This is a genomic window from Nostoc sp. (assembly GCF_036916985.1).
GTDB lineage: Bacteria > Cyanobacteriota > Cyanobacteriia > Cyanobacteriales > Nostocaceae > Nostoc.
The window spans coordinates 1-57,671 of record NZ_JBALFD010000043.1 but is presented as its reverse complement, the minus strand read 5'-3'; the positions used below and the strand labels follow the sequence as shown (position 1 = coordinate 57,671).

Annotated in this window: 25 protein-coding genes and 1 pseudogene (1 of these 26 running past the window's edge); 6 read left to right on the top strand and 20 right to left on the bottom strand. The window is 42.1% G+C overall.

Annotated features, from left to right (window positions below; genetic code table 11):
- The 12 genes from V7L07_RS15700 to V7L07_RS15645 form a co-directional block, all read right to left on the bottom strand.
- On the bottom strand, positions 1-4,036 hold the 5' portion of the coding sequence (locus V7L07_RS15700; RefSeq protein ID WP_335059305.1) for a MupA/Atu3671 family FMN-dependent luciferase-like monooxygenase. It extends 395 nt beyond the left edge of the window; only the first 4,036 of its 4,431 coding nucleotides appear in the window; its start codon is at positions 4,034-4,036; its stop codon lies off the left edge, out of view.
- Between the two features lie 17 nt (positions 4,037-4,053).
- Complete coding sequence (locus tag V7L07_RS15695) at positions 4,054-10,125, bottom strand: type I polyketide synthase (RefSeq protein ID WP_335059303.1); 6,072 nt, start codon at positions 10,123-10,125, stop codon at positions 4,054-4,056.
- Positions 10,126-10,764: 639 nt separating this feature from the next.
- Positions 10,765-11,733, bottom strand: a complete 969-nt coding sequence (locus V7L07_RS15690) for an iron-siderophore ABC transporter substrate-binding protein (RefSeq protein WP_335059301.1) — start codon at positions 11,731-11,733, stop codon at positions 10,765-10,767.
- A gap of 247 nt (positions 11,734-11,980) precedes the next feature.
- Positions 11,981-14,602, bottom strand: coding sequence for a TonB-dependent siderophore receptor (locus V7L07_RS15685; RefSeq protein ID WP_335059299.1), 2,622 nt, complete (start codon positions 14,600-14,602; stop codon positions 11,981-11,983).
- 835 nt (positions 14,603-15,437) lie between these two features.
- On the bottom strand, positions 15,438-22,040 hold the full coding sequence (locus tag V7L07_RS15680; RefSeq protein WP_335059297.1) for an amino acid adenylation domain-containing protein: 6,603 nt from the start codon (positions 22,038-22,040) through the stop codon (positions 15,438-15,440).
- Between the two features lie 14 nt (positions 22,041-22,054).
- Positions 22,055-26,800 (bottom strand): amino acid adenylation domain-containing protein, encoded by a 4,746-nt coding sequence (locus V7L07_RS15675; protein WP_335059295.1) that lies wholly within the window; start codon positions 26,798-26,800, stop codon positions 22,055-22,057.
- Positions 26,801-26,825: 25 nt separating this feature from the next.
- Positions 26,826-27,896, bottom strand: a complete 1,071-nt coding sequence (locus V7L07_RS15670; RefSeq protein ID WP_335059293.1) for an HAD-IIIC family phosphatase — start codon at positions 27,894-27,896, stop codon at positions 26,826-26,828.
- A gap of 3 nt (positions 27,897-27,899) precedes the next feature.
- Entirely contained in the window at positions 27,900-29,084 is a 1,185-nt protein-coding gene (locus V7L07_RS15665; protein ID WP_335059291.1) for an acyl-CoA dehydrogenase family protein, read from the bottom strand.
- Positions 29,081-29,332 carry an acyl carrier protein gene (locus V7L07_RS15660; protein WP_335059289.1) on the bottom strand — a complete coding sequence of 84 codons (252 nt, stop codon included), beginning with the start codon at positions 29,330-29,332 and terminating at the stop codon, positions 29,081-29,083. Before V7L07_RS15660 ends, V7L07_RS15665 begins: the two co-directional genes overlap by 4 nt.
- A 17-nt stretch (positions 29,333-29,349) precedes the next feature.
- Entirely contained in the window at positions 29,350-30,204 is an 855-nt protein-coding gene (locus tag V7L07_RS15655; protein ID WP_335059287.1) for a 3-hydroxyacyl-CoA dehydrogenase family protein, read from the bottom strand.
- Positions 30,205-30,267: 63 nt separating this feature from the next.
- Positions 30,268-36,141: a beta-ketoacyl synthase N-terminal-like domain-containing protein gene (locus V7L07_RS15650; RefSeq protein ID WP_335059285.1), complete on the bottom strand. Its 5,874-nt coding sequence runs from the start codon at positions 36,139-36,141 to the stop codon at positions 30,268-30,270.
- Positions 36,142-36,399: 258 nt separating this feature from the next.
- Positions 36,400-42,972, bottom strand: a complete 6,573-nt coding sequence (locus V7L07_RS15645) for an amino acid adenylation domain-containing protein (RefSeq protein ID WP_335059283.1) — start codon at positions 42,970-42,972, stop codon at positions 36,400-36,402.
- 1,116 nt (positions 42,973-44,088) lie between these two features.
- Here V7L07_RS15645 and V7L07_RS15640 point away from each other — a divergent pair.
- The 4 genes and pseudogenes from V7L07_RS15640 to V7L07_RS15625 all read left to right on the top strand — a co-directional run bounded on the left by V7L07_RS15640 (position 44,089) and on the right by V7L07_RS15625 (position 47,422).
- Positions 44,089-44,262, top strand: a complete 174-nt coding sequence (locus V7L07_RS15640; RefSeq protein WP_335059281.1) for a hypothetical protein — start codon at positions 44,089-44,091, stop codon at positions 44,260-44,262.
- 562 nt (positions 44,263-44,824) lie between these two features.
- Positions 44,825-45,028: pseudogene (locus V7L07_RS15635) on the top strand (MbtH family protein); the annotation flags it as partial.
- 708 nt (positions 45,029-45,736) lie between these two features.
- Positions 45,737-46,480 (top strand): tetratricopeptide repeat protein, encoded by a 744-nt coding sequence (locus tag V7L07_RS15630; RefSeq protein ID WP_335059278.1) that lies wholly within the window; start codon positions 45,737-45,739, stop codon positions 46,478-46,480.
- 78 nt (positions 46,481-46,558) lie between these two features.
- A complete protein-coding gene (locus V7L07_RS15625; RefSeq protein WP_335059276.1) occupies positions 46,559-47,422 on the top strand; it encodes an SDR family oxidoreductase in 864 nt (287 codons plus the stop codon).
- A gap of 93 nt (positions 47,423-47,515) precedes the next feature.
- Here V7L07_RS15625 and V7L07_RS15620 read toward each other — a convergent pair whose 3' ends face one another.
- The 4 genes from V7L07_RS15620 to gcvT form a co-directional block, all read right to left on the bottom strand.
- A complete protein-coding gene (locus V7L07_RS15620) occupies positions 47,516-48,970 on the bottom strand; it encodes a hypothetical protein (RefSeq protein ID WP_335059274.1) in 1,455 nt (484 codons plus the stop codon).
- Between the two features lie 266 nt (positions 48,971-49,236).
- Complete coding sequence (gene gcvP, locus V7L07_RS15615; RefSeq protein ID WP_335059272.1) at positions 49,237-52,173, bottom strand: aminomethyl-transferring glycine dehydrogenase; 2,937 nt, start codon at positions 52,171-52,173, stop codon at positions 49,237-49,239.
- A 226-nt stretch (positions 52,174-52,399) separates the two neighbouring features.
- Entirely contained in the window at positions 52,400-52,789 is a 390-nt protein-coding gene (gcvH, locus tag V7L07_RS15610) for a glycine cleavage system protein GcvH (protein WP_179065104.1), read from the bottom strand.
- A gap of 124 nt (positions 52,790-52,913) precedes the next feature.
- A complete protein-coding gene (gcvT, locus tag V7L07_RS15605) occupies positions 52,914-54,050 on the bottom strand; it encodes a glycine cleavage system aminomethyltransferase GcvT (protein WP_335059270.1) in 1,137 nt (378 codons plus the stop codon).
- Between the two features lie 223 nt (positions 54,051-54,273).
- Between gcvT and V7L07_RS15600 the strand changes: the two genes are divergently transcribed.
- Positions 54,274-54,771, top strand: a complete 498-nt coding sequence (locus V7L07_RS15600) for a pentapeptide repeat-containing protein (protein ID WP_335059268.1) — start codon at positions 54,274-54,276, stop codon at positions 54,769-54,771.
- Between the two features lie 76 nt (positions 54,772-54,847).
- On the opposite strand, the gene V7L07_RS15595 is transcribed toward V7L07_RS15600, so the two are convergent.
- From V7L07_RS15595 to V7L07_RS15585, 3 genes are read right to left on the bottom strand one after another with little or no spacing between them, the layout of a single operon-like run.
- Positions 54,848-55,075, bottom strand: coding sequence for a type II toxin-antitoxin system HicA family toxin (locus V7L07_RS15595; RefSeq protein WP_335059266.1), 228 nt, complete (start codon positions 55,073-55,075; stop codon positions 54,848-54,850).
- Positions 55,072-55,272, bottom strand: coding sequence for a type II toxin-antitoxin system HicB family antitoxin (locus tag V7L07_RS15590; protein WP_335059264.1), 201 nt, complete (start codon positions 55,270-55,272; stop codon positions 55,072-55,074). Before V7L07_RS15590 ends, V7L07_RS15595 begins: the two co-directional genes overlap by 4 nt.
- A 51-nt stretch (positions 55,273-55,323) precedes the next feature.
- Positions 55,324-56,700, bottom strand: coding sequence for a tetratricopeptide repeat protein (locus V7L07_RS15585; protein ID WP_335059262.1), 1,377 nt, complete (start codon positions 56,698-56,700; stop codon positions 55,324-55,326).
- A gap of 206 nt (positions 56,701-56,906) precedes the next feature.
- On the opposite strand from V7L07_RS15585, the gene V7L07_RS15580 reads away from it, so the two are divergent.
- Positions 56,907-57,110 carry a hypothetical protein gene (locus V7L07_RS15580; RefSeq protein WP_335059260.1) on the top strand — a complete coding sequence of 68 codons (204 nt, stop codon included), beginning with the start codon at positions 56,907-56,909 and terminating at the stop codon, positions 57,108-57,110.
- Here V7L07_RS15580 and V7L07_RS15575 read toward each other — a convergent pair.
- The coding region (locus tag V7L07_RS15575; RefSeq protein WP_335059258.1) for a tetratricopeptide repeat protein at positions 57,090-57,671 on the bottom strand (582 nt) is incomplete at its 5' end. The two genes, V7L07_RS15580 and V7L07_RS15575, sit on opposite strands and share 21 nt — an antisense overlap.

Here is a 57,671-nt window from a genome sequence, read left to right as displayed (position 1 = left end):
CTATTTTGCCGTTGGGTGTTAGAGGTAGGGCGTTCAGCGTTACAAAGCTTGAGGGTACCATATACTCAGGTAATCTTTCTTTGATAAACGCTCGTAAGTCGCCGATCGAAAGGGTGGGTTTGTTTGCTATTATTTCGTCAGCCAGTAGGTGTGTTTTTTCTGTGGGTGTGACTTGTGTTCCTTCTGCTTGTTGTGTCGGAACAACATAGGCTACTAGGCGTTTGTCTCCTGGTTGCTCCTCTCGTGAGACAACTACAGCCTCCACTACTCCCGGATGTTGACTCAAGATAGTTTCTATCTCACTTAATTCGATCCGATATCCCTGGAATTTCACTTGGTGATCTACACGACCCAGAAACTCAATGTTGCCGTTTGGTAGATATTGTGCCAAGTCTCCAGTTTTATACAGTTTGTTGTTTGGGTTTGTCCCAAAGGGATTGGAGATGAAACGCTCTATGGTTAACTCTGGTTGGTTTAAGTAGCCACGCACCACGCCTTCGCCGCCAATGTAGAGTTCACCAGGGATACCAACAGGTACTAGTTGTAGATGGCGATCGAGAATATAAATTTCTGTGTTGGCAATGGGGCGTCCGATTGGTATTGTATTACCGACTTCTTGCAGGGGATAGCTTGTAGACCAAATAGTTGTCTCGGTGGGACCATACATATTATAAATTTCTGCTGAGAGTTGAGTCCGCAACTGTTCCGCTAGAGAAATGGGTAACGCCTCACCACCAAGCATCAATTTGCGGAGTGAACCCATCGCACTCAGCGCCTTATTATCCTGAATTAATATTCTTGCAAGAGACGGAGTGCATTGCAGATGTGTCACATTGTGCCTGGCAATTTGAGCAGGTAGGGAATAGTCAGTGTCATCTCTGTCTATTTTTTTGTTGCTCAATTCTCTGACTGTATTTAGATGATGCAAACTAGATAACACCGATTCCACATCCACACCAAAATCGATCAGACATGCAACCTCATCCACCCCGATCGCCTTGAGCCGGTTAATCATCCGCAAACAAGTGCTGGGTGTGCCGAACAAACTGCTCGTTTCAAAGTACCGATTAAAGGCGTAATTCAGCAGTTGTTCTTCTTCTTGTGCGGTAAAGTTCTCTGCATTAATATCGTGACCTAAGCTTTTTCCTAAGTTATTCAACAGACTTAGAGAACTCTTCAAGTACTGGTAAAAAGGTTGCCGCACCTTTTCTCGCACAACATCAATGTCTTCACCCACAAAGGTGTGAATCATCAGCGTCACGTGACCTGTTCCTTGTCCATGTCCGTGTTCCTGCCAGGATTGGCGATAAACCGCAATTTTTTCCTCTAGTTCCTCGATATTTTGATCGAGTAAATGGGTAAGTAAGTTGGCACCAATTTCACCCGCCCGACGAAAAGTTTCTGGACTACCTGCTGCTGTAACCCAAATCGGCACTTCCGGCTGAATCGGTTGGGGATGAATCTTCACTTCTACTTCTTTGCCACTACCTCCTGGCAGAGTTATCGATTCTCCGCGCCAGAGTTTGCGGACAGTTTCGATGTCACGAAACATGATTTGGAAGCGATCGCTATACTTGTCTGGTGCTAAGACAAAATCATTGGCGTGCCAGCCGGAAGCAAAGGAGATACCAACCCTGCCTCGCGAAAGGTTATCAACTACAGACCATTCTTCAGCAACTCGGATCGGATTTTGTAAGGGTAAAACAATACTACCAGCACGAATTTGAATTCGCTCTGTAATTGTGGCGATCGCTGCACTGACAACGGAGGGATTTGGATATAGACCGCCAAATGCATGGAAGTGTCGCTCTGGAGTCCAGATGGCTGCAAAGGCGTGTTTGTCGGCAAATTTAGCACCTTCAAGTAGTAACTGATACTTATCTGTGCCTGCCTGTACCTCGTCACTTGCAAAATAGAAAAGGCTAAATGCCATTTCTTTATCTGTGATTTTTTGGTCTACTTCAGTAGCAAAAGTAGTAGGTCTTGAATCACCATTAATCACAACTTGAAAACCGCGTGTCAGCGTCCACAGCAACTCTAACACTGAGATATCAAAGGAAATGCTGGTAACTGCTAGCCAAGTACCTGGATGATCGTTACCAATACTACCGTCCATTCCTGTAAAGAAATTGACAACGTTGCGATGACTGACCATCACTCCCTTTGGTTTACCTGTGGAGCCGGAGGTGTAGATCGTATATGCTAAATTGTCCGGCGAGGAGGCTGTTAGGGGATTCTGGTCACTAGCGCTTTGAATTATCTGCCAATTTCTATTTAGGCAAACCACCGATGCGCCAGAATTTGGAAGTTTTTCCAGTAATTGTTGTTGAGTCAACAGCACTGGCACTTGAGCATCTGCCAACATAAAAGTTAGGCGTTCCTGTGGGTATGCTGGATCTAGCGGTAGATATGCACCACCAGCTTTGAGGATGGCTAATAGTCCAACGATCATATCGAGCGATCGCTCTACACAAATCCCCACCAATACTTCTGATTTTACTCCCAGCGATCGCAGGTAATGCGCCAATTGGTTAGCTTTCGTGTTTAGTTGGCGATAAGTTAACTGCTCATCTTTAAACACCACTGCTACTGCATTAGGTGTACGTTCTACTTGCGCTTCAAATAATTGATGAATGCACTGATGTTGAGGATACTCAATTTCTGTATCATTCCACTCCCGCAGTAATTGATATTTTTCTTGTGCAGTCAGTAACGACAAATCTCGAAGTTGTTGTTCGGGATTGGCAACTATACTTTCTAACAAAGTCTTTAAATGCCCTAATATCCGATTAATCGTGGCACTATCAAAACGACGGGTATCATACCCAATCGACAGTAATAAATCTGAACCAGGATATACCTGTAGGGTAAGAGGATAATTCGTCTTTTCAAATATCCGAATTTCACCTATTACCATGCTTTGAGCTAGCTTTTCTCCAGTATCATCTACTAAATAGTTATTAAAAACTAGAAGGCTCTCAAATAGTGGCAACCCACGAGGAATTTCACTCCATTGTTGAATCTGTATCAGTGGACTATACTCGTACTGACGCATTTCCACTTCTTGAATTTGCAGCTTTTTCAACCAAGGTATAAACAAATCATCAGCAGGGACTTGTACCCGTAGCGGCAATGTGTTGGCGAAAAGTCCCATCATGGATTCTGCTTCTGCCAATTCAGTCGGTCGGCCTGAAGATGTGGCACCAAAAACTATATCTGACTCACCGCTATAGCGGCTTAAAAGTATAGCCCAGGCTCCTTTGAGTAGGATATTTAAAGTAAGATGATACTTTCGCGCCAGAGAATTCAAGGCATCTGTCGTTGTTACCGAGAGTAGAGTTTGTTGACAATCATGGTCTTCGTCTTCGCTAGAGAAAGTATCGGCAGCTTTGTCCATCATTAGTGATGTTGGTACCGTAAATCCTTTAAGCGTCTCGCGCCAGTAAATTTCAGCCTTTGATATATCTTGCTGCTGTAGCCAAGAAATATATTCTTTAAAGGGACGAGGACTTTCTAGATGTAAATCCTCACCTTTGCAAAAGGCATTATAGAATTCATAAAATTCTTTCCATAGCCATGTTAAAGACCACCCTTCCATCAATATATGGTGATAGCTGAAAACAAATTGATAAGCGTTGTCAGCCACCTGAATTAATGCCAAACGCATCAGTGGAACTTGGGAAAGTGTAAAGCCTTGTTTGCGATCTGCTGCTAAAAAAACTTCTAACTGCTTTTGTTGTTCCGGCAAAGAAAGTTCGCGCCAGTCTTGAAAATCCCAAGGCAAGTCTACTTGTCGATATACCACTTGATATGGCTTATCAAGATTTTCCCAGTAGAAGGAGGTACGCAAAATCGGATGTCGATCTAAAACTCGCTGCCATGCTTTGTGGAAAGCTGGAACATCAACTTGAGTTTGCAAGGCGTAGCAAAACTGCTCAAAATACATCCCCGAATTAGGTGTAACCAGCGTGTGAAAAAGCATACCCTGTTGTAAGGGTGAAAGTTCGTATATATCTTCAATATTATTTTGGTTCATGGAAAATTTCTCCTATATCACTGACCAATCTGAGCCAGCAAGTTACTCAAATTTTCTTGATTGATGTTTGCTGCCGAAAAGTCTGAAGGGGTATACTCTACTGCTTCTAGAGAGCGAGAATGGGTGATGAGAGATTTGAGGGCTTCTACAAAACTATGAGATAGTTTCTCTATAGTTTCGCGTCTATGCACATTTGTGCTGTAGCTAAATTCCAGTCTCAACTGACCTTCTTCATTAACCCATGCGGTCACGCCTAGCAAATGAGGACTAGTTCCTTTTTGGCTGTACACTGATCCAGTGGATTCTTCAGTCGGTCTGAGCAGAGAAGATTGATCAAAGCTTTTACCAAATTGACCAAGGTAGAGAAAAAATACCTCTGCTTGGGGAAGCGATCGCATTTTCTCTGTCAGTGTTGTATCCTCACTTAGGTAGCGTAGCGCTCCATGATCAATGGTTCTACTAGAAATGCAGCGAAACTGCTCTTTTACGGCTTTCAATGCCTCCCCTGGATTCTCAGCCCCCTCTAAATCCAAAAGCACAGGATAAAGAGTAGTCAGCCAACCTACTGTCCGTGATATATCCACATTATCTATACTAGTAGTTGCGTCTCGCGCATCTTCTTCGGTATTAAATAGTAGACATTTTATGCCTGTCCATTCTGTAAAAGCTTGTACAAGAGCAGTCAACAAAACTTCTTGTGTATTAGTTCGATAAACTGCTAGAACCTCTTGAAGTAATGCCTGAGTTTCTGTTTCGCTTAACGCTACTGAGACACTTTGACCTGATGCTACGGTGTTAATACCTCCAGAATAATCTCTCGGTAAGCGGGAAACCTTGTAGTAATGTTCGCTGAGGCAGGAATTTAGCCTTTTCTGCAACTCTGCGGATTGAGCGTATTCTTTTAGTCGTTCAGACCACTGTTTGAAAGAGGTTGTTTTCTGCGGCAGTTGAATGGCTTTACCAAGTCTAAGCTGTTCATAAGCAGTCTCAAGATCCTCTAGTAAGATTCGCCAAGAGCCGAAATCTACTCCCAAGTGGTGGATGATGATGAGCAAACGGCTTGACTTATTGACACCCAAATCAAAAAGCACACCCCGCACAATTGGCCCATCTGATAAATTCAAACTAGCTTGTAGTTCCGTGGCGGTTGCTTCCATCAAAGATTTTTGAACATCAGGCGAAAACGCTGATAAATCTGTATGTGTAAGATTTACCTGTTTTTCTAAGTCAGTGTTCACCTGCTGCCAGCCAGACTCAGAGGGGATAAACCGCAGGCGAAGTGCATCGTGGTGGATAAATAAATGCTGCCATGCTTGTCCCAATAAACCTGGATCGATAACTTGCATTACTTCTATAAAGAATGCCATGTTCCAGTGATGTGGTTCTGATAAATTCTGTTCAAAGAACCAGTGCTGGATAGGCGTCAGAGGAAGCGAACCAGTTACTAAGCCTTGTTCAGCCTGGACTACTTGTTTTGTACTTACCACCTCTGCCAGTTCGGCAATTGTCTGATGCTCAAACAATTGCTGAGGGGCAAGCCGATAACCTGCTTTCGCAGCTCTAGCACTAACTTGAATGCCAAGTACAGAATCTCCCCCTAACTCAAAAAAGTTATCGTCAATACCTACTTGCTCAATTCCCAACAGTTCTTGCCAGATATTGGCAATGGTTTGCTCTACCTCATTTCTAGGAGCAACATAGTCATTATCTAAATTAGGTCTTAAATAAATTGAGGCGGAACTGGATTTTTGTGCAAGTTGAGAACCTTGACTAAATTCAAGTTTAATCCATCTTTTGATACTAACTTGTAAGTCTACTGTTGATGTGACTACCTGACTAAATTCTCTCACAGATAAGGCACGTTTAAAAACCTCCAGACCTTCTTGCTTTATCATCATCGAATCCGCACCTTTGAGTGAGGTTGCTGATTCTGATAATTCTTGAGTAATCCAATCCCCATAATTGATACTCAGCCAGGGGACAAAACTTGTTTGGTTATGTTTATGTACAAAAGCATCTGTAAATATGTGCGCTGCTGGATAAGCAGCCATGCCCATTACCCCTAAAACAGATGCTAATGAGGATATGACTACACAGAAATCTAGTTCTTTTCCTTGTAAAATATTTTCTAATACAAATAATCCATAGCCAGTTGAGCTTAATTGACTTTCACACTCAGTTTTACTTATCTGTTGAATATTGCTAAATAACTTTATGCCTGCTGCATGAATGACACCATGAATTTCACCAAAGCGGTTTGATGTCTGAGTCATTACTGCTTGCATTTGTTCGAGATTCGCAACATCGGCGCGGCAAATTAGAACCTCAGCACCCAATGTTTCTAATACTTGTACTTTCTGAATTTTGCGACTGATATCATCGTTATCATCATGATTTGCTAGCCATTGCGACCAATCTTGTTTTGCCGGAAAACTGGAACGCACTGTAAGAATTAGCTTGGCATGTGCTGTTTGGGCCAGATATTCTGCCAGTACCAAGCCAATATCTCCCAAACCACCAATAATTAAGTACACTCCTTCATTCCTGATGGGAATTGTTTCTTGATTTGGCTCTTCAAGTTGTATTGGTTCAAAAGTTTGCACCCAACGATGTTTGCCACGGTAGGCAATCATATTCTCAGATGTTGTTTGAGTCAGTTCTGTTACGAGTTTCTCTATAAGTTGACTGTTTTGCGATGTTCTTGATTCAGGAATAACCACATCAATGTTACGACAGGTGATATTGGGATACTCTTGGGGAATCACTTTACAGATTCCCATGACAGTAGCCTTTTCTGGGCACAAGTTTTCGTCGCCGTTTACCTCTTGCACATTGTTGGTAACAACTGAAATTTGGATAGTATCGGTAACTTCTTGTCTTCCCAACGCTTGTGCTAAGAAAAGTAGACTATAAAAACCATTATTTTGACATTCTTCAAAGAACTGATGGGATGATTCTGGTTGTGGGTTGGGGATGAGACTCCAAAAATGGACGAAATGCCATCCGGCACGCTCCGCGAACGCATTTGGTTTAAAATCCCATATTTCCTTCAGCAAGGCATCATAGTCACTACTTGCTTGGGGATTAATCACATAAGAGCGTTGGTTCAACTCAGTAAACTGCTCTCCAACAGTCACACTAATCACATCATGCCCTTGTAATTCCAACTGTTTGACAAGTTGTAAACCGAGTCCAACAGTATCAATAAAGACTAAATAATTTAATTTTTGTGCTGATTTCGCTACTATATGTGGAGAACGTTTCCAGCAAGGAATGTAAAACCAGTCAGCAATATCCGGTTTTTTCTGTAATGCTTGCGGCGATCGCATTGCCAAATTAGCTTCCGGATTAGCATCGATCCAGTAACGCTGACGTTCAAAAGGATATGTGGGTAAGGGAAGGCGATCGCGTTGTTGATCGGCATAAAAACCAGACCAATCTACCTTTACTCCTGCCAGCCAAAGGCGACCCAATGTATTCATTAAAAAGGCGACATCTGACTGTTGCTCGTAGGAATGCCGCAGAGAGGGCAACATCACTGATTTGGTATCATCACTTTCTAGACATTGCAGTGCGAAACTGCTCAATGCCTGACCAGCACCAACCTCTAATAAAATCGGCTGATCTTTTTTCCACAACTCTTGCACCCCCGAAGCAAAGCGTACTGCTTGGCACAAATGCTTCACCCAATAACTGGGATCTGTTGCTTGGTCTGCTGTAATCCAAGTTCCCGTGACGTTGGATAAATAGGGAATTTTCGGTGGTTTGAGGCTGAATGTTTGCACTAAATTATGAAAAGTAGGTGCGATCGCCTCCATCATCACCGAATGAAAAGCATGAGAACTCTGTAAACGCTTCCCAACTAAACCTCTTTCACTCAATTGTCGTTCTACTTCCTCGATCGCATCTGTAGCACCTGCAATCACACACAACGATGAGCCGTTGATTGCAGATAGAGAAATCTTCTCATTCAAGAAGGGCTGTATTTCCTCCTCGGAAAGCCCAATTGCCAACATTGCTCCTGACGGCAACTCTTGAATCATTTGCGCTCTTTTAGCTACCAAAGTTAAAGCGTCTTCCAAAGACAAAACCTCGGCCAGACACGCTGCTACATATTCACCGATGCTGTAGCCAATCATTGCCGTCGGACGAATCCCCCACGATATCCACAACTGAGCTAAAGCGTATTCAATAACGAAGATAGCTGGTTGGGTGAGAAAAGTTTGATTCAGCTTTTGAGTAGCGACATCTGACTGTTCTGTTCCCCGACCTAACATTTTTCGCAAATCTAGCCCAGCAGAGAGAGTGCTTGATTTATTTCCATTCTCACTGTTTCTACTGGGATACAGGATATCTCGCAAATCTAGACCAAGGTGGGGTTTGAGGAGTTCACAACATTGGTCAATATAGGCGCGAAATGTTGGCTCAGTTTGGTAAAGTTCAAGAGCCATATTAACGTAGTGAGTTCCTAGTCCAGAAAACATGAAGGCAACAGGACGTTGTTGAGTTTTTTCAGTATTGGTGAGAACTCGCTTTGGCTCTTGAAGTGCGTTGATAGCATCTTGAATATCCCGACAGACAACTGTGCGCCGATAGTCGAAAGTTCTGCGCCCAACCTGCAATGTGTAAGCCACATCGGCAAGGTTTGAATCGGGATGTTCTTGGAAGTGATTAATTAGATTTGTGGTAGCCGTTTCCAGTGCTGAATCGGTTTTGGCAGATAGCATCAACAACTGCCAAGGACGAGAGGAACTAGAAGCTTCGAGAACTGGAGCTTCTTCAAGAATCAGATGGCCATTGGTTCCTCCAATTCCAAAGGAACTAACTCCTGCACGTCTAGGAGTGCCATTCGTCTCCCATTGAGAAAGTGTGGTATTGACGTAGAAAGGACTGTTAGCAAAGTCAATTTCGGGATTAGGCGAAGTAAAGTGTAAGCTGGGTGGTATTTGTTTGTGCTTGAGGGCTAAGACGGTTTTGATTAATCCCGTCACACCAGCCGCAGTGTCCAAATGCCCAATGTTGGTTTTGACGGAACCAATGGCGCAGAATCCTTTTTTCTGGGTACTAGAGCGAAAAGCTTGTGTCAGGGCAGCAATTTCAATGGGATCTCCTAAGACTGTTCCTGTACCATGAGCCTCAATGTAAGTAATAGTCTCCGGTTCTACTTCGGCTACTACTTGGGCTGTTCTAATTACTTTTGCTTGGGTATCGATGCGGGGCGCTGTGTAGCTGACTTTGAGTGAACCATCGTTATTGATGGCTGATCCTTTGATTACAGCATGAATCGTATCGCGATCGCTAAAAGCATCTTCTAATCGTTTCAATACCACAATGCCCACACCTTCACCGCCCACAGATCCCTTTGCTCTAGCATCAAAGGTACGGCAATGTCCGTCAGGAGACGCTATTCCTCCTTCTGTATACATGTATCCAGTTTTTCTGGTTGCACTGACGGCAACTCCACCAGCCAATGCCATATCACATTCACCATTGAGTAAGCTTTGGCTTGCCAAATGGACAGCAACTAATGAAGTTGAGCAGGCAGTTTGCACGGCATAACTGGGCCCTTCTAAGTTGAGTTTGTAAGAAACACGCGTGGTTAAATAGTCTTTATTTGCTGCTATTGTGAGTTGTTGAGGATCGATAGAATTTATGATATTTTGATTTAGATAAATATTAAGTAAGTAGCTGCTCAGACTAGAGCCAGCGTAAACACCAACAACGCCTTTATAAGTTTGTGAATCGTATCCAGCACTTTCCAGCGCTGACCAAGCACACTCTAGAAAAATTCTGTGTTGCGGATCGGTAATTTCTGCTTCTCTGGGATTAAAGCCAAAGAATGAAGCATCAAATAATTCTGCGTCTTCTAATATAGCGTGTGCTTTTACATAGTTTGGGTCATTTAATATCAATGAACTTATACCTGATGACAATAATTCTTCATCACTGAAAAAAGAGATTGATTCTACTCCATTTTGAATATTTCTCCATAATTCATCAACATTTTTGGCTCCAGGAAAACGCCCTGTTAAGCCGATAATTGCTATTTCTGAACCATTTGTAGAACTAGGCACTGTCGAAATAATCATAATTTCGTTTAACCCTTAATTTTCTTCAATAAATTTAATTTTTTGAAGACGTTTTTTGTCTATCTTTACCAAACCATCTTTTATTTGAGAATATTTATCAAGTAAAAAGTTAATTTTTGACTTTAACCTGATTAAAATCATCAGCTAAATATATGATATTGCCATCCTATGAAAGCTTCTCTTTCTCTTCGAGATGCTAGGCGTTCGCGGAACGCTTCCGCAGAGAAGGCGGTTCATTAATGCTAATACTAGTGATTTACTGGAGCTAAGTGATCGTTTTTATTGCAATTAATTTTAATTAGCTTACATTATATTAACGATAATTACTAGCATTAGCAACAGAACAGCCATCGTGATTAAATATGAAAAAATCGATATTTATCAGTGTTACTTATAAGAAGCTATTTTTATCGAACTTATGCCCTATACAAACGAATAATCTTCTGGGTAACGTAAATAGGTCGTTTCAGTCCTTTACAATCCAAAATTTATCGCAACATTTTAGCCTTAGCCTTGCCACGCTACTACAAATACTTAGATTTTTTCAGAAATCAAATATGATTCCTATATGAATGATGTGTTTAGGCAGAAAAAACTCTCTGACCTTCGCTGGCGAGTTTCCCGCCGCTTTCAATGAATTCAAGGTGTGTTGACTAGATATTTAAATAAGTCATCGATTACTGCATTCATTGCTAAAATATCAAAACCGCCCCAGTTTCCCCCATCTACAAAATAAACCTGATTTTTTTGAACTACCTTGAGTTGTCGCCACAAAGGTTTTTGTTGGAGTTTCTCTAAAAACTCATTAGCGCCCTTCTCTCCCCGAACTAAAAAGAAGAGAACATCAGCATCAATATTAGACAACTGTTCTTCAGAAATAGAGTTTGTATAGTAAAAATCTCCCCTTTGTCCTGATGGGCGTTGTAATCCAATATCCTTTATAACTGTACTAGCAGGATACCTCTCTCCATAGGGTACTATTTTAGTATCCTGATAGATACCAACAACTGATACTTGAAGTTTATGGCGGCGATCGCCCAAAGCCTCCTTGAGTTTTTCAATTCGCTGATAATATTTGCTCATCAACCGCTTGCCAGCCTCTTCCCGATCCAGCACATTGACAAGTTCTGTAAATTGTTGTTTCCAAGGAGGTGGTGGAGCAGGAAACTTCATGATGACAGTAGGCGCAATATAAGATAGCTGCTGATAGATATTCTGCAATCGAGAGTTAGCCAAAATTAGATCGGGTTTAAATAGCAAAATCTTTTCTAAATTTGGCTCAGTCATGTTGCCAACAGATTTAACTCCATCTGCCTGTTCTCGAAGATATTCTGGAAGAGGTTCACTTGTAATGTATGTCGATGCAAATGGTTTGATATCCAATGCCAGGGTATTACCCAAAATCGTTGTCCATAAAGTTATAACTCGTTGAGGGTTGAGAGGAATACACGTTTCTCCCATCTCATGTTGCACCTTTCGACAATTTTCTGTTGGCTGTTTTGAGCTTGTAACACTGTGCTTAATATTTAAACTACAAGCCGAGGCGAGTGTAAAAGTTAAAACTCCCAATACTAATAAATAAGTAAGCTGACGTAAAGGTATTTTCATGAACGCCTACTTCACACAATAGAAAAAGTGAATGAGCTACGTTTCCATCCCTCAGGATGAAGCGTAGGATATCAGGCAATACAGTTCAGTTAAGCAATTTTTTCCTTCTCTTTCCTCTCTCTGTGTCCTCTGCGCCTCTGTGGTAGGTAGCCTGCGGCAAGCCGCTCCGCGTCTACGTAAAAAAAAACGACTTTTACAAAGAGTGGCTAGCTTTAACTGAACCGTATTGGGATATCAGGGGGTTTGCTCAAAACTGCCAGGAAATTGTGCCCTGTATTGTCAAGGGATCGCCAGGTATAATCCGATTTACGTTTTGTGCAGAAACAAAATAATCAGTGTCGAACAAATTCTTGATATTGATCGCAGCTCGGTAATTGTCCCGCTTGTAATAAATAGCGGCATCTGCGCGTACATAACTAGGTAACTCAACCGTGTTGTTTAAGTCGGCTTGCCGATCTCCGTAGTAAAAGGCTCCTAAACCGAAGCCTAATCCTTTTAAACTGCCAGATTGAATTTCGTAAGTTGTCCATAGATTGAGCGCATGTCTTGGCACATTATTCAGTTGATTACCTACTGGAAAATTGTTATCTTCTGAGATTATTGCATCAGTGTAAGCATAGCCAGCAATGACATTCCACCCTGGCGAGATTTCGCCAGAAATATCAAACTCAATCCCACGACTGCGCTGTTCCCCAACTTGAATAGTTCGTTGTGGATTATTTGGATCTGCGGTTGAGAGATTGGTGCGAGTCAAATCATAAAATGCCAAGGTTGTAGATAATCGATCAGTCAAATCTGCTTTAACCCCTATTTCATACTGCGTTCCTCGCTCCGGTTCAGGTAAGGCGGCACCGAATACAGATGTCGCCTGATTGAATGAACGGCTATAGCTGGCGTAGAGTGAGATCGGTTTAATGGGCTGGTAAACAATGCCAACACGAGGGCTAAAAGCTTCTGTTTGCTTAAAGTCGCTTGTCTGGTTCAATAAATCCTGAAACTCTTGATTGGCAATATCAAAGCGTCCACCCAAAAGTACTTTGAGGTTTTCTGCTAGGGTAATTTGATCCTGAAGGTAAAAGCCTAATTGTTGCGCCGTATTTTTGATATCAAAATCTGGAACATAAGCTTCTGTAAAAGTTCCATACACAGGATTGAAAACATCGATAGGAGTAGTATCACTGTAAAAAGATTTGGAATTGGTATCAGTTTTACTCAGGTTGAATCCAGCGACTAGCTCATGCTTAATACTACCTGTTGTCAACTTACCGACCACATAATTGTCTAGATTATAAGCATTTTCATCGTAGTCAAAATCCTCAATGCCTCTTTCCAATGTACGCAAATCATCTTGTAATCCGAAAGGAAACACAATATTTCGTTTTAGGCGAAACAAATAAGTCTGAAAAACGCTCCGCACTTGCCAGTTCTCACTAAAGCGATGTTCAAAATTATAGCCAATCCGATATGCACCATTAGAGGTGTCATTAAGATTAGGCTCACTCACAAAAAGATTACGAGGAATTTTGCCATTGGGGTTAGGAAGTATACTTCCCTGTGCGGGTATCCCAAAATCATACGGTCCCTCTGCGAGCGAATAGCTTGCTTCTAGAGTCAGCTTTGTTCTGTCACTAATTTGCCAGCTTAAAGTAGGTGCAATTAGATATTGTTGTTGGTCATAGAAATCAATAAAGCTTTCGTTTGTTCCAGCAGAAGCATTCAGGCGATACAGCACCGTTTTACTGTCATTCAACGAACCAGATAAATCAATTGCACCGCTATAGGAATTGTAGCTACCAACAGAAGTTTCCACGGAGTAGAAAGGATCGCGCAATGGTTGCTTAGTTACTAAATTGACCTTGCCACCGAGTCCACCTTGACCGAATAGAACCGAAGCGGGGCCTTTGAGGACTTCAACCCGCTCAATATTTGAGCCAAACCCGACACTGCTGATTGAACGGTCTTGTATCCCATTGAGTAGAGTGTCTGAAAAAGCATCAAAGCCCCTAATTTTGATGACATTGAGAGGATCGCGAGGACTTCGACTTCCTACCACTACACCCGGCGCATTTTTTAACACGTCTGTTAGGCGAGTTGCTTGCTGGTCTTTAATAACCTGTTGTGGTATGACCTGAATCGACTGGGGAATATCACGCAACGGTGTGTCGGTTCTCGTAGCAGATGAGGTATCGGGAACGCGATATCCATCTTGTTCACCCGTCACCACCAACTCAATCGGTTCATCCTGCTGTGCTGTAGGTTCCTCCGGTTTTGTCTCAGTTGTCGGCTTCTCTGGTGGCTGCATCGCAGTTGCAGCAGATACTACCCCAAAAACCAAACCTGCATCATCATCAAATAACTCAACCGTTGGTAATGCTGCTTCACCTATCACTGTCACCCGGATAGTATTTGCATCGAGATTTATAACTGTTATCTCAGTAATTTCTGCAAGCGGTTTTTCTGAACGAAATGTAAAAGCATCACCATTAGGTAAACGCAGCTGTGAGTTAGGTATATCAGCAATAAAGTTATTCCCAGTACTCCGATTTGTGATTTGCAGTTGCGCCCCAATGGAAGTCTGTAAAATCACCTCTACACCTTTTTCAGTGGGAGTAGCTTTAACTCCCGTAATCTGCACAATTTCTGATGAGGGTGCTGGCGACTGCACTAGCATTTGGGCGCTAGTCTGGGGATGCTCTATCTCACTAATCTGGCGAATCTCTCTAATTGGCTTGGAATTGCGTAGTACCGATGCGACAGACTTACTTTCTACCTCTTGCTTGGGTATTTCTTGAGCAGTGGCGCTCATTACACCCCAAAACGAAACAGAACTTGCTACTAAGAAAATTTTCGATAACTGCTTTGGCTTCATTTACTACTCCACACACCCATCACCATCATCTGACTGAAAATAACGTCAATAATTCAGCTATTTGCTGCCTTATTGAGATAAATTACTATCAAATTGAAACAGATATTACATCTAATCGATAATTAATTGCAAGTATTTATCAGCTTTTCTTCACAAAGAGTGTTGATAAAACAATCTCTGAATATCACGATTGTTTAGATATAGCGGTTCTCAATTGCGTAAAATACAGACCTAACCCCCAGCCCCTTCCCTCGCAGGGAAGGGCAGTGAGCATCAAAGCCTTTCTCCTAAAAGGAGAGAGGTCAAAATGTATTGCATCCAAACGAGGAGCGCTATATTTTTACTCGTCAATATAGATTTGTGAATTTCAGATGATGAGCAGTTTGTCAATAGGTTGGAAACATAAAAATTTTCTTTTGGCAGATGAATTTCAGGAAAGCGTGAGTTCGACGAACCTCTTCCTGCCTTGAACTAAAGTTCAATTCTGTCCCTCTCTGAGTCGGCTACGGTGTACAAACAAGTCGAATTACCCCCCTTAATCCCCCCTTGGAAAGGTGGGACAAAATAAATCTAGTTCCCTCTCCTTTATAAGGGCAGGGTTAGGGTGGGGTAAAACCAGAGTTCAAACCCAAATTCCAAGCTATTTCAGACTTGTGTATACACCGTAGCTCTGAGTCGGAGAGGGACGGTTTTGCGTAATAAAACCAAGGAGAGGTTTTTTGATTGAGTTAATTCGGACACTACATGATCTGTCGAATTCACGTCATTAAAAGGTGATAATTCTAGTTTGGGTAAAGGTTTTCGGATGCTTTTGACTAGGCCATTCGATTTATCCTTAAATATTTTCAATAGATTTCATTTTTTGAAGACGCTTTTTCTGTTGAGCTTTACCAGCTTCAATTTTTTCACTGACAATATCTGTTACACGAAAAAATGGGGTTCCATTTTGGACTTGATTAAAATAATCTACTAAAGAGCTTATAGTCGGATATCTAAATAAGTCGAGAACAGATAAATCGCTCTTAAATATTTCACGTAACTTGCTATGAACCTGAATTAAAAGTACTGAATGACCACCAAGTTCAAAGAAGTTATCATCAATTCCTACCTTCTCAACATTAAGTATTTCTTGCCAAATATTAGCAATACTTTTTTCTACCTTGGTTTGGGGTGGCTGATAAACTGCTTCCAAATCAGGACGTGCTGTATCAGGTATAGGTAGCTTTTTACGGTCAAGTTTACCGTTAGGTGTGAGCGGTAGTGCCTCCAATGTGACAAAAGTCCCTGGTATCATGTAGCTTGGCAACTTTGACTCCAAAAAGCTTCGCAGTTGATTAATTGCCAGTGTTTGCTCTGAATGTGGGACTATATAGGCGACTATTCGCTGAGAATCGACTGAATCTTGTTGTACTGTAACTACGGTTTCTCGGACTGTGGCATGTTGACTGATGAAAGCCTCAATTTCTAAGAGTTCAATGCGTAAACCACGAACTTTCACCTGGTGGTCGATACGACCAATATACTCAATCTCTCCATTGGGCAGATAGCGGGCTAAATCTCCTGTTTTGTACAAGCGTTCGGAATTTGAGAATTGATCTTCTTTCCCTTCTCTGCCTCTTTGGAAGGGATTGGGGATAAATTTTTCAGCAGTCAGGTCGGGACGGTTTAAGTAACCTCTAGCTATTCCTACACCACCAATATAAAGTTCACCCGTTACACCTACAGGAACAGGGTTTAGATATTTATCAAGTAAATAAATATGGATGTTTGCAATTGGGCGACCGATGGGAATTGTCTTTTGGTTGGTAATACTATTTTTGCATTGCCAAAAAGTGACATCTACGGCTGCTTCTGTTGGTCCATAAAGATTATGCAGTTGGGCATCAAGTCGATTAAAAAAGTGTTGTTGAAGTTGAACAGATAATGCTTCACCACTTACCATCACTCGTCTGAGACTCTGACAATTTTCCAATCCTTTTGCTTCTAGAAACACTTGCAGCATCGAAGGTACAAAATGTAAGGTGGTAATTTGCTGCTGGAAAATCAAGTTGACTAAGTAGTTGGTGTCTCGATGTCCCTCTGGTTGGGCGACTACTAAACGCGCACCTGTGATTAATGGCCAGAAAAATTCCCAGACTGAGACATCGAAGCTGAATGGTGTTTTCTGTAAAATGCGATCGCTTGCTGTTAATTGGTATGTGGATTGCATCCATAGTAGGCGATTGCAGATTCCCCTGTGACTATTCATCGCCCCCTTGGGTTGACCTGTAGAGCCGGAGGTGTAGATGACGTAGGCTAAGTTATCTAAGCTGAGATTATAAACTGGATTTTCTCTACTGTGTTGGCTGATGATTTCCCAGTTGCTATCTAAGCAAACTACTTTAGCTGTGTGAGTTGGTAGACTTTCTACTAGCTGCTGTTGTGTTAACAACACCTTTGGTTGAGAGTCTTGTAACATGAAAGCTTTGCGTTCTTGGGGGTAGCTTGGATCTAACGGTATGTATGCGCCACCTGCTTTTAAGATGGCTAAGAGTCCGATGACCATTGAGAGCGATCGCTCTACACAAATTCCCACTAGTACTTCTGATTTTACTCCCAAAGTGCGTAGGTAGTGGGCAAGTTGGTTGGCTCTCTTGTTGAGTTCAGAATAGGTCAACTGCTCATTTTCAAATAATACTGCGATCGCGTCTGGTGTTTCCTCTACCTGAGACTCAAACAACTCGTGGATGCTTTTTTCTTGCGGATATTCAGTTTGTGTATTATTCCATTCCACTAATAACTGGTGTTTTTCAGGTTCTCTTAACAGTGGTAACTCCGAAAGCCTCCCTTGGGGATTTGCCACAATACCTTGAAGCAAGGACTGTAAATGTCCTGCCATCCGGCTGATAGTGCTTTCTTCAAATAAATCGGTACTATACTCCAGAGTGGCAAATAGTCCCTGTGCTGTTTCTGCCATCTCTAGGGTCAAATCAAATTTGGCACTACCACTCTCAATTACCAGAGTACTTAAAGTCATACCAGGCAACTTTAAATCTGACATTGGTGCATTCTGAAGCACAAACATCACTTGAAATAGTGGTGCGTGGCTCAAGTCTCGCTGTGGTTGTAGTTCTTCTACCAACAGTTCAAAAGGCAAATCTTGATGTACGTAGGCTCCTAATGCCACTTTTCGGACACGAGTTAGTAATTCTTCAAAGCTAGGATTACCTGCTAAATTAGTTCGCAGTACCAAAGTATTGACAAAAAGTCCAATTAACCCCTCTACTTCTGCCCGATTGCGGTTAGCGATGGGTGAACCAACCACAATATCTTCACTGCTGGTGTAGCGCCATAATAGAGTCTGGAAAGCTGCGAGCAAGGTCATAAATAAAGTGGCTCCTTGCTGCTGGCTGAGTTTATTCAAGGCTACGGATAACTCATTAGATAGCTCAAATGAATAGGTTGCACCCCGGAAGGTCTGAACGGGGGGACGTGGGTGGTCTGTGGGTAACTCTAGTATTCTGGGTGCCCCCTGTAACTGCTGAACCCAGTAGGATAGCTGGGATTGTAGCGCCTCTTTTTGTAACCATTGTCGTTGCCAAGCTGCAAAGTCTACATAGTTAACAGGTAGTTCAGCTAAGGGTGTACCCCAGAGGGGAAGCAAGCTACGCGTAGCGTCTGTCTGCGACACGCTGCGCGAACGCAGAGAAAGTTGTTCATCACAAAAGGCTTGATAAAGTGCTACCAACTCACGCACCAGCACACCTATCGACCAACCGTCAGAAACAATGTGGTGCATCGTGAATAACACTACATGCTCTTGTTCACTTAGCCGTAGTAATTTCACCCGCAGCAGGAGGTCGCTTTTTAGGTCAAAGGGTTGTTGTGCTTCTGCTAATGCTTGTTGTCTGACTTGAGCTTCTTGTTGATTTGCAGGTAATTCACTGATGTCAAATACGGGCAAAGGTAGTGATGTTACCGATGAGATGATTGCTACAGGTTGCCCTTTGATTGTCTGAAAGTTAGCTCGCAAGGCTTCATGACGGCGGAGAATTTCGTTGAAACTTTGTTGTAGTGCTTTGATGTTCAATTGCCCTTGTAGCCGAACAGCAGCAGGAATATTGTAAAAGGAACTGTTTGGATCTAGCTTGGCAAGGAACCATAACCGCTGCTGGGCAAAAGACAGGGGTAACTCTTGCGATCGCGAAATTCGCTCAATATCTGGTGTATCAATTCCTAAGCCTATCTTGGTGGCTTTTTCAATGTCTTTAGCCAGCCCCGCTATTGTTGGTTTTTCAAATACGCAATGTAAAGGAAGCTCTACCTGAAAAACCTGTCGGATCTGGGAAATCAGACGGGTTGCTAATAGGGAGTGTCCACCCACTTCAAAGAAGTTATCATCAATGCTAATTTTCTCAATACCAAGTACCCGAAGCCAAATACTAACTAGCATCTCCTCAATTGGTGTGGAAGGAGGTACAAAAGATGATTCAGGTACTAGCTGTGTCAGACCAAGCACGGGCAATGCTTTACGGTCAACCTTACCATTAGGAGTCAGAGGGAGTTGATCTAGGATCACAAAAGCTGCTGGAACCATGTAGTTTGGTAACTTTGACTCCAGGAAGTTACGCAATTGAGAAATGGTCAGTGTTTCTTCTGCGTGTAGGACTATGTATGCGACTATTCGTTGAGCATCTGCGACAACTACAGTTTCTCGCACTGCTGGGTGTTGACTAATAGATGCTTCAATTTCAGAAAGTTCGATGCGGAAGCCACGAATCTTCACCTGGTAGTCAATCCGACCAATATACTCAATCTCTCCATTGGCTAAATAGCGGGCTAAATCGCCTGTTTTGTACAGACGTTCCGAATTTAAGGATTGGTCTTCTTTCCCTCCCCTGCTCCCCTGCTCCCCTGCTCCCCTGCCTCTTTGGAAGGGGTTAGGGATAAATTTCTCAGCAGTCAATTGCGGGCGGTTTAAATAGCCCCGACCTACTCCCACACCACCGATATATAATTCCCCTGTGACACCTACAGGCACAGGGTTAAGATGCTTATCCAGCAGATAAATCTGGATATTATCGATTGGGCGACCAATAGGAACTATCTTTTGCTGGCTGATATTATTCTCTTCGAGACTGCTTTGTTGCCTACACGCCCAAAAGCTGACATCAATGGCGGCTTCCGTGGGTCCATAGAGATTGTGCAGTTGGGCATCAAGTCGATTGAAGAAGCGTTGTTGAAGTTGAAGAGGTAAGGCTTCGCCACTGACTATCACCCGCTTGAGACACTGACAATTTTCCAATCCTTTTGCTTCTAGGAACACTTGCAGCATCGATGGTACAAAATGGATGGTGGATATTTGTTGTTCTCTAATTACATTCACTAAATAGTTTGGATTTCGATGTCCCTCTGGTTGGGCGACTACTAAACGCGCACCTGTAATTAATGGCCAGAAAAATTCCCAGACTGAGACATCAAAGCTGAATGGTGTTTTCTGTAAAATGCGATCGCTTGCTGTTAATTGGTATGTGGATTGCATCCATAGTAGGCGATTGCAGATTCCCCTATGACTATTCATCGCCCCCTTGGGTTGACCTGTAGAGCCGGAGGTGTAGATGACGTAGGCTAAGTTATCTAAGCTGAGATTATAAACTGGATTTTCTCTACTGTGTTGGCTGATGATTTCCCAGTTGCTATCTAAGCAAACTACTTTAGCTGTGTGAGTTGGTAGACTTTCTACTAGCTGCTGTTGTGTTAACAACACCTTTGGTTGAGAGTCTTGTAACATGAAAGCTTTGCGTTCTTGGGGGTAGCTTGGATCTAACGGTATGTATGCGCCACCTGCTTTTAAGATGGCTAAGAGTCCGATGACCATTGAGAGCGATCGCTCTACACAAATTCCCACTAGTACTTCTGATTCTACTCCCAAAGTGCGTAGGTAGTGGGCAAGTTGGTTGGCTCTCTTGTTGAGTTCAGAATAAGTCAACTGCTCATTTTCAAATACTACTGCGATCGCGTCTGGTGTTTCCTCTACCTGAGACTCAAACAACTCGTGGATGCTTTTTTCTTGCGGATATTCAGTTTGTGTATTATTCCACTCTGCTAATTGCTGTTGTTCTGCTGAGGTTAACAGTGATAATTGTTCTAAGCGCTGATAGGGATTAGCAACCATGCCTTCTAGGAGTGTTTGCAGGTGTCCTAACATCTGGTTGATGCTGAAAACATCAAAGTGATCGTTCTCTTGATAGGCAATCTTAAATAATAACTCTCTGCCTGGAATAATACTTAGAGTTATCGGATAATTAGTCTTTTCAAATACGTGTATATTTTTAATTTGGAAGTTTAAATCCGGCTGTGCCAATGTTTCATCTAGAGGGTAATTTTCAAATATCACAATACTGTCAAACAAGGACAGATTCGCTGGAACCTCGCTCCACTTCTGCATATCAACTAACGGCGCGTACTCATACTGACGGGCCTCAACTTGTTGAGCGAACAGTTGTTGCAGCCAAGGGAGCAATTCTTGCTTGGGACTGACTTGCACCCTGACTGGCAAAGTGTTGATAAATAGCCCGATCATAGATTCTGCATTGACTAAGGCAGGAGGACGACCAGAAACCGTAGCTCCAAAAAGTATATCTTCTTCACCACTGTAACGGCTCAGTAGCAGTGACCAAGCTGCCTGCACTAAGGTATTAAGGGTGAGTTGATACTGTTTGACAAAGGAATTAAGAGCAGCAGTTGTCGTAGGAGACAATTTCAATTCTTGTTCCTTGTAATCCTGTTGTTGCTCGGTTTGGTATCCAATTGAACTAATCCCCAGTTGAGTGGGAGATGTTAAACCTGAAAGTGTCTTTCGCCAAAAAGCTTCGGCTTGAGAAATATCCTGTTGTTGCAACCAAGCAATGTAATCCCGATAAGGACGGGGTACAGCTAAGTAAAGATTTTCGCCTTTGCAAAAAGCTCTGTAGTAAGCAATAACTTCCTTATAGACGTTAGGCCCGGACCATCCGTCAAGTAACAGATGGTGATGACTCCAACAGAAATGATAAACTTCTTCTGCCAAGCGAATTAGTGTGAAGCGCATCAGTGGGGCTTGGGAAAGTAAGAAACCATGTTGGCGCTCTGCTTGCAAAAGGGTTTTTAACCGTTGTTGTTGCTCAGTTGGAGATATTTCCCGCCAATCTAGCTGTTCCCAGGGGAATTTGACCTCCCGACAGACGATCTGAAGAGGTTTTTCTAAGTTTTCCCATACATAGGCGGTTCTTAACACGGGATGACGTTTTATGACTTGCTGCCAAGCTTGACTAAAAGCAATAACGTTTAATGCTCCATGCAACTCAAACCACATCTGTTCTACGTAAACACCAGAATTGGGAGCATAAATACTGTGGAATAGCATCCCCTGTTGCATGGGAGATAAAGGATAAGCATCTTCAATATTTTTTAAGCTCATCTTGTTTCTCTCCCTTAAAATGAAATTTGTTGTAAAGCTAAATCGAGTTCTGCTTGGTTTAACTGCACCAAAGGAAAGTCAGAAGGCGTAAAACCAACTCCTTGTGGTGATTGACAATGGGCAATTATCGAGCGCAACGCCTCGATAAATCCCTGTGCGAGAGTTTCCACTGTGGATTGTTTGTGCAGGTTTTGACTGTAACGCCACTGCAATTTCAGCTGATCTGAAATAATACTGCTGTCAATTTCCAGCAAGTGCGAGCGATGATGGCGATCGCTTTGGTTGTTACCATCAGATTCACTAGCAAATTTAAACATTGAAGATGTATTTAATACTTGGTCTAGCTGACCCAGGTAATTAAAAATCACTTCTGGTTTGGGTAAAGAACATAATCCCCTGCTTATTCCCGGATCTTCATTGAGGTAGTACAGCACTCCGTAGCCGATACCCCGATTTGGTATCCGCCGCAGTTGCTCTTTTACCATCTTTAAGGCTTCTCCAGGGTCGTTGGTCTTTTCTACACTCAAGACAATAGGAAATATACTGGTAAACCAACCGATTGTCCGCGAGATGTCTGCATCTGTTAATATTTCTTCCCTGCCATGTCCTTCCAAGTCCAATAAGAGGGTGGTTTGTCCAGTCCATTTGGCAAATGCCTCTATGAGTGCTACAAGTAACACATCATTTATTTGAGTCCGGTAAGCAGCTGGTACATCTTGCAACAAGGCTTGGGTTTCTTCTGCACTCAAGCCGATGGTGACATTACCAACAGAACTAATTGTATTATCTCCACCTGGATAATCTACAGGTAGGCAGGAACGGGGTTGAAGCAGTATTTCCAACCAATAATCCATTTCCGCTTGTGCTGCTGCTGATTGAGCATATTGTTGCAGTTGGTCAGCCCATTGTTTGAAAGAAGTGGTTTTTGGCGGTAATTTGATTGTTTCACCCTGACTTAGCTGTGCATAAGCTGTCTGCAAGTCTTCCAATAAAATCCGCCAAGAGACTCCATCTACAACCAAGTGATGAATCACAATAAACAGGCGGCTGTGCTGATTGACACCAAGATTAAATAAAGCAACTCGCAGCAATTGTCCAGAAAATAGGTTAAGGCTGGCTTGGAGTTCACTGCAAGTCGCAGTAATGGCGGCACTTTGGCTTTCTGGAGGTAATGTAGATAAATCGATAACTGTAATTGGCGCTACCTGCTCAAATTCGGCAATCTTTGCTTGCCATTTTGATGATTGTTGGATAAATTGCGATCGCAAAATGTCGTGGTGTTGTAGCAAATAATGTATTACTTGCTCCAGAATTACTGGATTGAGTGCTTGCTGTACCTCTAGTAGAACAGCCTGATTGTAATGATCATAATTGGAAAAATTTTCCTCAAAAAACCAGCGCTGGATGGGTGTTAAGGGGAATGAGCCAGTTACCAAACCTTGTTCGGCTGACATTGAGATGTTGGTGCTAGCAACTGTTGCTAGTTCGGCAATGGTTTGGTGCTGGAACAATTGTTTGGGTGTGAGATGTAGTCCTGCAAGGTTCGCTTTGGATATGACTTGAAAACTGAGGATAGAATCTCCACCCAGTTCAAAGAATTTGTCATTTATACCTACCTTTTCTAAGCCAAGGACTTGCGCCCAAATCGCGGACAATTGTTTTTCAACGGTCGTTTGAGGTGCAATATAGGTTTCTTCAAATTCTGGGCGTATTCGGTCAGGCTCCGGCAATGACTTACGGTCAACCTTACCATTAGGAGTAAGAGGGAGTTGATCTAGGATCACAAAAGCTGCTGGAACCATATAGTTTGGTAACTTTGACTCCAGGAAGTTACGCAATTGAGAAATGGTCAGTGTTTCTTCTGCGTGTAGGACTATGTATGCGACTATTCGTTGAGCATCTGCGACAACTACAGTTTCTCGCACTGCTGGGTGTTGACTAATAGATGCTTCAATTTCAGAAAGTTCGATGCGGAAGCCACGAATCTTCACCTGGTAGTCAATCCGACCAATATACTCAATCTCTCCATTGGCTAAATAGCGGGCTAAATCGCCTGTTTTGTACAGACGTTCCGAATTTAAGGATTGGTCTTCTTTCCCTCCACCGCCTGCTTGGAAGGGGTTAGGGATAAATTTCTCAGCAGTCAATTGCGGGCGGTTTAAATAGCCCCGACCTACTCCCACACCACCGATATATAATTCCCCTGTGACACCTACAGGCACAGGGTTAAGATGCTTATCCAGCAGATAAATCTGGATATTATCGATTGGGCGACCAATAGGAACTATCTTTTGCTGGCTGATATTATTCTCTTCGAGACTGCTTTGTTGCCTACACGCCCAAAAGCTGACATCAATGGCGGCTTCCGTGGGTCCATAGAGATTGTGCAGTTGGGCATCAAGTCGATTGAAGAAGCGTTGTTGAAGTTGAAGAGGTAAGGCTTCGCCACTGACTATCACCCGCTTGAGACACTGACAATTTTCCAATCCTTTTGCTTCTAGGAACACTTGCAGCATCGATGGTACAAAATGGATGGTGGATATTTGTTGTTCTCTAATTACATTCACTAAATAGTTTGGATTTCGATGTCCCTCTGGTTGGGCGACTACTAAACGCGCACCTGTAATTAATGGCCAGAAAAATTCCCAGACTGAGACATCAAAGCTGAATGGTGTTTTCTGTAAAATGCGATCGCTTGCTGTTAATTGGTATGTGGATTGCATCCATAGTAGGCGATTGCAGATTCCCCTATGACTATTCATCGCCCCCTTGGGTTGACCTGTAGAGCCGGAGGTGTAGATGACGTAGGCTAAGTTATCTAAGCTGAGATTATAAACTGGATTTTCTCTACTGTGTTGGCTGATGATTTCCCAGTTGCTATCTAAGCAAACTACTTTAGCTGTGTGAGTTGGTAGACTTTCTACTAGCTGCTGTTGTGTTAACAACACCTTTGGTTGAGAGTCTTGTAACATGAAAGCTTTGCGTTCTTGGGGGTAGCTTGGATCTAACGGTATGTATGCGCCACCTGCTTTTAAGATGGCTAAGAGTCCGATGACCATTGAGAGCGATCGCTCTACACAAATTCCCACTAGTACTTCTGATTCTACTCCCAAAGTGCGTAGGTAGTGGGCAAGTTGGTTGGCTCTCTTGTTGAGTTCCCGATAGGTAAGTTGTTCTTCCTCAAAAACCACCGCTACGTCGTTCGGCGTTCTTTCCACCTGGGCTTCAAACAATTCATGGATGCATTTATCCTCAGAGTAATTGGTAGTGGTATGATTCCACTTAACTAACAAAGTCTGCTGCTCTGCAATTGTCAACAATGGCAAATCTGATAAGCGCTGATCTGGATTGGTAACAATACCTTCTAGCAAATTAGTAAAATGCCCGATCATCTGGTTAATAGTGGCAGCATCAAACAGGTCGGTATTATACTCCCAAAACCCCCAAAGTTCTGACTTGGCGTCCACCACAGACAGCGTTAAATCAAATTTCGCTGTTCCAGTATGGTTGTGAAGCCATTTGAGAGTCAGATCAGGTAGTTTCAAATCTTTTTTGCTATCTTCCTGCAAAACAAACATGACTTGAAACAAGGGTGTATGACTGAGATTTCGCTCAGGATGCAGTTCTCCCACTACTCGCTCGAAAGGTATATCAGTATGAGCATAAGCACCCATGCATACTTCGCGCACTCGACCAAGTAATTCTATAAAAGTTGGGTTCCCAGAAAGGTCAGTACGCAGTACAAGGGTGTTGACAAAAAAACCAATTAATCCTTGAATATCAGGATGGTTGCGGTTAGCTATTGGGGAGCCAATGCAAATGTCTTCTTGGTTTGTATAGCGGTATAGTTGTGCCTGAAATGCCGTTAATAGGGTCATAAACAGGGTGACACCTTGCTGGTTGCTTAAAGACTTAAGCATACTAGTCAAGGGTGCTGATAGCTGAAAAGATGCGATCGCTCCTCTGAAGCTTTGTACTGGCGATCGAGGACGTTCTGTAGGAAGGGGCAAAGTGCTTGGAACATTTGCAAGTTGCTGCTTCCAATAGGAAAGTTGAGTTTTTTCTCGCTCACCTTGCAGCCACTCACGCTGCCAAATAGAAAAGTCTACATACTGGATGGGCAGTTCTGAGAGTGGGGAGGGTTTTCCGGCAGAAAAAGCTGCGTATAATGCTGTTAATTCCTGGGTAAAAATTTGTACTGACCAGCCATCACAAACAATATGGTGGATGGCGAATACAAGTACATATTCCTCTTCGCTTGTCTGCAATAACGCCCCTCGCAGTAAAGGGCCGGATGCTAAGTCAAAGGGTTTTTTGACTATCTCAGTAGTCAGTCTTTCAACTTCAGATGATTGCAATACTGTTGGTAGTTCGCTCAAGTTCACCACTGGTAGGGCTACAGTGAAAGTGGAATTAATCACTTGAACTGGTTGCCCCTCCCATAACTCAAAGGTGGTACGCAGAGATTCATGCCGTCTGACAATCTCATTGATACTCTCCCTTAGTGCTACCAAATTCAACATACCCTTTAGGTGTATATCTACTATTTCGTTATAAGTAGAACTTTCGGGTTCTAGCTGCTGGAAAAGCCATAAACGTTGTTGGGCAAAGGAGAGAGGAACAGGATTCTGTTCAGAATGTTGAGGAATAAGTATTTGTGGAGTATTAGATTCACCCCGTAAACGCTTTTCTAAAATCGCTTGTTTAGCTGGTGAAAGCTGAGAACGTCGTTTAGATATATCATCTTTTTTGATATTCATAAGATTTAAATTAAAAATAACTGATTTAATCGATTGCCTGAAATTTCACATATAAAGGTACTGGTTGAATTCGAGTTAAATCGTTTTCAAAAATTACTAAATCATCACTCTTTTCAATTTCCTTAAAATTTGCAAATTTATAAGCAATGTACATCATCCGATTGCGATTATTTGGCACAAACTCTGCAAGAAGGCGGACATTATTGCTTTGTGCCAGATTCATAACATAATTCAACATGATTGTGCCGACTCCCCTAGACATGACGCGACAAGACATCAATAAGAGTTTTATTGTCCATAGGTTTGTTTGGCGCTCGATCAGAACTAGTCCTATTTGACCATAGCTTCCATACTTATCTTCTAGACTTGCAATTAGCAGTTTGTGGTTTTCCGACTGACAAAAATGACTTAGTTCGTCATAAGAGTAGGTATAACCAGTTGTGTTTAATTGATTAGTTCGGAGAGTTAATTCTTCTGCTCGCTGCAAATCCTCTTTTTTTGCAGAGGATATAGTAAAATTCATATTGAGAGTGGCTAAGAATTCCTCTGTTGTTCCCACGAAGTCTTTTTCTGCTTGCTGACGATTGATATCACTAATATACATCAACCTTCTCATGCTAGAATCTTCCGTAATAAAACGGGGATTCATTACTGGCATATTTAAAATATGCGCTATTTTATCTGCATTGATACAAAGAATCTCTGGCAAAGAAAACTTGACTTCTTCTAGCTCAAATCTCTGATCGTCAATAAAGGCGATCGCATCAATACCAATATTAATTGATTTAGCAATTTCTTGGAGAGAACTAACTTTAGAATTCCAATTAATCTGGGGATACAAAAAATACTCTTTTAAACCGAATTGTTCTAGTTTAGCTATAGCTGTAAACTCGTCATTTTTACTAGCGATAGATTGTAAAATACCGCGACCATCTAAACTATGAATAATATTTACTATCCCTTCTCGCAAACAAACTTTTTCATCCTCCAATAAAACTCCATCCCATAGTGTATTATCTAGATCCCAAACCACACATTTGATGATTTTTTTATCTTCTTGTTGGAGATTTGCAAGTTGGCTTGTATTACTAATCATATTTTAAATCCTCTCTGCTAATTTTTTGACCATAACATTAGGTACGGTTGATAAAAAATACTCCTGATAACCCGACTCAGCGATAGTAATTTCTTGAATTTGAGTGCTACCTTCGATGATTTCCATGATTTTAGAATCTCGGAGATACCTTTCAACTGGGTACTCACTACTACAACCATTGCCACCATGAATTTGCACCGCATCATTTGCTACTTTTGTCGCTGTTATGGAAGCAAAGTACTTAGCAATTGAAGTCTCTATAATAGAGTTGGGATCGTTAATATCTTTGAGATAACCCGCTTGATAACATAGCAGTCTTGCTGCTTTCACATTGGCTATCATCTGAGTGATCATTTGTCGAATTAATTGATGCTCTTTCAGATAAACACCAAACTGTTTCCGCTCACTTGTATACTTAATACAAGCTTCTAGACAAGCTTGGGTAATACCGACACAACCCCAGGCCACACTATATCTACCATAATCAAGTGCGGTAGCAGCAACGTAGGAAAATCCAAAACCTAATTTACCGACTAAATTTTCTTGAGGAATTTGACAATTATTAAACTGCAATTCTGCTGACATTGAAGCCCTAACACCTAAAATGCCAGACATTGGTTTGACTGAAAATCCTGGACTATTTTTTTCAACTAAGAAAGCCGTGGGTTTATCTTCACATTTGGCAAATACCAAAAATACATCTGCTATTTGTCCATAGGTAATCCATTTCTTTTGCCCGTTTAAGATATAAGTATCTCCAGAAAGTGTTGCTGTTGTTTCTACACTTTTAGCATCGCTACCTACATTCGGTTCACTTAATGCAAAAGCGGCTATGATTTCACCGGATGCTAACTTAGGAAGCCAATACTCTTTCTGAGACTTACTACCCCATTTACATAAAGCATGAGCAACCATATTATGAACTGTCAGCAAACTGCGTACAGAAGAACATCCCCGGCCAATTTCTTCGTTGAGAATGCCATAGGTGATCATGTCCATTGCCTGACCACCAAATGCTTCGGGTAATATAGCACCTAAGAAGCCATGTTGAGCTAATTTTTTAATAATTTCTGGCGGGGTAAATTCATTGCGATCGCATTCATTTGCATGAGGACATATTTCCTCATTGACGAATGTTCTAAATTCAGCTTGAGAAGTTTTTTGTTGAGCAGATAATTCTAGTTTCATCTCGGCGCTAATACATTATTTTTCCGTTCAACTAAGTTGCTTATAGAGTTAATAGTTCTAAAATTTTCAAACTCCAAATCTTCATTCTCAATAGTAATTTGAAACTCTTGCTCTACAAACAAAACAAGTTGCATAGCAAACATAGAATTCACAAAACCCAGAGCAAAAATGTCTTCGTCTGACTGTAAGTTATGATTACCGAAAAATCGCGCCAGGAATGTTTTGATTTTTGTTTTAATTTCGTTCATTTTCGCCCAATTCCTATTTATTGATAAAGGTAAAATCCTTTCCCACTTTTCTTACCATACAATCCGGCATCTACCATTTTCTTGAGTAAAGTACATGGTCTATACTTGCTATCATTAAAGCTTTCATACAAAACTTCAATGGAAAATAAAATGGTATCTAGTCCAATCAAATCTGCTGTTTCTAAAGGTCCCATTTTGTGTCCGAAGCAGGTCTTAAATATTTTGTCAATATCTTCTGCTGTAGAAACTTGATCTTGCAACAGAAAAACAGCTTCGTTAATGGTTAACATCAACACACGATTAGAAACAAAACCCGGTGAATCATTGACGATTATGCATTCTTTACCAATCTGAGCCAGAAATTGTTTGCCTATTTCAATTGTTTCCTCAGAAGTATGAAAACCGCGAATCATCTCCACCATCGACTTCATGGGGACAGGATTCATAAAGTGCATACCGATAACTTTATCGGCACGTTTCGTGACTGAAGCAATACGGGTGATAGGAATTGCTGATGTGTTAGCTGCGAATACACTATCTGCTGGACAAATAGAATCTAGCAGGGAGTACACCTGCTTTTTAATATCCCATTTTTCGGTGACATTTTCAACTACAAAATCTGCCTTTTCCAGAAATTTATAGTTTGTCGAAAACTCAATTCGGTTGAGGATATTATCTGGAGTTTCTATAGTGTCACTTTTTTTGAAAAAACCCTGGAAGCGGATATTATTCCTGATTTCATGTTTAGCTTTATCCAGGATATCTTCGGAAATATCTACTAAGATAACTTGATGACCTGTTTGAGCAAGGTTTTGTGCAACGCCTACTCCCATCACTCCTGCTCCAACTACGCCTACTGTTTGAATATTCATAATTAATCCTGAAAGCGAATATTTTCCTGATTTTTAGTTAAGCTTTTCCAAATTAAAGTTAGCTTAAACTTCAGATAATTTTTCTAATTCCTCTATGATGATTTCTTCAATAACTACAGCCAATTCTGATATAGAGGGTGCTTCAAAGAGGGAACGAACAGATAGTTCTACCTGAAAGTTTTTCCGAAGCTGAGAAATTAGTACAGTTCCTATTAAGGAGTCTCCTCCCAACTCAAAGAAGTTGTCATGAATGCCTACCTGCTCAATCCCTAGTAATTCTTGATAGATATCAGCAATTTTAGACTCGCTCTCATTGGTAGGAGCAACATAAGCATTTCTCAGTTGGGGTCTTTGGTATGCCGATTTAGATATGTTGGTCTTCTCTAGAACTTCTAAGGAAAATTTCTGCTCAACCTCAGTTAGTAAATCCTGCGTTGATACAACTATTTGAGGCACTGTGCTACTGAACAGAATCCGTCTAAATGCCTCAATGCCATCTTCTGATGTCATTGCTGGCGAAATCTCTTTTCCTGTTATAGCTCTATACTGTGTTTCAAGAGCTACTGCTGTTCCTAAATTGCTCCATCTATCCCAGTCAATGGCTCTGGTAAATTTGCCGTATTTAGAGACACTGTAGTGAGCAAAGGCATCAAGAAAGGCATTTTCAGCAATGTAGTCTACCATACCCGCTACAGGTTGAAATGTACTACTTGATGAACAGAGTACAAAGAAATCCAGTTTGGCATCATTAAAGAGAATATCGAGGATTCGTGTTCCCCTGACTTTCGGTGCAAGAGCATTTGCTGCTGCTGCTTTTGTTTTTAGTTGAATAAAACCTCCACCTGGAACTACTGCGGCATGAATCACGCCATGAATCTGACCAAATTGATGATTGGCCTGAGCGATCGTTGCTGACATTTGTTCAAGGTTGGTAACATCGGCGCTGACTACCAATACCTCTGCACCCAACGCTTCGATCGCTTGTAATTTTCGGATTTTACAGCTGATGCTGTCGGATTCATCATGAGTAGCTAGCCATTGTAACCACTCGTTGCGATCGGGAAAAGCTGAACGCCCAGTCAGTATCAGTTTTGCTTTTACGGTCTGTGCCAGATACTCAGCCAGCACTAGACCAACGCCTCCTAATCCACCCGTAATCAGATAGACTCCCTCTTCCCTTAAGCGTGGTTTTCCTTCAACAGTTTCATGCAGTCTGATTGGCTCAAAGGTCTGCACCCAGCGATGATTGCCACGGTAGGCAATAATCTGATCGGATGGTTGGGTAGTCAGTTCTGTTAGTAGCTGGTCTACGAGTTTATCCCCTTGCCAACTCTCTAGTTCGGGAATAACGACATCAATACTACGACAGTTTATATTTGGGTACTCTATCGGAATAGTTTTACAGGGGCCGATCACTAGTGCTTTCTCTAGAGACAGCACCTCTTCGCCTGTTAATTCCTGCATATTATTTGAAACAATGCCAATTTCAAGGGAATCTTTAAGATTTTGTTCTCCAATTGCCTGCGCTAGAAACAGCAGACTGTAAAAGTCTAAATCTTGAGAGTCTACCGATTCAAGTCCTAATTCTGTGTAATCAGGTGGTGTAACACTCCATAAATAAACAATTGTTTTTGGGGTTAAGTCTAGGGCGCAAAGTTCTTTAAGCAGGGTGTCGTAGTCATCCCGTTGCTGAGGATTGATTGTATATACGTGTTGATCGAGTCCATCTGTAGAAGATTTGCTCTCACTACGAAATTGCTCTCCCATTTTGACAGTAATAACATTCTGGTTCTCAAGTTTGAGTCGCTTCACTACTTGGGAACCCAAGCCGCACTCATCGATAAAAACTAACCAACAACTTGCCTGAGTCAGTTTCAAAGGCTGGGGCGGCATTGAACGTTTCCAGGATGGGATATAGAACCAGTCAGCAATGTCGGGCTTTTTATGTGACAAGACTTGAGGTATCTTGCCAACATCTTTTTGATCGACTAAAGCTGTAAATGCTGCTGGTGCTGATAATGCTGCTGACGAAGAAGCCTGAGCAATAAAGACATGTTCCCCAAAGGCTTCAAATTCAGAGAAAGCTGCCACCTCAACAAAACCACAGGAGTTTAGTGCTTCCTGCCACTGCTGTTTTGATAAAAATGGATTAGCCATGTTGCGGCTGCCTTTTTCATCTTCTATGGGATTCATAATTAGAGCATCAATCATGTCCGACTCTGGTCTAGGTTGAGTGATCTCCCATAGCAGTAAGAAGCCTCCAGAAGCTAATAAAGATTGAACATGTCCAAGGGTTTCTTTGATGTTGCGGGCTATATGCAATACATTGACAGCTACTATTACATCAAAGCTGTGGCTATTGTACCCCTGCTCTTGAGGCGATCGCTCGATGTCTAGTAAGCCATATTCGACAAAAGGATAGGCACTAAACTTATTTTTGGCATCTTTGACAAAAAAACCGCCCACATCGGTAAAAGTATACTTTGTTTGCTGGGATGCTAACACAGGTAGTAATTCCACTGTGGCGATCCCAGTTCCACCGCCGATTTCTAAAATTCTTAGATTCACGTCTGGTGGTAAAGTTATTGCCAGCTTTTCCACCATTGCGCGCATAATTCCTCTTAAGTAAACCTCAGCGGGCAAATATTGTCGAGAAATTTCTCCTTGCTTGACTAATGTAGCAACATGCAACTCTAACGGTTCTTTTTGACCAGTAAGCACAGCTACCAGATTTTCACCAAATACCTGGATCAGGTTTATATCTTGAGGTGTATCTGCCAATCTGACTCTGACTTCTTTTAGAAGAGTGTCGATATCGTCTGTTGACGATGGTAAAAAGTTGGTAAAAAGACCTTCCTCTTGCTGCAACTGACCTTGCTCTACCAGTACTTCCAGCCACCTACACAACAATTCACGATATTTAGGAATAATAGAACATTGTTCAAATAATTCCTCAATAGAATACTTTTTAGCTAGATCGCTAAATGCGCCTACATGCTTCAGGGCAAGGCTCATGTAAGCAGTACATAAACGATCTAACCATTGTTTGTTGGCTCGATAAGTTTGATCGTCAAATTCCAAGCTCCCTTGAATCGCCTGCATCTGAGCAGCATCTACCAGAGATTTCCAAAGCTGTGAAGTTGTTGGTCTTGGATGGAACTGTCTGAGTGAAGGTGATGGTTGTTGTGGTTCAATCCAGTAACGTTGGCGCTCAAAGGGATAAGTCGGTAAGGGAAGGCGGTGACGGCGCTCCGCAGCATAAAAGCCCGACCAATCAATCTGGACTCCTGAGAGCCATAACTGACCTAATGTCTTAAGTAAGAAAGCCAAATCTGGCTGTTGCTCGTAGGAATGCCGGAGCGAGGGTAATATAACTCGATCTATAAAGGAGCCGTTATCCAAACACTGTAAAGCTAAACTGCTCAGTGTTTGTCCCGATCCCACCTCTAATAGAATTGGATTTTGTTTTTTCCACAATTGTTGAACTCCATCTGCAAAACGCACAGTTTCGCATAGATGCCTTGCCCAGTATGTGGGATCTGTAGCTTCGGCGACTGTAATCCAAGTTCCTGTGACATTAGATAAATAGGGAATTTTGGGTGGCTGGAGAGTGACAGTTTTTACCAAGTCGGTAAAGGATTGTGCGATCGCATCCATCATTGTTGAATGAAAGGCATGAGAAGTTTGCAAACGCCGATAGGCTAATCCCTTTTGAGTCAACTTGCTTTCTAATTCATCCACAGCGTCTATGGCTCCAGCAATCACGCACTGTTGCGAACCGTTGATTGCTGACAAAGAAAGATTCTCATTCAACAGAGGATGCACCTGTTCTTCTGAAAGGGGGACAGCCAACATTGCGCCACTTGGTAATTCCTGAATCATTTGCGCTCTTTTAGCAACAAGAGTTAAAGCATCTTCAATAGACAAAACTCCTGCTAGCGTAGCCGCGACATATTCACCGATGCTGTAGCCAATCATTGCCACCGGACGAATTCCCCATGACATCCACAACTGGGCCAAGGCGTACTCAATGACAAAAATAGCTGGCTGAGTGAGATAAGTTTGATTGAGTTTTTCAGTGCCTATATCTGCTTGTTCTGTCCCACGACCTAACATTTTTCGCAAATCTAGCCCAGCAGCAACAGTGTTTTGTTTTTGCTGAGTGTCATTCTCACTGTTTCTGGTGGGATACAAAATATCTCGCAAATCTTGACCAAGAAGCGGTTTGAGAAATTCACAACAGTAGTCAATTTGTTGCCGAAATATCGGTTCAACTTGGTAAAGTCCAAGAGCCATGTTGACATATTGAGTACCAAGTCCTGGAAACATGAAGACTAGAGGACGTTCTTCAGTTTCTTGAATACTGGCAAGTAAGCGCTTTGGATCTTCAAGTGCAGCGATCGCATCTGCAACATCTTGACAAACAACTGTCTGCCGATGCTCAAAAGCTTGTCGTCCACACTGCAACGTGTAAGCAACATCTGCGAGGTTTAAATCAGGATGTTGTTTGAGGAAATCTGCCAGATTGACAGTAGCACTTTTTAATGCTGAATCTGTTTTGGCTGAAATTACTAATAACTGCCAAGTACGAGAAGGGCTAGACTCTGGAATGGTTGGGGCTTCTTCTAGAATGACGTGAGCATTAGTCCCACCGATACCCAGAGAACTCACACCTGCACGGCGAGGAATATGAGTAGTTTTCCATTCCGTCAGTTTGGTGTTGACGTAAAAAGGACTGTTGGCAAAATCAATGTCAGGATTGGGTTGTTCAAAGTTCAAGCTGGGGGGTATTTGCTGATGTTTGAGAGCCAGAGTCGCCTTAATTAAACTTGTAACCCCTGCTGCTGCGTCTAAATGACCAATATTCGTTTTGACTGAACCAATTGCACAAAATCCCTTTTTATCAGTACTTTCACGAAACACGTTTGTTAAAGCAGAAATTTCAATGGGATCGCCTAAGACGGTTCCTGAACCGTGAGCTTCTATATAGCTAATGGTTTCAGGTTCCACTCCAGCCAAAGCCAGTGCTTCCGCGACTACATCTGCTTGTCCGTTAACGCTGGGTGCTGTGTAACCTATTTTACTAGAACCATCGTTATTGATGGCGCTACCTTTAATTACAGCATAGATATAATCACCATCAGCGATCGCCTCAGCTAACCGCTTTAAAACCACTACTCCAGCACCATTACCAATAATCGTTCCCTTGGCTTTGGCATCAAAGGCGCGACAGCGCCCGTCAGGTGATAAAACACCGCCTTCTTGATACAAATACCCGGTTTTTTGGAGAATATTAATCGATACTCCCCCCGCTAAAGCCATATCGCATTGGTAATTTAATAGACTTTGGCAAGCGAGAGAGGTGGCAACTAAGGAAGTAGAACAAGCAGTTTGTACTGTTAGACTTGGGCCAGTAAGATTTAATTTATAGGAAACGCGAGTCGCTAGGAAATCTTTATCGTTACCAATTGCCTTTTGAAAAATGCTAGCTAATCCATTGCGTTGGCGCAGTCCGCCGTAGGCATCGCTATTTAAATCCAATGATAAATAATTATTTGAACTAGCACCAGCATAAACTCCAACCCGACTTTCACAACGTTGGCAGTCATAGCCGGCATTTTCTAATGCTTCCCATGCACACTCCAAAAATAAACGATGCTGCGGGTCTGTAATTTCTGCTTCTCTAGGGTTAAAGCCGAAGAATGAAGCATCAAATAAATCTACATTTTCTAATATAGCAAGGCTTTTCACATAACTAGGATTACGCAGTAATTCTGGATCAATTCCAGCGTCAATTAATTCGACATCTGTAAAAGTAGATATTGATTCTACTCCAGAGCGTAAATTCTCCCAAAAAGCTTTAATATTATTACCGCCAGGGAAACGTCCTGATATGCCAATAATTGCAATTTCTTGTATTGAATCGTAACTATTCATTACTCCTATCTCACCTCATTAATCACACATTAACTTTACCCAACCAAGTAAATTCCAATAAAAATTCTAAAAGATTACCTATTATTGGATTTACCTTAGTTGCCGAATGTAAGGAAAATATGCACTCATTAGTATTATTAAAATCAACGCAAATGTCACAAAAATTGAGCCAAGAATAATTGGAAATAAAAAAAGTAATGAGTGCAAAGTGGTAGTCAAGTTTGCTGTTGGCATAGTTTTGCTGAGATTTATTTCTACTTATTTGCGCGACTTACGAGTTTGCTTTTGTCGGTTGAGAGCCAATTTCTGTTTTTCAGATCGGTTATGAATCTCTTTAAAGGAATGTTGTTCTTGCTGTTCCTGACTCAGATGTTTCGCTAACAAACTAATACTAGGATATTGAAACATTTCTACTACTGAGATATCACGTTGTAATTTTTCTCGTAGTTGCGCGTTTACCTGAGAGATCAGCAAAGAATGTCCGCCTAAATCGAAAAAATTATCGTTAATACTAACTTTTTCAAAGCCGAGTACTTTTTGCCACGTATTAGCAATTGTCTGCTGTAGCTCTGTTTCGGGAGCCACATAAAGTTGGTTTTGGGTAGAGTAACTTTCTGGCAAGGGTAAGGCGCGACGATTGACTTTGCCATTGGGGGTTAAAGGGAGTGCGTCTAAGAATATAAAAGTCGTTGGCAGCATGTATTCAGGTAGTTTTTCTTTGAGGAAATCTCGGAGTTGAGGTACTCGTTCACGTGCTAAACTTCCTTGCCAAGGAGTATTAGCGTAATCGTGCCAAGGACGGGACGAAGCAGGTACAGCAGCAGGCAAACAGAAACACTGACCAGCATTCGGTGTAGAGCGTTTAAAGATCACGTCATAGCGATCGCCTGCACCATTACCTGACCAAGTAATTTGGACTGAGTAAGGAAGGTCTTTTTCTAATGCCCAGAATACTTCCGGTTCTATTCCTTGATCTTCAAAGGAGCTTAAAACCTGCTTCATCTCACCAACAGTTTCTAGTGCTTGACTATTTTTCAACCACTGCACAAGCTGAATATCTGCGATCGCACGCGCATTCGGCACACCGCTAAGACCTAAAAATTGGGGTGCAGTTTCTTCAAGCATTTGGCGGATATAACAGAGGCTTACCTCTTGTTTGTTCCAATCCAACCAGGGGATCTGTTTCGTCGGAACTGCTTTATCATCTACATACAGAATGACATCGTAACGGAATTTGGTTAATTCATTTTGGGAACAACCACGCTCTAGCAAAATATCAACATGACTAATTTTAGGTAGATGCTGTTTGAGAGCAGTAAAGAAAGCGGGATCGATGACTAATTGTTTTTCCTCAAACAACTGTTTCTGCACGCGCTGTTGCAATGTTTCTCTCGAAAGAGTATCTGCTGCCCGATAAAGTTGAACTGAGGCGTGGAATGCTTCTAATAAGGGCAGACTGCGAACATCTCCTAGAAAAATGAAGCCACCTGGTTCTACAGCATTGACTGCTTTCTCCAAAACCTGGAGCAAATAGTCAATGCTTGGGAAGTACTGAGCTACAGAGACAATTAACACCGCATCAAAGCTATTCTCTGGCACATCTTCAAAATCTAAAGCGCTTCTCTGGCTGAGTGTGACTCCTGCTAATGGCTGCTCTAAAGTATCCAACTGTTGTTGGAGAACTTGCAGGGCATTTTCTGAGGGGTCTGTTGCCCAGTACTGCTGGCAATGAGGGGCAATATTCAAAAGCATCAGGCCGCTACCCCCACAACCCATTTCTAAAACTCGGTTGGGCTGCAAAGCTAAAATGCGCCCGGTGGTTTGTTCCATCCATTCGCGCACTTCTTCGTCTGGAATAGATGCCCCTGTGTAGCTACTTTCCCAACCTTTGATATAGAAGCCGGAGTTTTGAGTGGCATCAAACTTTTTGTAGAGGCTATCAAAGACCATTTGCCACTGCAAGGTTTGCTGAGTATCTAATATTTCTACCGTTTCCAGTTGATACTGTCCGACAATATAAGCAATCAAGCGCTGATGGTCTAAGTCGTCATTGTGAGCAACAACCACTGCTTCTTGAACGCCTGGGTGTTGATTGAGTAAAGCTTCTATTTCTCCTAATTCAATCCGAAAACCCCGAATTTTAACTTGATGATCGATGCGTCCGAGAAATTCCAGGTTGCCATCAGGAAGGTAGCGAACTAAGTCCCCTGTCTGATAAAGACGCTCACCAGGTTTTGAACTATAGGGGTTAGGAATAAACTTTGCTGCTGTTAAGTCCGATCGCTTAAAATAGCCCCTAGCAACACCGACACCTCCAATGTACAATTCGCCAGGAGTTCCTACAGGCACGAGTTGTAGATAAGGATCGAGGATATAGGTTTGGACTTGGGGAATAGCTTTGCCAATCGGCACTTCGGTAGATGTCGACACTGATAAGTCATATACTGTAGCTACGATTGTTGTTTCTGTGGGGCCGTAGCTGTTGACAAGGCGTACTCGTTGACCAACCTGTTGCTGCCATGTTGTCAGGTGTTTTCTATCGGCTCTTTCGCCACCAATGATCGCTAATCGCAGAGAATCGGGAAGTGCCAAATTGGCTGTTGCTAATTCAGCGGTAACTTGATGCCAAAAGGCAGTAGGCAAATCTAGGACTGTTATCCGCCAATCACGACAATGCTGTAAAAATTGAGGCGTTGAACTTAACATCTCATCTGTACGAAGTATGAGAGTAGCACCGCAGATCAAACAGGGAAAGATTTCTTCGGCAGCGGCATCAAAGCTGATGGAAGCAAATTGCAGCACTCTATCGCTTGCTTCTAGTTCGTATTCTAAACAGGCAATTTCGGCATAACTCGCCAAAGAGCGATGCTGAATCGTCACGCCCTTGGGGGTTCCCGTGGAGCCAGAGGTGTAAATAATATAGACCAGGTTTTCTAGTTGCGTCTGATTGACAAGATTTTCCTGACTTTCTTGGGCAATGGCGCTTTTGTCTGTATCAAGGCACACGACTTGCGACTGAAGTGGAGGCACAACAGCCAGCAGTGATTGTTGGGTGAGAAGGACTGACACCTGAGCATCTCTCAAGATTAAAGCCAGGCGTTCTTTTGGATAGGCTGGATCTAGAGGTACGTAAGCACCTCCAGCTTTGAGGATCGCCAAAAGTCCGATCGCCATTTCTAAAGAGCGCTGGATACAAATACCAACTCGCACTTCTGGCCCAACTCCAAGGGCTTTGAGATGATGTGCTACTTGATTGGCACGCTGGTTCAATTCTCTGTAAGTTAAATGCTGGTTTTGAAATACCACCGCGATCGCATTTGGTGTCTTTTCCACCTGTGCCTCAAACAGTTGATGAATGCATTGTTCGGAGGAATTTGGAATTGGAGATTGATTCCTACTAAGTTGTAGTAACTCCTGACAATCTGCCACACTCAATAGTGGTAAGTTGGATAGCCGAGCTTGAGGATGAGCAGCAATGCCTGAGAGTAAGTGCTGAAAATGCCTCAGCATTCGGGTAATGGTAGCAGTATCAAATAAGTCAGTATTGTAATAGAAGGATGCCGCCACTTCTTGCTCTGTGATTTCAATAGACAGGCTCAAATCAAACTGCGCTGTTTCTGTTTCTATTTTTAACAAGCTCAAAGCCAAACCAGGCATTTCTGGTAACTGCGAGTAATCTTGGACATTGAACATGACTTGAAACAGCGGTGTCCGACTTGTATCCCGCTCTGGTTGCACTGCTTCTACCAGTTGGTCAAAGGGCAAATCTTGATGTGTATAGGCTCCTAAAGCTACCCTTTTTACCCGCGTCAGCAACTCGTCAAAAGTTGGGTTGCCGCTCATATCTGTACGTAGCACTAAGGTATTGACAAAAAAGCCAATTACCCCTTTCATTTCATCACGATTACGGTTGGCGACGGGTGTTCCGACAGCAATATCATCTTGTCCGGTATAACGATAAAGAAAAGTCTGAAATGCTGCCAATAGCAACATAAATACAGTTACACCTTCTTGACGAGCGATCGCCTTTAGCTCCTTGATTATGGCTTCAGACAACTCGATAGATTGTTGAGCGCCGTGTGATGTTTGCACTACCGGTCGTAGTCGGTCAGTAGGTAGTTTTAATGCTGCTGATATACCCTCAAGTTGTTGCTTCCAATAAGAGAGTCGAGTTTGGAGGATTTCCCCTTGTAGCCATTGCCTCTGCCAGTGTGCAAAGTCTTTGTATTGAATAGAAATTTCTGCTAAAGGTGAAGCACTTCTGGTTAAGAATGCTTTGTAAAGTAATGCAATCTCTTGTAAAAAGACTTCAGTAGACCAGCCATCAGAGATGATGTGGTGCATCTCCAGCAAAAGAATATGCTCTTGCTGTGCTAGGCGCAAAAGTTTAGCACGTAATAATGGCCCATACGTTAGGTCAAAAGGTCGTTGACTTTCTTGAGTCAGTAATTTTTGAACTGCAACATTGCTCTGTAATTCTATATTTATTACTGATAAAGATAATTTTAGGGAATCAGCAATAATTTGTACTGGCTGTCCGTTGACTGTTGTAAATGTGGTTCTTAAAGTCTCGTGTCGCCGGATAATTTCATTGAGACTTTGTTCTAGTAAAATAATGTCAAGCTGACCTTTGAGATTAACAGCTAAGGAAATATTGTAAGCTGGATTTCCTGGTTCTAATCTGTCGAGAAACCATAGTCTCTGTTGGGCAAAAGATAGGGGATATACATCAGCTGGCTGAACTTGGCTAAGAGACTTTGAGGGTATGAAAGCTTCTGCTGTCATTTGTGCCAGTATTTTGGTGATGAGCGATCGCGTACTCATCCCTTCAAAAAAGTCTGCTACGGATACTTCTACCTCTAAATCAACCTCAATTCTGTTTTTCAACTCAAATACTTTTAAAGAGTCTAGTCCCAGAGAGCTTAATGGTTCTTGTGGATTAATATCATCTGTTGCAATTGAAAGTACTCCCGCCAAGAGTTCAATCAGATATCTTTCTAAAACTGGTTGACACTCCCTTGGGGAAAGCGTCAAAAATTCAGAACACTTTAATTTAGTTTCGTTTCTGGCAATATCACTAATTTTGAGAATGTCACTTTCAACTATATTCAATTCGCCATTCTCAAACTGAGTGCGAGTTGCACGACGTTGAATCTTACCACTAGAAGTTTTAGGTATACTACCTGGTTTTATTAAAACCACTGCATAAACTTGTACTTCATGTTCTTCAGTAATAGCTTGCCGAATTGCACTAGCTACTTCTGCTAAATTTGGCTTGGCGCGAAACTCTAATTCTTGTACAATAAAGAGCCTTTCTTCGTTGTTAACCTCTACTGTAAATGCTGCATTAGCACCAGAACGTAAGGATGGATGACTGCGCTCTGCGGTTAATTCTATATCTTGCGGGTAAAGATTGCGACCGCGAATAATAATTAAATCTTTTGCTCTACCTGTAATGAAAAGCTCACCATTGTCCAAAAAGCCTAAGTCACCAGTCCGTAAAAACGGCCCCTCTTTTATATCTTTCAGATAGGCGTGGAATGTTTGCTCTGTTTCTTCTGTTCGATTCCAGTAACCCTGACCAACACTCAGTCCAGATAACCAGATTTCCCCAACTTCATCTGATGAACAGCGAATTAGTGTTTCAGGATTAACAATGACAATCTGCTGTTGAGGAATAGTTTGACCACAACTGACAAAGGTTTGGATATCTTGACTCTGGGGAGTTGCTTCAACTATCTGGTTTTGCGAAAGTGCAGATTTCTCTAAAGTTTTTAACTGAGCTAAGGCTGTTTTGCTCCCACCAGAAACTATCAAAGTTGCTTCCGCCATGCCATAACATGGATAGAAAGCTTCCGGACGAAAGCCACACTCTGCAAAGGTGGTTGCAAATAGTTCAAGAGTATCTTGTCGGACTGGTTCAGCACCGTTAAACGCGACATTCCAACTACTCAAGTCAAGAGTTTCTTTTTGTTCTTGAGTAATCCTTTGAACACATTGTTCATAAGCAAAGTTGGGGCCACCACTCGTTGTACCTTTGTAGTGAGATATAGCTTGTAACCAGCGATAAGGTCGTTGTAGAAAAGAAGCTGGCGACATTAAGATGCAAGGAAAACCACCATACAAAGGTTGCAAAATCCCACCAATCAACCCCATATCATGGTAAACAGGTAGCCAGGATACAAACTTGCTGCTGGGTGAATGCTCCATGAGTTGGTAGGTTACGGTGGCGTTGTGCAGCAGATTGCCATGACTGAGCATGACTCCCTTGGGTGTGCCTGTAGAACCCGATGTGTATTGCAGAAAGGCTAGGGTATCCCCATTGATTGCAGGTTGTTGCCAAAAATCTTCTATACCCTGGGCGATGTTGTCAGTTGTCAGCCAGTGAAAATTTCCCTGTTTTGTTTCAGGTGTGAGTATTGATTGTAATGTGGGGAGCATTGCTGTTGTGGTGAGAGCAATACTTGCCTGTGCATCTATACTAATAGCTTGTATTCTGGGCGTTTTACGTTGATTGCGAGGTGGATAAGCTGGAACTGCCACTACTCCAGCATATAGACAACCGAAAAATGCTATTAGGTAATCGAGTCCTGGAGGATACAGTAATATAGCACGTTCTCCACTCAAACCAAGAGCTTGGAGTTGAGCTGCTACAGCCCGACTGCGCCGATCCAATTCATGGTAAGTCAGAGTTAATTCCTGAGTCTCTCCATCTTCAAGGAAAGTAAAGGCTTGTATGTGCGGCATATTGAAACTGCGATCACGCAGAATATCAACAATAGTGGCACGCTGAAGGGGAATTTCTGGAAAATTATTGATAAATTCAGTCATTATTATACTTCAGGTAATCAGATGCACACAAACAATAGTGGTAAAATTAATCTCACACTCACTCCTGACTGAACAAGGGTTTGAGCAGTTGTCGCGGGTATCTTAATTTAAAAATCCACTTAAATACAGCTAACCTTAAACTGACATACCTCTTTCTGGCTCAAAGTGCTGCCTTTAAAGGATTATTTAATTGAATTGGTAAAACTCAAAGAACACCTCAATGCTGCTCTAGGGAAGACAGGGCGAAATTAGTAAGTCAGCCATGTAAGCTTTTATATTGCTAGTAATTTTCATTTAGACTTTCTTACATTACTAGGGATTGTGGCATTTGGCAATCCTGTAATTAATAGCGAATAATTATCAATATTGGAAATAGGTGTCGTTTTAGACTATTACCAAAATATTCTATGATTTTTGATAGATATCAACGAGTGGAAAAAGTCTAGAGAACCTAATCCAGTTACACTCAGCGTGGCATAAACAGGTACACTCTAAAACCAAGCTCAAGGCTTGAAGTATGGCTTGAGCTTGGTTTTAGAGTCGATAGGGAAGTCACCTTCTCTACCTCTCCTTCAAAACCGTGCTTAACACTTTCGCGTTACACGACTCCTCGATGAACTTGAAAAAGAGGAAAAGGGGCAGGGAGCAGGGAGCAAGGGGGATAGAAAAGAATTGGAATTCGACCCCAACTGTTGCGTTAGCTTCCCGCAGGGTACGAGAACCACTTAGCAGAAGTGGGGGACGTAAGAACATGTTCCGCTCCGCAAACTAGGCAGGAGTCAGGGGTCATTTCCCCCCGCTCCCTGCCCTCTGCCCCCTGTCTCTTCGTTGAACTATAGACCTCTGCTCCCATTCCCCTTTTGGACATGGTTTTTCATACAAGAAGAATAATAATCACGCTCAAGAAGGAGAAGGATGAGGGAAGACGTTAAGTAAGTAGCTTGATATTTTCTAAAATTAATGATAATCTTTATTATTAAGTAAATTTAGCAAGTCAAAACATCACCCTTTGGTGTCGGTCTACGTAGGAAGTTTAATCATGGCAACTTGGTATCCCATTCACCTTTATATTGGTCTGAGTGGGTGCGATGCCTACGGCGGGCTACGCCTACGCAGATGTCTATTAGTTTTGCAGTAGAAAATCTTGTGAATCAGCAAGAACCTTTTTGCTTTATGATTCCTGACAGTATTGCTCTGACAGCTTGGCTTGATCCCTCTTTAACAGCGCATCAGAAGTTAATTTCTCATCCCTTGGGTGAAAAAAACAACGAGCGTAAAAATCACAATTAATAGCGACAAACATTTGACTCATGCTATAGGGGAACATTCTATAGCAAGCTTACTACCTGAAAAAACAGCTACAGCACTAAAAGAAAGTATTGACCGAGGATACGTACATAAGTAGGTCGGTATGAATATTTATCATCAGGATAAGGCACAAGGCAGGAGGGAACAACATTTGAATCTACTTTACTTTTATTAACATAGTTTGGTTTTTCCCCGTCGTTTTACTTATCAAATTCACAAATACTAGCGGAGGTACTGATTTAGGTGTCAGACTCGACCCAGAAGCATATATATTTACAAGAAGCTGACTTTGAGCATCAAACAGGGAGAGTTCATCTGGTTGGGAACTTGACACTTAATTACGTGAAAGTTTGATGTATTGCAGATATTGAACTGGCAAGTTTAGAAAGTAAAGGACACCTTCAACCAGTGGAATCTTGAGATTTACCCTTGCAAATTATTAAGGTAGATGGATCAGTAGAGATCGGGGTAAATAAACTATTCATTTGAAATACCTGAAACCCTTTCCCAAACTTAATTACGTTTAAATAGCAGGAGACAAATTATGTACCAAGAAGACAAAGAAGACACAACAATTTACAAAGTTGTAGCCAATCATGAAGAACAGTATTCCATTTGGCCTGCTGACCGAGAAAACGCACTCGGTTGGAAGGATGCTGGCAAAAGTGGTTTGAAACAAGAATGTCTAGATTACATCAAAGAAGTTTGGACTGATATGAGACCACTTAGTCTTCGTAAGAAAATGGAAATTAAATGTTTTGACTCCGCAGAAGATGGGACTGCACGTTTTTCTACCCACTTAGCCTTTGACGATCCGACTAGTACAAGAAGGCAAAATTAATCAAGAAAGGCAGAGAGCAGGAGGCAGAAGGCAGAAGGGAATTCTGAATTCCTGCCCTCTGCCCTCTGCCTTCTGCCTTCTTCAATTTTCTTAGTCCACGGAGGTGGACTAAGATTTGTGTAGTAACGAATTCTATGACTCTGTTGGTGAATTGCGATCGCTATCCTCAAAAGCTTGATATGTCGTAGCTTCTCACCCCAGAAATTGCGGTTTACATGAATACGCCAACAGTCTTATTCTATTCGCCCAATACTTTATAAAACATCCTCTTAAGTGATTGCTTTGTGTGTATCTAATATGATAATGTAATCTACGCTTGATTTTCATAAAAATCTCTGCATCGCCAACAAAGCTCTTTCTCAAAAGAAAAGTAAATTAATGGCTAAAAACTAGTACAACACGGCGTAAATAAACAACCCCTTCGGGTTCGGCAGTTCCTCATGGGGGAAACCCCCAAGACCGGACTGCCTCACCATTCCAAATTAATGAAACGCTTACGCTGTATTCATTTTAAATTTTGAATTTTGAATTTCGCCTTGCGGTACTAGTGTATTTTGATAATACTCAAAAAACAAGCAGATTTTAACATCATTCAATAAGTTTTGTAGGTACAGCATGGTTTTTCGGCACTGCTTCGTTGCATCTAACATGATAGTTTTCTTAGCATTTGGTTGTAGTAGTGGGGCAAATTCATCGATGGAAAATACTACACAATTTGTTCAAGAAAGTAATGTAACCCAACTTTTCATAGAAGCGAAGGCTACGCAAAAAGCAGAAGATTTCTTTCATCAAGGCAATCGTTTATTAGATGGACAACTTTATGAAGATGCCATAAAAGCTTATGATAAAGCGATCGCCATCAAAGTTGAGAATTCTGAAGCTTGGATTAACCGTGGCATAGCCTTAACATCGTTGCAACGCTACCAAGATGCTCTTGTATCTTACGACAAAGCGATCGCCATCAAACCCGACAAATATGAAGCTTGGTATAATCGCGGCATCGCCCTAACATCGTTGCACCGCTACAAAGACGCTCTTGCATCTTACGACAAAGCGATCGCCACCAAACCTAAGAAATATGAAGCCTTAATTAACCGAGGCATAGCTCTAACAAAGCTACACCGCTACCAAGATGCGATCGCATCTTATAATAGAGCGATCGCCATTAAGCCAGATTTGCACCAAGTATATTACAACAAAGCTTGCTCTTATGCTTTAGAAAATAATCTGGAATTAGCAATTGAGAATCTAGGCAAAGCAATTAAGCTTGTTCCTGATAAATACAAGAAATTAGCAAAAACCGACCCCGACTTTAGCAAAGTGCGTAGTGAAAAGCAGTTTCAGAAATTACTGCAATAGTATTTTATTACCACTACTCAATGTAGAATATAAGCCTAACAAGATTTTTTTCGTGATGCTAGCGGTTTACGATTAGACATGAAAAAATTGTTAATCACCGGAGCAAGTGGTTTTTTAGGATGGCATCTTTGCCAGCTTGCAAAAGAAGAATGGGAGATTTATGGCACTTATTTATCCCATCCCTTAGAAATTCCTGAGATGAAAATGTTAAAAGCAAACTTAACAAATTTTCAGGAATTGAAACGCATATTTAATGATGTCAAACTGACGGCAGTTATTCATACTGCTGCACATTCGCAACCAAATTTTTGTCAAACCAACCCCAAAGAATCGCACGCAATTAATGTGATAGCATCCTGCAATATTGCCGGACTGTGTGCAGATAATTCTATTCCTTGTGCTTTTACCTCAACTGATTTAGTTTTTGATGGCTTAAATGCCCCATATCAAGAAACAGATGCCGTGTGCCCTGTCAATCTTTACGGTGAGCAAAAGGCGATCGCAGAAGCAGATATGCTAGAAAGGTATCCCATGACCGCAGTGTGTCGAATGCCGTTGATGTTTGGTGCGGCAACACCCACAGCTAAAAGCTTTATTCAGCCATTTATTCAGACTTTACAAGCCAAAGAAGAACTAAGTTTATTTATAGATGAATTTCGCACCCCAGTAAGTGGAATAACTGCTGCTAAAGGACTTTTATTAGCATTAGAAAAAGTTAACGGCATCATTCACTTAGGTGGAAAAGAGCGGATTTCGCGTTATGATTTTGGACAGATATTAGTGGAAGTATTTCAGCTTCCTAGCACTGGTCTTAAATCCTGCCGACAACAAGATGTGAAAATGGCAGCACCTAGACCGGCAGATGTTTCTTTAGATAGTTCCAAAGCTTTTGCATTGGGTTATCAGCCTTTATCTGTAAGGGAAGAATTAGAAATGCTATAGTTGCTGGCACTTAAACAATGGGATTTAGACAAAAATTCAGCCCAGAGCAAGTAGAACAATTTCTAGACTATTTGGTGGACAATTGCTTGGTTTTTATTCCGCAGATTCAATAAGAATCACTTCCTCTCTAGGAATATATCTACCGCTATAAGCAAGACGCACTTTTCCATCTTGGGCAATATCATTGATTTCTTCTCCCTTGGGATTCCACCAATTGGGTGCATCCATCCAGGTGCATCTGTCACCTATTTTGAGTCTTTGTATTCTACTTGCAGTTTCCTGGCTCCAATTTTGTATTGGATTGAGTATATTGTAAGGAATTATTTCTGTTTTAATTATCTTTATGCAGGTGGTATTCCCTTCTTCTTTTTCTAATTCAGTCTTTTTGCATGAGCTTGTCGTAGATATAAAATCTGCTTCTGAGATAAATAAGTTTTTAAAGTCTATCCACTCATAACGCTCTACACTTTGCCATAGCAAGACAACTTTTGCTCTATGGGTATCAATATCAAACTCTATTGCAGCCCCTATATCTCCCTGATGTGTTTGACACAGTAGCTTGAGTTTCTGAAGTAACTCTAAATCTAATTTTGCTAAAGGTGTTTCATATCTCTTTGTATTATCGTCATCACCATCAAATCGTTCGACTGTATCGCTCACATGTGAAATAGAAGACTTGCCAGTAAAACCCATATCAAATATTATAGGGTCTTTGAGTAGTTTCTCATGTTCAAGTATTGCTTGATATATAACCTCGGCTGTTATGTCTGTGGTTACATCACTGATTTCATTATGTCTGCCTATAAGCTTGTGCTGATTAAATTGAATGTCTCCATATATATCTTTTTCCTCTATATATATGAATCCGGTTCTAGTATCTTCCAAATATGTGATTTCATGATGAGTTGCAACTTTTTGAATATCCTGAGCCATTCCATAAGCTTCCAGACATGAAGCTAACAGTACTGCCTGAGTTACACCCAGACCACCAACACCTTTACCCCATTCATCAGCAGATCCTCTTCTGCTGATTTCCCCGATTGCGTAAATTGTTGCTCCTACATGGTTACTTTTATCTTTTTCTACCCTTGTTGTAATAGAACTAAAACTTGTAGGAGAAGTCTGTATTTCGTAATTTAGAAAACCTGCTCCCTTTTTATTAACAAGTGCAATATCAGTCCTTCTGCCAGGATATTGGTATTCTTGAATTGACTGAAATTTGTCTTGTTTAAAGTAGGTTTGAGTAGTTGCATTAAGTATATTTTCTGCTCGACTTTTTGCATATTTATGTACTGCACTTTCGCTTCTAGTACTGACAAATTGATTGCTGATACAATCTATTTCTGTTTCTTGTGCTTCTTCTATATTGACGTTATGAGAAAAATGTCCACAGACCCAGAATGATGTTTCTTTGCGTGTTTTATGGTGCGCTTTTTTATAGAAAAGTAAGCGATCGCAGAATATACATGTGAAAATTTCATCTTTATCGTAGAGGCTCAATTGAGCATCAACAAAAATACGGTTCTTATTTAATGCGTATCGAACCATATATACTAAATTCCATAGCTAAGTAAAAAACATCAATAGCTATATGATTTTATACTAATATTTTATAAATTTACACTGGATAATTACTTAATTTATCTCTTCTTTGTAGTTTGTTTAATAAATATTACCTGCATCTTCATGGAGAACTAATATTAATAAAGCAATCTTTCATCTTGCATCTTGGGACGAAACAAAATCCATATCATTCCGAGACTCCAAATAGTAGCCGCCTTTCTGTAAACAGAAAGGCGGTTAGCGCTGAGGTACTACGAATAAGCATCCATTGGCAGACAAGAACAAACAAAATTCCGATCGCCAAAGGCTGCATCAATGCGACCAACAGCAGGCCAGAATTTATATTCACGAGTCCAAGGCGCAGGGTAGGCAGCTTGTTCGCGAGAATAAGGATGATTCCATTCTCCGGTAATCAGACTTTCGGCTGTGTGGGGTGCATTCTTCAAAACATTATCTTGAGCATCCACTTTGCCGACTTCTATTTCGGCAATTTCTTGGCGAATAGAAATCAACGCATCACAGAAACGATCTAACTCTTGTTTAGATTCACTTTCTGTAGGTTCCACCATGATTGTACCCCCGACAGGCCAGGAGACAGTCGGCGCATGGAAACCGTAATCCATCAGACGCTTGGCGACATCATCGATTTCAATCGCAGCTGATTTTTTGAGCGATCGCAAATCTAAAATACATTCATGGGCAACTAGACCATTTTTCCCCTGATACAAAACCGGATAATACGATTCCAGTTTCTTAGCGATGTAGTTAGCATTGAGAATCGCCACTTTAGTAGCTTGGGTTAAACCATCTGCACCCATCATGGCGATGTACATCCAAGAAATCACCAAGATACTTGCACTACCCCAAGGCGCAGCCGCCACAGCACCAATATGTGAGTGCTGAGTTGAGTCGTTGATAGTAACAACAGGATGTCCGGGGAGAAAAGGCACAAGATGAGATGCAACACCAATGGGCCCCATACCAGGGCCACCACCACCATGAGGAATACAGAAGGTTTTGTGCAAGTTTAAATGGCAGACATCCGCGCCAATATCTCCAGGACGGCAAATCCCCACTTGGGCGTTCATATTTGCCCCATCCATGTAAACTTGTCCACCATGACTATGGACAACAGCGCAGATTTCCTGAATTGGCTCCTCAAATACACCATGAGTTGAGGGATATGTCACCATTAAGGCAGCTAATTCATTACTATGTTTTTCTGCCTTACTCTTCAAATCATCAACGTCAATATTACCTTGTGAGTCACAGGCAACAGCCACCACTTTCATTCCACACATCACCGCACTCGCAGGGTTTGTCCCGTGTGCCGAAGTGGGAATCAAACAAACATTGCGATGTGCTTCGCCCCGATTTTCGTGATATTGACGAATTACTAAAAGTCCAGCATACTCACCCTGAGAACCAGCATTTGGTTGTAGAGAAATTCCCGCAAAACCAGTAATTTCAGCTAACCATGCCTCAAGTTGCTGGAATAGGATTTGATAACCTTGCGTTTGCGACGCTGGGGCAAATGGATGAATCTTGCCAAATTTCTCCCAACTTACCGGAATCATTTCAGCAGTCGCATTCAACTTCATTGTGCAAGAACCCAAAGGAATCATCGATGTTGTTAGCGACAAGTCCTTGCTTTCTAGCTTGTGCAGATAACGTAATAACTCCGTTTCTGAGTGATAGCGGTTAAAAACTGGGTGAGTGAGATAGGTACTGGTGCGGGCAAAGGTTGAGTTTGGTAGAGATGATTTGCGCCGTGCTGCAATTAAGTCTCCAATTTCTTTAAAACCGAACAATAGACTATCAGGCGCGGCAAAAATCTCGAAAAGCTCTATTAAATCATCTGCTGTAGTTGTTTCATCTACAGAGATACCAACGGCAGTGTCATCAAAAATTCGCAGGTTAATATTCCTTGCTTGACAAGCTTCGAGAATAACTTCCAGGCTGCGTGTTCCCAACTCCACCCGCAATGTATCAAAGAAATGTTCAGAACTAATTTTGTAACCCAGATGCTTTAGTCCTGCTGCCAACATTAAAGTTAGCTGGTGGATATTTTCGGCAATTTGCTTCAGTCCAGCAGGGCCATGATAGACGGCGTACATACTCGCCATTACCGCCAGCAAAACCTGTGCTGTACAAATATTACTAGTAGCTTTTTCGCGGCGGATGTGCTGTTCGCGGGTTTGCAAGGCAAGACGCAATGCAGGCTTACCTTGAGCATCTTTTGATACTCCCACAATTCGCCCTGGAACCAGCCGCTTATACTCTTCCTTCGTAGCAAAGTATGCCGCATGAGGGCCCCCAAAGCCCAAGGGAATACCGAATCTCTGAGTGCTACCGACAGCAATATCAGCGCCAAATTCCCCAGGAGGGGTTAGCAAAGTTAAACTTAGAGGATCTGCTGCTACCGTCACCAATGCACCCTTAGCATGGGCTTTTTCTATAAAAGCATGGTAGTCGTAAATGGAGCCATCACTTGCAGGGTATTGCAGAACAGCCCCAAAAATTGGTTGATCGAAATCAAATGTTTGATGATCGCCGACAAGAATCTTAATCCCCAATGGTTTAGCGCGTGTTTGCAACACATCAATAGTTTGGGGGTGGCAATCATGAGAGACAAAATAGGCATCTGCGTGATTTTTGGAGACACCATAGCTTAGGCTCATCGCTTCTGCTGCTGCTGTGGCTTCATCAAGTAAGGAAGCATTGGCAATTTCTAAACCTGTGAGGTCAATAATCAGGGTTTGGAAATTCAGTAGCGCTTCTAGTCGCCCTTGGGCAATTTCTGGCTGATAGGGAGTGTAGGCAGTATACCAACCAGGGTTTTCTAGAATGTTACGCCCAATCACAGGAGGGGTAATACTGTCGTAATATCCCATACCAATGTATGAACGGAAAACTTGATTTTTGGCTGCAACTTTTTTTAACGATGCCAGTGCTGCATACTCACTTTCTGCTGCTGGTAACTTTAGCGGTTGCTTTAGCCGAATTGCCTGTGGAACTGTTTGGTCGATTAGAGCATCCAGGCTGGGAAATCCCAAAACCTTAAGCATAAGCTGGATGTCATCAGAGTTAGGGCCAATGTGTCTTGGCACAAAACTACTTAACTTTTGACTTTTGTCGTCCAGCACTTGCTGCTCATTAGACTTGAGAATAGGGGCGTTCAATACCACAAATTACTCTCCAGATGGTACTATTTCATATTTTGCAATAAATACTGATGAGAAGTAGGTGTAACTTTTCAATTTATCTAAATTTCATGACTTATTTTCGAGTGGAGTGGAAAGAGGCAGGGGGCAGGGAGCAGGGAGCAAGGGGGATAGAAAAGAGGCAAGGGAGCAGGGAGCAGGGAGAGTTGGGGAGAAGAATTTGTAGTTTTTCCCCCTGCCCCCTACCCCCTTACTCCCCTTCTACCAGTGCGCGATACTGAGCCGCTGTCAAGTCGTCGTCAACTTCACCAGGATCATCGACGCGCACTTTCAAGAACCATCCTTCGCCGTAGGGGTCATCTGACACTTGTTCCGGATCGTCAATCAAAGCATCATTACGTTCTATGACTGTGCCGGTCACTGGTGAATTCAGTTCTTCAACGGCTTTCACTGATTCAATTGTGCCAATTTTATCTCCCTTGCTAATAGCTTCGCCGATATCTGGTAGTTCCAAAAACACGATATCACCCAATTCATGTACAGCAAACTCAGTAATGCCAATGGTAGCAATTTCACCATCTAGTCGCACGTATTCATGAGAATCTAGGTATTTGAAATCTTCAGGATATTCAAAAGACATATCACTTCCTCTCCCTTATTAAAAAATTATTGCCTCGATAGTCATCCAAGCCATATCTGGTAATGAACCTTAGTGTAGATTGAATAACTCACAACACATTATTCCTCAAAAACCTTGGCGCTTGTTAGTTGGCAACACGATTTTTTGACCGATAGAAGGGACGTTTAACTACAACTGCTGGATAAGCTTTGCCGCGAATCTCAACTTCTAGCTGCTGAGTGACAGTTGCTAGCTGGGTGGGAATATATGCTAAGGCAACGGGATAACCCAGTGTCGGCGACAGAGTGCCACTGGTAACTTCTCCCACAACTTTACCTGCGGATAACACTTGATAGCCGTGACGGGCAATGTTACGTCCTTGGGTTTGCAAACCAACTAATCGGCGCTGCACTCCAGTAGCTTTTTGTTGTGCTAAAACTTCCCGACCAATAAAATCGCCTTTAGTATCTAAGTGAACTAGCCACCCTAAACCTGCTTCTAAAGGTGTGGTGATGTCATCGATATCTTGTCCGTAAAGTGCCATCGCCGCTTCTAGGCGCAGAGTATCTCTCGCGCCGAGTCCACAGGGAATAACACCAGCTTTATGGAGACTTCGCCACAATGCTACCCCCACATCTGGGTCTAGCATCACCTCAAAACCATCTTCTCCGGTGTAACCTGTGCGGGCTAAGAAAGCAGGTTTACCTAGTAGAGTTGCTTCTAAATGTCCAAAGGCTTTGATTGGTTGTAAGTCTTCTTGCACTAATGGCTGGAGATATTTAATCGCTTTTGGCCCTTGGACGGCAATTAAGACTTTATCTGGTGAAAGGTCTTGGAATTGCAACTTATCTAGGTCAAGGTGTTGCAATAGCCATGCTTTATCTTTATTGGAGGTTGCCGCATTGACTATGATGAATGCTTTCTGTATCCCAGTGGTGTCTTCACCTTGATAATAAACAATGATATCGTCAATAATTCCGGCTTGGGGATTTAACAATACGGTGTATTGTGCTTGACCAGCTTGCAAACGACTCAAGTCGGAAGGCACTAGTGACTGGAGTTGGGCAATCAGATTTTTACCTTTGAGGGTAAATTTGCCCATGTGGGAAATATCGAACATTCCGGCTGTATTTCTTACAGCCTCGTGTTCGCGACTAATTCCACTAAATTGCACGGGCATTTCCCAGCCGCCAAAGCTGGTAAAGCGGGCTTTGAGTTCTACACCCAATTGATATAAAGGGGTTCGCGCCAAAGATTGGGCGTTGTCTTCTTGATTAGCCACAGGTAATTATTTTGCGATCGCACCTCAACATCTATCATCCTACGAGATGCTTTCCAGTTTTGGGCATTGAAAAGAGGCAGAGGGGCGGGGTGCGGGGGGCGAAGGGGAAAACTCTTCTCCCTTGCTGCCTGCTCCATTATCCCCTACTCCCTCATCCCTTTTGTCCCCTTCTGTGAGGTTTAATAGTTAAGGTGAAAGTGTTGAGATTTATTAAGAAGACATTATGAAATATTGGCAACTGTTAGCTAGCTTTGTCTTAGCTATGGTTCTTTTTTTGTTTCCTCTATCGGCGCAAGCTGCAAGTTCTTCCAGTATTACCCGTTCTGTGGGGAATAATGAACTTAAGGGCAAGGATTATTCTGGTCAAAGTTTAATTGGTACTGAGTTTACCAATCTCAAATTAGAGAATGCTAATTTTAGCAATGCTGACTTACGTGGTGGCGTGTTTAACGGTAGCGTATTGGAGGGAGTAAATCTGCATGGTGCTGATTTTAGTGAAGGCATAGCCTATCTAACAAGATTTAAGAATGCTGATTTAAGTGATGCTGTGTTGACTGATGCCATGATGCTACGTTCTACTTTTGATGGCGTGGATATCACGGGTACTGATTTTACAAATGCAATTTTAGATGGGGTACAAGTGAAAAAGCTTTGTGTTAAGGCAAGTGGTGTAAATTCTAAAACTGGTGTGGATACTCGCAAGTCTTTAGGATGTAAGTAGACTTTTACCCCTCTTCATCAATCAAGAAGAGGGGGATATTATTTTAAACTGTTGAGGATGCAGAGAGCGATCGCGTTTACAATAACTCTAAAAATTGCTCAACTCCTATACGAGCTTGTTTCAAAATTTTAGCCAAAGTAGAACGCTTAACTGGTCGATGAGCCGGAACTGTCAATTTTAATACTTCATCCGGTGTGATTTTTTCGAGTCTGATGTGACTACCTCGCTGCCGAATAAATATCCATCCGTCTCTTTGTAAAGCAGCAATAATCTCAGTATAGGGTAGGTTTGGAACTTTGCTCACAGAACTAATTCCCTGACGATCGCTCCTTCAGTCATGAATTCGTTTTCCAGTGGCTCAAGAAAAAGTTCTATTGCTTCTTGGATATTTTCTAGTGCTTCTTCAATAGTTTCTCCTTCACTGATACAGCCTGGAAGTGAGGGAACATATACGGTGTATCCGCCTTCATCACTGGGTTCTAATAGGACTTTTATTTTCATGCTGGAGCGTTGTAACTACTTTTTTTATTTTGAATTACTTTTAGGCGATCGCTAGTGATATGCTGCTTCTCTTAAACAGCTTGTATAATTTTCTCGAATTGTCATCGTCGTAGGATGACTTACACCTAAAGTTCGTTCACAAATTTTCAAGGCTTTCTCAAATAAGGGTTTGGCTTTCCTATAGCGTCTTGCATAACGGTAGAGTGCGGCGAGATTATTCATGCTAATGGCAACATCGGGATGGTTGTCTCCCAGCAGGCGTTTACTCAGTTCTAAAGCTTTCTGATACAAGGGTTCAGCTTTGGTATGGCGTCCAGTAGATTCGTAGAGTTGTGCTAAATTATTCAGGCTAGTGGCAACATCGATATGTTCCTCTCCCAGCAGGCGTTTTCTCAATTTTAAAGCTTGCTCAAGCAAGGGTTCGGCTTCGCTGTAGCGTCTTGTATAACAGTACAATGCTGCTAAATTGTTCAGACTCGTGGCAACATGGGGATGTTCTTCTCCCACGAGGCGTTTCCACAGTTCTAAAGCTTGCTGATACAAAAGTTCGGCTTTGGTATAGCGTCCTGTAGATTCGTAGATTAATGCTAAATAGCTGAGGCTAGTGGCGACATCAATATGTTCTTCTCCTAGCAAGCGTTTTCTCAGTTCTAAAGCTTGTTCAAGCAAGGGTTCGGCTTCGTTGTAGCGTCCCGTAGATTCGTAGAGTCCTGCTAAATTGCTGAGGCTAGTGGCGACAATATGTTCTAACCCAAGACAATTTTGAGTCAGTTCTACACACTGTTGCAACCAAGGTTCTGCTTGCTGATAAAGCCCTTGACCTTGATAAAACCAGGCTAATTTGGTAAACAGAGTAATGAGATTTTCATCGCCGACATACTGGGATAGGTGGGTTGCAACTTCTGTAATGTGTGGGATATGTGGAGTCAGGTTGAGAATATCTTCAGGGTTAGGCTGTTGCGGAATTAACTTTGCTACCTCTAACATCATGGCGGCAAATTTAGTTTTTGCTTCATCCGCCTCACTTGACTTATCCAACTTCATTTGGATAAGTTGCCGAATCTCTGGATTGAGACGATAAATTCCTTGACTTTTCTGTTGTAGCAAATGCAATTCCAGTAAATCGGCTATGGCTTTCTCGTTGAGTTCTTGTTTTTTGCCATCTTCTATCGTCTCAATAGATAAGGGAATGTCAGCTAAGGCACACAAACTTAGCAAACAGCCAAAGCTTTGGGCATTTTCATCCAATTTTTCCCAACTCAATTCAAAAGCTTCAGCTACACCATATTCAGAAGGCATCAATGAATTAGCATTGACTACTGGTTCTTGTTCCACTCGTTTCTTCTCTAGCCGCGTCCGCAATGTTTCCAGAGATACATCTGGTTTTTTATCCAGATATCCTCTCACTAACTCTAACGCTAATGACAATATGTAAGGGTGAGAATCGAACCGCAGAGGCGTAGAGGACACGGAGGAAGAGAGAAGAAGGAGCGATCGCCCTTTGAGGTTACAATTAATGGCGAAGCCTCCGGTTCCGATAGTAGTAATACTTAATGCTTGACCACAACGCCGTGCTGCCCTATCGTCAACAATAGCGGCAAAGTCGGAATTTTTTAGAAGTAAGCGATCGCTCTATGTTTCAGTTTAATTTAGAGATGAATGAGCGATCGCCCTTTGCTAATGAGCATGAGAATCGAACCGCAAAGGACGCAAAGGACGCAAAGGAAGAGAGAAGAAGGAGCGATCGCCCTTTGAAGTTAGAATTGATGGCGATCGCTGCTAAAATTTTGGTGTGGTTTTGTGAAAGGGTGCGATCGTTAACGATATGCTTCTTTTAAAAATCTTGCATAATTTCCCCGAACCCTCATTGTATCGGGATGACCTACACCTAAAGTCTGCTCACAAATTGCCAAAGCTTGTTGATACAGAGGTTTGGCTTCGCTGTAGCGTCCTGTAGATTCGTAGAGTAATGCAAGATTGTTCAAGCTAGTAGTGACAAGGGGATGGTTGTCTCCCAGTAAACGTTTACTCAGTTCCAAAGCTTGCTGATACAGGGGTTCGGCTTCGCTGTAGCGTCCTGTAGATTCGTAGAGTAATGCGAGATTGTTCAAGCTAGTAGCGACAAGGGGATGGTTGTCTCCCAGTAAGCGTTTACTCAGTTCCAAAGCTTGCTGATACAGGGGTTCGGCTTCGCTGTAGCGTCCTGTAGATTCGTAGAGTAATGCAAGATTGTTCAAGCTAGTAGCGACATCGGGATGGTTGTCTCCCAGTAAGCGTTTCCTCAGTTCCAAAGCTTGTTCAAAAAGGGGTTCGGCTTCGCTGTAGCGTCCTGTAGATTCGTAGAGTAATGCAAGATTGTTCAAGCTAGTAGCGACATCGGGATGGTTGTCTCCCAGTAA

Bases quoted from the DNA above. Each gene is read 5' to 3' on its own strand.
- V7L07_RS15680 (WP_335059297.1), bottom strand. From the start codon at position 22,040: ATGAGCTTAAAAAATATTGAAGATGCTTATCCTTTATCTCCCATGCAA.
- V7L07_RS15670 (WP_335059293.1), bottom strand. From the start codon at position 27,896: ATGATTAGTAATACAAGCCAACTTGCAAATCTCCAACAAGAAGATAAA.
- V7L07_RS15650 (WP_335059285.1), bottom strand. From the start codon at position 36,141: ATGAATAGTTACGATTCAATACAAGAAATTGCAATTATTGGCATATCA.
- V7L07_RS15590 (WP_335059264.1), bottom strand. From the start codon at position 55,272: ATGAAAATAAAAGTCCTATTAGAACCCAGTGATGAAGGCGGATACACC.
- V7L07_RS15620 (WP_335059274.1), bottom strand. From the start codon at position 48,970: ATGGTTCGATACGCATTAAATAAGAACCGTATTTTTGTTGATGCTCAA.
- V7L07_RS15580 (WP_335059260.1), top strand. From the start codon at position 56,907: ATGTTTCAGTTTAATTTAGAGATGAATGAGCGATCGCCCTTTGCTAAT.
- V7L07_RS15600 (WP_335059268.1), top strand. From the start codon at position 54,274: ATGAAATATTGGCAACTGTTAGCTAGCTTTGTCTTAGCTATGGTTCTT.
- V7L07_RS15685 (WP_335059299.1), bottom strand. From the start codon at position 14,602: ATGAAGCCAAAGCAGTTATCGAAAATTTTCTTAGTAGCAAGTTCTGTT.
- V7L07_RS15640 (WP_335059281.1), top strand. From the start codon at position 44,089: ATGTCTATTAGTTTTGCAGTAGAAAATCTTGTGAATCAGCAAGAACCT.
- V7L07_RS15665 (WP_335059291.1), bottom strand. From the start codon at position 29,084: ATGAAACTAGAATTATCTGCTCAACAAAAAACTTCTCAAGCTGAATTT.
- V7L07_RS15675 (WP_335059295.1), bottom strand. From the start codon at position 26,800: ATGAATATCAAAAAAGATGATATATCTAAACGACGTTCTCAGCTTTCA.
- V7L07_RS15645 (WP_335059283.1), bottom strand. From the start codon at position 42,972: ATGACTGAATTTATCAATAATTTTCCAGAAATTCCCCTTCAGCGTGCC.
- gcvH (WP_179065104.1), bottom strand. From the start codon at position 52,789: ATGTCTTTTGAATATCCTGAAGATTTCAAATACCTAGATTCTCATGAA.
- V7L07_RS15690 (WP_335059301.1), bottom strand. From the start codon at position 11,733: ATGAAAATACCTTTACGTCAGCTTACTTATTTATTAGTATTGGGAGTT.
- V7L07_RS15630 (WP_335059278.1), top strand. From the start codon at position 45,737: ATGGTTTTTCGGCACTGCTTCGTTGCATCTAACATGATAGTTTTCTTA.
- V7L07_RS15660 (WP_335059289.1), bottom strand. From the start codon at position 29,332: ATGAACGAAATTAAAACAAAAATCAAAACATTCCTGGCGCGATTTTTC.
- V7L07_RS15625 (WP_335059276.1), top strand. From the start codon at position 46,559: ATGAAAAAATTGTTAATCACCGGAGCAAGTGGTTTTTTAGGATGGCAT.
- V7L07_RS15695 (WP_335059303.1), bottom strand. From the start codon at position 10,125: ATGATTATTTCGACAGTGCCTAGTTCTACAAATGGTTCAGAAATAGCA.
- V7L07_RS15655 (WP_335059287.1), bottom strand. From the start codon at position 30,204: ATGAATATTCAAACAGTAGGCGTAGTTGGAGCAGGAGTGATGGGAGTA.